The organism is Billgrantia aerodenitrificans (assembly GCF_021404405.1).
Classification (GTDB): Bacteria; Pseudomonadota; Gammaproteobacteria; order Pseudomonadales; family Halomonadaceae; genus Halomonas; species Halomonas aerodenitrificans.
The window spans coordinates 57,672-113,860 of sequence record NZ_JABFTV010000012.1; the positions used below are offsets into that span (position 1 = coordinate 57,672).

The following is a 56,189-nucleotide window of genomic DNA, read 5'->3' on the forward strand; positions in this document are numbered from 1 at the left end:
TGCAACGAAAACAGCCCTTCGCCCGATGGGAGAAGGACTGTGACTCTAACTATGGTAAGCCTAAGCCCGATGAAAGTCAGGTCCGGCCAAGACCTTCGCGAGGGATCAACCGCCCGGTCGGCGCCCCGACGTGGCCAGCACCACGACACCCACCGCGGCCAACGCCATGCCCACGAACGCCGCCGGGTTCCACGCCTGCCAGCCATACAGCGCCGTTGCCAGCCCGAGCGCCACCAGCACCCAGGCAAATGTCTTCACACCCATTCCGCAGTCCTCAGCTCCGAGTATAGGCCTCAGCATGCAGCGGATAGGGAGGTACATCAAGGAAAGTGCAAATATCGGGATTAAGCTGCTGGCATGCTGCTCGCTGGCTCGGATGAATCTTCTTCAAGCGCAAGTCGAAAGGCTCAAAACGCAAAAACAGCCGCCCATAAGCGACTGTTTCAATGACTACTCTTTCGATGGTACCGGCGGTCGGACTCGAACCGACAAGGGCTTGCACCCGGCGGATTTTGAATCCGCTGCGTCTACCAATTCCGCCACGCCGGCAGCGCCGAGCATTATACGTGGCCGGTGCGGCAGGTCAATCGGCGGGCCTGACGTGAGAGTCGATTTTCGGTATCCTTGCCGGCTGTTTGCGGCTGCCCGGCAGCCGCTCGTTTCGACCTTATTGCGGACCCCTGCATGCAGCGCGCCGACTTCCATTACGAACTCCCCGAGGAGCTGATCGCCCGCTACCCCTCCGAGCGGCGCAGCGACTGTCGCCTGCTGTGCGTGGACGGCGAGAGCGGCGGGCTGGCCCACCGCCGCTTCACCGACCTGCTGGAGCTGCTCGAGCCCGGCGATCTGCTGGTGTTCAACGACACCCGCGTGATCCCGGCGCGGCTGCACGGCCACAAGGCCAGCGGCGGCAAGGTGGAGATGCTGCTCGAGCGACCGCTCGACGCCCACCGCGGGCTGGCCCACATCCGTTCCAGCAAGTCGCCCAAGCCCGGCACCGAGCTGATCTTCGAGGGCGACGTGCGCGCCGTGGTCGAGGGCCGCCGCGAGGCGCTGTTCGAACTGCGCTTTCTCGGTGAGACGCCGCTGATCGAACTGCTGGAGCGCCACGGCCACATGCCGCTGCCGCCCTACATCGACCGTGCCGACGAGCTCGCCGACCGCGACCGCTACCAGACCGTCTACGCCCGTCGCGACGGCGCCGTGGCCGCCCCCACCGCCGGGCTGCACTTCGACGAACCGCTGCTGGAACGCCTGGCGGCGAAGGGAGTCGAAAGTGCCTTCGTCACCCTGCACGTAGGCGCCGGCACCTTTCAGCCGGTGCGCGCCGACGATATCCGCGAGCACAAGATGCACAGCGAGTGGATCGAGGTGAACGAAGCGGCCTGCGCCAAGGTGCGCACCGCCCAGGCCGCCGGACGCCGGGTGATCGCGGTGGGCACCACCAGCGTGCGCTGCCTGGAGAGCGCATGCCGGCAGAGTGCCGATGGCGCCATCGCACCCTACAGCGGCGAGACCGACATCTATATCTATCCCGGCTACGAGTGGCGCTGCGTGGACAACCTGATCACCAACTTCCACCTGCCCGAGTCGACCCTGCTGATGCTGGTCTCCTCGTTCGCCGGCTACGAGACGATCATGGCGGCCTATCGCGAAGCCGTGGCCGAGCGCTATGCCTTCTTCAGCTATGGCGACGCCATGCTGTTGAGCCGCAAGCACTCCTGAGCCGAAACGTTTCTGAACCCAAAGAATGGCTGATCCGCAAGACGACCACCGAACCGACGTCTTGCAGTAGAGAAGAGAACTCCATGCGCAACGAATGCTTCATGTCCTTCGAGCGGCTGGCCAGCGACGGCCGGGCGCGTCGCGGGCGCCTCACCTTCCCCCGTGGCACGGTGGAAACGCCGGCCTTCATGCCGGTGGGCACCTACGGCACGGTCAAGGGCATGACGCCCAAATCGGTGGAAGAGATCGGCGCCGAGATCATCCTCGGCAATACCTTCCACCTGTGGCTGCGCCCGGGCACCGAGGTGATCGAGGCCCACGGCGACCTGCACGACTTCGCCCAGTGGCACAAGCCGATCCTCACCGATTCCGGCGGCTTCCAGGTCTTCTCGCTGGGCGAGATGCGCAAGATCACCGAAGAGGGCGTGCACTTCCGCTCGCCGGTGGATGGCGCCAAGGTGTTCATGGGCCCCGAGGAGTCGATGGCGGTGCAGCGTTCGCTGGGCTCCGACGTGGTGATGATCTTCGACGAGTGCACCCCCTACCCGGCCACCGAGAAGGAAGCCGAGGTTTCCATGGAGCGCTCGCTGCGCTGGGCCAAGCGCTCCCGCGATGCCCATGGCGACTCGCCCTCGGCGCTGTTCGGCATCATCCAGGGCGGCATGTACCCGGAGCTGCGCCGTCGCTCGCTGGAAGGGCTGATGGAGATCGGCTTCGACGGCCTGGCCATCGGCGGGCTCTCCGTGGGCGAGCCCAAGGAAGAGATGATCAAGGTGCTGAACTATTTGCCCGACTGGATGCCCGAAGAGTATCCCCGCTACCTGATGGGCGTGGGCAAGCCCGAGGACCTGGTAGAGGGCGTTCGCCGTGGCGTCGACATGTTCGACTGCGTGATGCCTACCCGCAACGCGCGCAACGGCCACCTGTTCACCGCAGAGGGCACGATCAAGATCCGCAACGCCAAGCACCGCCATGACACTCGCCCGCTGGAAGACGACTGCGACTGCTATACCTGCCAGAACTTCTCCCGCAGCTACCTGCACCACCTGGACCGCTGCGGCGAAATGCTCGGCTCGATGCTCAATACCATCCACAACTTGCGCTATTATCAGCGCCTGATGGCTGGTTTGCGCGGTGCCATCGAAGCGGGTACATTGGCTGACTTCGTGGCAGGCTACTATGCGCAGCGGGGGCTGCCGGTACCTGACGCACCGGATTGAACGACCGACCGCTGGCACCAGCTCGAAGGCGCCAGCGGCCGGCGGCAACACGCTCACTCGCGACTTAACTTACCTCAGGAGATACGCTTCTCATGCTGGATTTCTTCATCTCTCCGGCCATGGCTCAGGATGCCGGTGCCGCAGGCGGCGGCATGGCCCAGATCATCATGCTGGTCGGTTTCGTGCTGATCTTCTACTTCCTGCTGTGGCGCCCCCAGTCCAAGCGGGCCAAGCAGCATCGCGAACTGGTCGGCGGCCTGTCCAAGGGCGACGAGGTGGTGATCGGTGGCGGTCTGGTAGGACGCATCACCAAGGTGAGCGACGAGTTCATCACCCTGGAAGTGGCCGACAACACCGAAGTCAACGTACAGAAAAATGCCGTGGCCAACGTGCTGCCCAAGGGCACCATCAAGTCCATCTGACGTCGACGCTCCTCGCCCTTGCCGTTGGCTCTGCCCGAGCCGGGTAACGGCGGGGGTCGCCTGGCGGCCGGGTGTTCCCTTCTCGATCGGAAGCGAACATGCGGCCGCGCTGCCGTCCCGTAGCCTTCTTTACGCAACCTAGGCAGGGCTCCCATGCTCAACCGTTATCCCTTGTGGAAGTATCTGCTGATACTCATCGTGCTCATTGGCGGCGTCGTCTACTCGCTGCCCAATCTGTACCCCGAAGATCCGGCCGTGCAGATCAGCAGCGTTCAGGGCGACACCACCCTGGATGAAGCGCAGCTCGAGCGCATCCAGCAGACGCTTCGCGATGCCGGCATCGGCATCAAGGCCGTGGAGCGCGACGACACCAGCGTGCTGGTCCGCCTCGACGATGCCGACCACCAGCTGCGCACGCGCGACCTGTTGACCGATCAGCTCGGCGACGACTTCGTGGTGGCGCTGAACCTGGCCGAATCCACCCCGGGCTGGCTGCAGAACCTTGCCGCTTCGCCCATGACCCTGGGGCTCGACCTGCGTGGCGGCGTGCACTTCCTGCTCGAGGTCGACATGGACGCTGCCGTGACCCAGCGCCTCGAGGTCAATGCCAGCGCCATGCGCGAGCAGTTGCGTAGCGAACGCATCCGCTACCGCGGCACCGACATCGACGACCGCACACTGACGATCACCTTCACCAACGACGAAGACCGCGACACGGCACGCCGGCTGATCAGTCGCGAGTTTCGCGATTTCGACTTCGCCAGCGAGCAGGACGGCCGCGCTTCGCTGCTGGTAATGACGCTGACCGACCAGGCGGTGAACGAGATCCAGGACTACGCCATCAACCAGAACCTCACCACCCTGCGTAACCGGGTGGACGAGCTGGGCGTGGCGGAACCGCTGGTGCAGCGCCAAGGGCCGGACCGGATCGTGGTCGAGCTGCCCGGCGTGCAGGACACCGTGGCCGCCAAGCGCGTGGTGGGCGCCACCGCCAACTTGGAGTTCCGCCTCGAGGCGCGCCCGGACACACCGGACGCCGAGACCGAAAGCTTCGCCTTTCGCAACAACCCGAACCGCACCGCCGACCTGATGCGTGACGTGATCATCACCGGCGACAGCGTTTCCAGCGCCCAGCGCAGCTTCGACGAGAACGGTCGCCCCCAGGTCAACATCAACCTGGACGGCACCGGCGGCACGCTGATGAACCGCGCCACCCGCACCAACATCGGGCGCAACATGGCGGTGCTGTTCATCGAGCACAAGACGCGTGACCGGGTGGTGATGGAGGATGGCGAAGAGGTCACCGTGCGCGAGCCCTATACCGAGCGCGGCCTGATCAGCCTGGCCACCATCCAGAGCGCGCTGGGCAACAGCTTCCGCATCACCGGGCTCGACTCGCCCACCGAGGCAGGCGAGCTGGCCCTGCTGCTGCGCTCCGGCTCGCTGGCGGCACCGATCTACTTCGTCCAGGAACGCACCATCGGTCCGAGCCTGGGGGCGGAGAACATTGCCCGCGGGGTGATGTCGGTGCAGATCGGCCTGGTACTGGTCGTGCTGTTCATGCTGATCCGCTACAAGGTGTTCGGCGTCTTCGCCAACGTGGCACTGGCGTTGAACCTGACCCTGCTGATCGCAGCCATGTCCCTGCTCGGCGCCACCCTGACGCTGCCGGGTATCGCCGGTATCGTGCTGACGCTGGGCATGGCGGTAGACGCCAACGTACTGATATTCGAGCGAATACGCGAAGAGCTGCGCAACGGACTGTCGATACAGCAGGCCATTCATGCCGGTTACGAACGCGCCTTCAGCTCGATCGTCGACGCCAACATCACCACCCTGCTGGTGGCGGTCATCCTGTTCTCGATCGGCACCGGCCCGGTCAAGGGCTTCGCCGTGACCCTGTCGCTGGGGATCCTCACCTCGCTGTTCACCGCCCTGCTGGTGACCCGTGCGATGGTGAACCTCATCTACGGCGGCAAACCGGTCAAGAAGCTCTGGATCTAAGGCTCACCAACTTGAGGTGGTTATGAAAACCCTCGTCAATCGACAGTTCGACTTCATGGGCAAGCGCCGGATCGCCTTTGCGATCTCCGGTTTGCTGATCCTGGCGTCGATCGTCTCGCTGCTGCTCCAGCAGCTCAATCTGGGGCTGGACTTCACCGGCGGCACGCTGATAGAGGTGCGCTACGCGGTGGCACCCTCGCTGGACGCCGTGCGCCAAGCCTTGGAAGCCGCCGAGTTCCGCGATGTTTCGGTGCAGACCTTCGGTGCCTCCACCGAGATACTGATCCGCCTGCAGCAGGCCTTCGATGCGGAAGTCGGCAACCGCGTGATCGAACTGCTGCGCGCCGATGGCGATACCGTCGAACTGGTGCGCGCCGAGTTCGTCGGCGCTCAGGTGGGCGAGCAACTTCGCGACCAGAGCGGCCTGGGGCTGCTATTGGCCATGGCCGTGGTCATGGTCTACGTGGCCTTCCGCTTCCAGTACAAGTTCGCCATCGGCGCCGTGCTGGCCCTGTTCCACGACGTCATCATCGTGGTCGGCATCTTCTCGCTGTTCCAGTTCGACTTCGACCTCACGGTGATGGCAGCCCTGCTGGCGGTGATCGGCTACTCGCTCAACGACACCATCGTCGTCTACGACCGTATTCGCGAGACGATACGCACCTCGCGCATCGACGACATGCCGGCGATCTTCAACGAAGCGATCAACCTCACCCTGTCACGCACGCTGGCGACGTCTGGTACCACCTTGCTGGTGCTGATGGCGCTGCTGCTGCTGGGTGGAGACATGATCCACTACTTCTCCATCGCGCTGATCCTCGGTGTGGTCGTGGGTACCTTCTCCTCCATCTACGTGGCGGCCGCCCTGCTGCTCGCCGTGAAGCTGGAGCGCAAGGACCTGATTCCGCCAAAGAAGGAGGAGCACGAAGAAGAGGAACAGCTGCCCTAGGAAAGACACCATAGCGTGCTGCGCTCGGTATCTAGGGCGCCTTTCCTTTTTGGCTTTGCAACGCAAACCGCCCCCGCAGCAGTGCTGCGGGGGCGGTTTCGTTTCGGGCTGTGTCGCCGCTCAGAAATGCGGCTTGAGCTGCTGTACCAGGGCCTTGAACAGGCGCGGGCCGGCAGCCATCAGTTGGCCCTTGGCTTCGACACTCGGCTGGCCATCCGGGGTGCCCATCAGCGCACCGGCTTCCTTTAACAGCAGGCTGCCGACCAGGCGATCCTGCTCCTCCAGCCCCAGCACGAAAGCGGCGTCGACGCGGCCGGCGGCCAGCTCGGCCATATCGAGCAGGCCACTGCCGGTGGCAAGCTGTGTCTCGACCTGCGGGCCGAGCTGCTGAACCAGGGTCAGGTAAGCGGGAAGATGACGCGAGCGATGATCGCTCTCGGGCAGACTCATGGCGATCCGAGTGCCGAGTATCGCACTGGACTTGGGCACACGAATACGCTTGCCGTTGTGCTGAGAACCGCGACCACGGCTGGTCAGGTATTCGTCGTCGCTATAGGGGCAGATCACCACCGCATGCTCCGGGCGACCCTTCACCAGGCACACCACCGACAGGGCAAAACCGCTGCCGGCCACGCCCAGGCTTGAGTAGCCATGGAAGGGCTCGATGCGCCATTCGATGTCCCGCCCTTCGCCTTCGCCGGCGCGGTGAGGGGTGAAACGACCGCTGACCCCGTGCTGGGGATAGCCGCGGTTGAGCTGACGAACGATCAGCGTCTCGGCGTTGCGGGCAGTGTCCTCGAGCAGGCGCTCGAGATTGTGTTCTTCGTGAGCGTTCTCGATGCGCTCACGAATGCGCAAGAACTGTTCGGCGGCACTGCGCGTGGCGCGCAGGGCGAATTGGACCATCGGATGCATGATCGGGCCTTGGAGCGTCGGTGATGTTAAAGAACAGGCTAGTTCGAACGTAGATCCCGGGTCGAACGGGGAGCTCGGTCGAACGCGTGGCGCGCATCCTAGCAGAATCGCCCGGCATGCGCCATTGCTGCCGGCAGGCGTGGTAGACTCGGCGGTTCGCAGTTTCTCTCGTACGGCAAAGGCAGTCCCGCATGCTAGAGCGCATTCGTATCGTGCTGATCGGCACCAGTCATCCCGGCAATATCGGCGCCACCGCCCGCGCCATGCACAACATGGGGCTTGGCGACCTGGCCCTAGTCTCACCGCGCTGCGAGCCGCTGACTAGCGAGAGCATCTCTCGCGCCTCGGGAGCCGACCATATCGTGCATGCCGCCCGGGTCGTCGAAACCCTCGAGGAAGCCGTCGCCGACTGCACCCTGGCGGTGGGAGCCAGCGCCCGCTCACGCACCCTGCCCTGGCCGATGATCACGCCGCGCGCGCTGGGAGAACGGCTGCCGGCCGAACTCGCCGGCCCTGAATCGCGGGTGGCACTGGTCTTCGGCCGCGAGGACAGCGGGCTCTCCAACGCCGAGCTGCAGCGCTGCCATGCCCACGTGCACATCCCCACCAACCCGGACTTCAGCTCGCTCAACCTGGCTGCCGCCGTGCAGGTGCTGGCCTACGAGTGCCGTCTGGCCTGGCTCGAAGCCGGCAACGGTGGGGGAAGCAGAGAGAACGACCAGGATGAGGAGCCGCAGCAGCCGCTGGCCAGCCACCAGGAGCTGGAGCACTACTTCGCTCACCTGGAACGCACCCTGATCGCCATCGGCTTCCACGATCCGGCGCTGCCACGCCAACTGATGGCCCGGCTGAGACGCTTCACCCTGCGTGCACGTCCCGAGCGGATGGAGCTGAACATCCTGCGTGGCATGCTCACGGCCACCGAGAAGTGCGCCGCCGGGCACCCGGGAGCCGACGAGGGGGCCGTGTCACCCCCGGATGAGAAAGGCGGCGACGGCACAGCGTAGCCTAGCGCCTGCACCGCCACCAAAAATCCTTGAACGCTGCCCGGCGCGCCCCCATATGATGAGTCTGTTACCGATTCCCGCCGCCAGGCCGCTTCACCGCCACCAAGGACCGCTGCATGTTTCAACGACTGCGCGAGGACATCAATAGCGTATTTGACCGCGATCCGGCGGCCCGCAACTTCCTGGAAGTGCTCACCAACTATCCGGGATTGCATGCGCTGCTGCTGCATCGTCTGGCCCATTGGCTGTGGCGAAAGCACCTGAAGTGGCTGGCCCGCACCCTGTCGACCTTCTCGCGCTGGCTTACCGGCATCGAGATCCACCCCGGGGCGAAGATCGGCCGACGTTTCTTCATCGACCACGGCATGGGGGTGGTGATCGGCGAGACCGCCGAGGTCGGCGACGATGTCACGCTCTACCAGGGCGTCACCCTGGGTGGCACCAGCTGGCACAAAGGCAAGCGCCATCCGACCCTCGAAGACGGCGTCATCGTCGGTGCCGGCGCCAAGATCCTCGGCCCCTTCACTGTCGGCGCCGGTGCCAAGATCGGCTCCAACGCAGTGGTGACCAAGGAGGTGCCGGCCGGTGCCACGGTAGTGGGCATCCCCGGCAAGATCGTCAAGCGTGCCGATCCGGATGCCGCCGAGGAACTGGAGGTCGACCCGGAGCGCCGCGAAGCGATACGTCGCAAGTTCGGCTTCGATGCCTACGGCGTGAGCGAAGACATGCCCGATCCGGTGGCGCGCTCGATCCAGGCCATGCTCGACCACATGCACGCCGTGGACGAACGCATCGAGCGCATGTGCAGCACGCTGCGCAAGCTCGACGCCAGCTACCGCGAGGGCAAGCTGCCGGAGCTGCGCGACGAGGACTTCGCCGACATCCTTTCCGATGTCGACGCCTGCTGCGGGCCCACCGCCGGCTCCAGAACCGAGCATGATGGAGATCAAGGCAACGGCGAGCCCCCTCGCAGCAATGGTTGACCTTGGCAGTCGGGCTTTACCATAATGGCGTTTCATCCTTGCTCGCCGCTGGCGGCGGGCCGTTTCGCCCCGCCCGACCGAAGGGCCGAGGTACGCTATCCGATGCGTCTGAAGAGCCTACCATGCGTTTGACCACCAAGGGACGCTACGCCGTCACTGCCATGCTCGACCTGGCCCTGAACGCAGACAAGGGCGCCATCTCGCTGGCCGATATCGCACGCCGCCAGGAGATCTCCCTGCCCTATCTGGAGCAGCTCTTCGCGCGCCTGCGGCGTGCCGGGCTGGTCAACAGCGTGCGCGGCCCCGGCGGCGGCTACCTGCTGGCGGTTCCTGCCGCAGAGATCTCGGTGGCACGGGTCATCGACGCCGTCGACGAGTCGGTCGACGCCACGCGCTGCCAGGGGCTATCGGACTGCCAGCAGGGCGACACCTGCCTGACCCACCATCTATGGTGCGAACTCTCCGGCCAGATCCGCGGCTTTCTCGACGGCATCACCCTCGGTCAACTGGTCGAGCATGGTGACGTGCGCCGCATCGCGGCTCGCCAGAACGCCCGTCACGACGCCAACACCATCCTGACCTCCTCGCCCTGATCGCCCGGGCAGAGGAACAGACTGGAGAATTCCGCCAGACAATGAGCGCACTCGTCTATCTCGACTATGCCGCCACCACCCCGGTCGACCCCCGCGTCGCCGAGGTCATGCAGCGCCATCTGACCCTGGACGGCATCTTCGCCAACCCCGCTTCGCGCAACCATATGCTGGGCTGGCAGGCGGAACAGGCGGTAGAGAACGCCCGCCGTCAGGTCGCCGACCTGATCGCCGCCGACCCGCGCGAGATCGTCTGGACCAGCGGCGCCACCGAGGCCGACAACCTGGCGCTGATCGGCTTCATGCGCGCCAATCGCGAACGCGGCCGTCATCTGGTGACATCGATCGTCGAACACAAGGCGGTGGTGGACACCGCCGCGGCGCTGGAACGGGAGGGCTTCGAGGTCACCTGGCTGACGCCGGGCAGCGATGGCCGCATCCAGCCCGAGCAGCTGCGCGAGGCCATGCGCCCCGACACCGTGCTGGTCTCGCTGATGGCGGTCAACAACGAGCTGGGCTGCATTCATGACCTGGCCGCGCTGGCCGAGGTCGCCCATGCCGGTGGCGCGGCGTTTCATGTCGATGCCGCTCAGGGCGTGGGCCGCATCGACCTCGACGTCGGCCGGCTGGGCATCGACCTGATGTCCCTCTCCGGCCACAAGGCCTACGGCCCCAAGGGCATCGGTGCGCTCTACGTGCGACGCAGCCCCGACCTCCGCATCGAGCCGCTGATCCATGGCGGCGGCCACGAGCGCGGCATGCGCTCCGGCACCCTGGCCACCCATCAGATCGTCGGCATGGGCGAAGCCTTTCAACTGGCCGCCGCCGAAGGCGAGGCCGACCAGGAGCGCATCCTGGCGCTGCGGAACCGACTGCTTGCGGGGCTGTCCGAGCTGGACGGAATTCATTGCAACACCGCCATCGACGTGGCGGTGCCCAACATTCTCAACCTGGCATTCGAGGGCGTGGACGGCGAGTCGCTGCTGATGGCCCTGCGCAGCATTGCGCTGTCGACCGGTTCGGCATGCAACTCCGCCAGCGTCGAGCCATCCTATGTATTGAAGGGCATCGGCGTGCCGCGCGCGCTGGCACTGGCCTCGCTGCGTTTCAGTTTCGGCCGTTTCACCGACGAGGCCGATATCGAAGCTGCGCTCGAGGCCTTGCGTCACGCCCTTCCGGGCCTGAGACGCTGATCGTCGCTCAGCCACTTTGCTGCAGGAGTACCAACATGGCGCACCTTTCGATTACCTCCTCCGCCGCCGAACAGATCCAGCGGGCTCTGGCGGAGCGTGGGCACGGCCTGGGCCTGCGGGTCTCGGTCAAGCCCAGCGGCTGCTCCGGCTACAGCTACGTACTCGACTTCGCCGACGAGGCGGCCAATGACGATGCGGTGTTCGAGGAGCATGGCGTGACCGTCTTCGTCACCCCTGAGGCATTGCCGATGCTCGACGGCAGCGAGGTCGACTACGTCTCGGAGGGACTCAACCGCTTCTTCCGCTTCAACAACCCGAACGTGAAGGATCAGTGTGGGTGCGGTGAGAGCTTCACCGTCTGACCCATAGTGGGTCGACGATTGTTCAACGCCTGCCGGCAGCGGTATACTCTGCGCCCATCGATGGCGCCGCCTGGGCGATGACCGGGCGACACCGAACGCATTGGATCTCTATTGGCGCCGCGCCGTACCGACACCACCCCGGTGGGCGGGTACGGCGTGGCGCCGCACCATTGGATCTTCAACTCCATCACTCAGCAACGAAGAGGCCACCATGGCAACCGAACGTACCCTGTCCATCATCAAGCCCGACGCCGTCGCCAAGAATGCCATCGGCGACATCATCTCTCGCTTCGAGAAGGCCGGTCTCAAGGTCGTTGCCGCCAAGATGCTGCACCTGTCCGAAGAGAAGGCCGGCGGCTTCTACGCCGAGCACAAGGAGCGCCCCTTCTTCAAGGATCTGGTGGGCTTCATGACCTCCGGTCCGGTGGTGGTGCAGGTACTGGAAGGTGAAGATGCCATCGCCAAGAACCGCGAGCTGATGGGCGCCACCAACCCCAAGGAAGCCGCCCCGGGCACCATCCGCGCCGACTTCGCCGAGACCATCGACGCCAATGCCGTACACGGCTCCGACTCGCCGGCCTCCGCCGAGCGTGAAGTGGCCTACTTCTTCAGCGCCGACGAGATCTGCCCCCGCTAAGCCACCAGGCCAGGCACTTTTCGCGGGGGCGCTCACGCCCCCGCTCTCGCCCTGCCCCGATCTACGTGATGCCATGACCGCCACCACCGCCCAACGTACCAATCTGCTCGGCCTGACTCGCGAGGAAATGGAAGCCTTCTTCCTCTCCATCGGCGAGAAGAAGTTCCGTGCCGCCCAGGTGATGAAGTGGATTCATCACGACGGCTGCGACGACTTCGAGGCCATGACCAATCTGTCCAAGGCGCTGCGTCAGCGGCTCGCCGAGGTGGCCGAGATTCGCGGCCCCGGCGTGGTCTATGAAGGTACTTCCAGCGATGGAACCCGCAAGTGGGTGCTGGAGGTGGAGGACGGCAGCTACGTGGAAACGGTGCTGATCCCGGCCGACAACGGCAAGCGCCGCACCCTGTGCGTATCGTCCCAGGTGGGCTGCTCGCTCGATTGCAGTTTCTGCTCCACCGGCAAGCAGGGCTTCCAGCGCAACCTCACCGCCGCCGAGATCATCGGTCAGGTGTGGGTCGCCCAGCGCAGCGTGGGGCCGCGCAAAGATACCGCCAATCGCCCAGTCACCAACGTGGTGATGATGGGCATGGGCGAGCCGCTGATGAACTACGACAACGTCGTGCCGGCCATGAAGCTGATGCTCGACGACAACGGCTACGGACTCTCCAAGCGTCGTGTCACCCTCTCGACCTCGGGCGTGGTGCCGATGCTCGACAGGCTCGGCGACGAACTCGACGTGAGCCTGGCCATCTCGCTGCACGCCGCCACCGACGAGCTGCGCAGCGAGTTGGTGCCGCTCAACCGCAAGTACAACATCCGCACCCTGCTCGACGCCTGCCAGCGCTACCTGGCCAAGTGCGACGACACCCGCATGATCACCATCGAGTACACCGTGATCAAGGACGTCAACGACCAGCAGGAGCATGCCCAGCAGTTGGCCGAACTGCTGCGCGAGCTGCCGTGCAAGATCAACCTGATTCCGTTCAACCCGTTTCCCCATTCGGGCTACGAGAAACCGTCGCGCAACCAGGTGATGCGCTTCCAGCAGTGGCTCTATGAGCTTGGCTACACGGCGCCGATCCGCACCACCCGCGGCGACGACATCGATGCCGCCTGCGGTCAGCTGGTGGGTCGCGTCAAGGACCGCACCCGGCGTCATGAGCGCTACATCCGCTCGATTCAGATCGACGCCGACTGATGCGGGAAGCCGCCTTGACTTCAACTCGTCACGGCGCTTTGATGAACAGGCTTTTTTCGTCCCTGGCCAGCGCCGCTCGGGTGCCAGGCAAGCGAAACACCCACAGCCCGACAGGCCCGACCATGAGGATGCCATGACGCGCTTCCCCAACCTGCCAAGCCGATGCCCCCCGCTGGTAGCCATGGCGGTCGTCTCGTTGTGGCTTTCCGGCTGTGCCAGCCAACCCGAGCAGCAAACCGAAGCGAATCCGACCGAGGCATTCACGCAACTGGGCATGGCCTATCTGGAGCGCGACAACCTGCCGCGTGCCATGTCCGCGCTCAACCGTGCGTTGGAACGCTCGCCCAACGACCCCGAGGCGCTGCAAGCCATGGCCATCGTCTATCAGCGCCAGGGCGAGCGGGAGCAGGCTGACAAAACGTTTCAGCGGGCCATCGCCGCGGCACCGGACAACAGCCGTGCACGCAACAACTATGCCGTCTTTCTTTACGAACAGGGTCAGGTGAGGCGCGCCTGCGAGCAGCTCGAGGCGGCTTCCCGGGATACCCGCTATGCCAACCGAGCCCAGCTGTTCACCAACCTCGGCCAGTGTCAGTGGGAGTTGGGCGAGATCGACCAGGCACGCCACAGCCTGGAACGCGCCCGCAGTCTCGAACCGCGCAATCCCTGGAGTTACTTCACCCTGGCTGAGCTGGAGCTGGAACAGGGCAACCCCGACCGCGCCAGACAACAGCTGGAGATATTCGTGGGGCTTGCCGGCATGACGCCGGATGCCCAGGCGCTGGCCCGGCAGATCGCCGCCAGCGCACCGGACATGACCGTCACCCCCGGCTCTGACAACCAGCGTGACGCACATTGATCAACGATTCCAAGACTGAAGGATGCTCAGCCATGAGCGATAACCAAGATATCGATGCCGTCGGCCTCGGGTCCCAGGCCTCTCCCGGGGAGATGCTGCGCCGAGAGCGTGAAACGCAAGGTCTGTCGCGGGAAGAGGTCGCCACGGCGCTCAACCTGCGCCCTGCCGTGGTCATCGGTATGGAAGAGGACAACTACGAGCAGGTGCCGGTGGCTGCCTATCGCCGCGGCTACCTGCGCGCCTATGCCCGCCTGCTGGGCATCGACGACCGCCCCGTGCTGCAGGCCTATACGGAGCGCTTCGGCTCCCAGGAAAGCGAACAGCGGGTCACCCCGGTACAGGTCACCAAGCCGCCGTCGCGCATCGGCGTGTGGCTGTTCAAGCTCGTCACCCTGTTGGTGATTGCCGGCCTGATCGGCCTGACCCTGGTGTGGTGGCAGAGCCGTGACGGCAACCAGCCGCCCGCCGTCGACGATGGCGAACCGGTATCGGTCGAGACCCTCGACGGCACCACCACCATCGAGGAGGAGCCGCGCCCTGAGGTCGAAGAGGCGCTGCCGCCGGTGCCTCTCGAAGGCGTCGACCCGATCGGCGAAGAGGACACACAGCCCCTCCTCGGCGAAGTCGACCCCAGCGGTGCCCAGGCCCTGCTGGCCCAGACCGGTACCGCGACCACTCCCGAGGAAGAGGCCATCGTCGAGGAAGCCGCGGCCCAGGACATCGTCGCCGAGGAGGAGCTGGAAACGACCGACGTGGCGGCGCCCGCCGACCGCACCGTACTGCAGCTCACCTTCAACGAGCAGTCCTGGACCGAGATCTTCGACGCCACCAATAGCCGCGTTTTCGTCGGTCTTCAGGAACCCGGCACCACAGCGACCGTCGAAGGAGAGCCACCGTTTCGCCTGACCATCGGCAACGCCACCGGTGTCGAACTGAGCTGGGCCGGCGAGCGCGTCGACCTGCGCGCGCGCGCCGGGGCCAACAACGTCGCCCGCTTCACCCTGGGAGAGTGACATGCATTCCCCATCGCCCATCGTGCGTCGCAAGTCGCGCCAGATCCACGTCGGCAAAGTACCGGTCGGGGGCGACGCCCCCATCTCGGTGCAGAGCATGACCAACACCGACACCCTGGACGTGGCCGCCACCGTGGCCCAGATTCAGCGCCTCGAGGACGCCGGCGCCGATATCGTACGCGTCTCGGTGCCGTGCATGGATTCAGCCGAAGCCTTCGGCCGCATCAAGCAGCAGGTCAACGTACCGCTGGTGGCGGACATCCACTTCGACTACAAGATCGCCCTGCGCGTGGCCGAACTCGGCGTCGACTGCCTGCGCATCAACCCCGGCAACATCGGCAAGGAAGACCGCGTGCGCGCCGTGGTTTCCGCCGCCCGCGACAACGGCATCCCGATTCGCATCGGCGTCAATGCCGGCTCGCTGGAGAAAGAGCTGCAGCGCAAGTACGGCGAGCCCACGCCGGAGGCGCTGGTGGAGTCGGCCATGCGCCACATCGACCACCTCGACCGCCTCGACTTCCAGGAGTACAAGGTCAGCGTCAAGGCCAGTGATGTGTTCATGGCCGTGGCCGCCTATCGCCAACTGGCCAAGCTGATCGAACAGCCGCTGCACCTGGGCATCACCGAGGCCGGCGGCCTGCGCTCGGGTACCGTCAAGTCGTCGATCGGCCTCGGTATGCTGTTGATGGACGGCATCGGCGATACCATCCGCGTCTCCCTGGCCGCCGACCCGGTGGAAGAAATCAAGGTCGGCTACGACATGCTCAAGAGCCTGCGCCTGCGCAGCAAGGGCATCAACTTCATCGCCTGCCCCAGCTGCTCGCGCCAGAATTTCGACGTCATCGGCACCATGAACGCCCTCGAAGAGCGCCTGGAAGATATCATGACACCGCTCGACGTCTCGGTGATCGGCTGTGTGGTGAACGGCCCCGGCGAAGCCAAGGAGAGTGATATCGGCCTGACCGGCGGCACTCCCAACAACCTGATCTACATCGACGGCAAGCCCGCCACCAAACTGACCAACGACCATCTGGTCGACGACCTGGAGCGCCTGATTCGCGAGAAGGTGCGCGAGAAGGAACAGGCCGAAAAGGATCTGATCGCCCGCGGGGCCTGATCCGCCGTTGACCATCAAGGAGCCATCGTTGAGCAAGTCCGACAGCAGCAAGAAGAAGATCCAGGCCATCCGCGGCATGAACGACCTATTGCCGGACCGGTCCGCCCTGTGGCAGTACTTCGAAGGCAAGGTACAGGCGCTTACCCAGCGCTACGGCTACGCCGAGATCCGCACGCCCATCGTCGAGCAGACCGCACTGTTCGCCCGCTCCATCGGCGAGGTCACCGATATCGTCGAGAAGGAGATGTACACCTTCGAGGATCGTAATGGCGACAGCCTGACCCTGCGCCCCGAAGGCACGGCCAGCTGCGTGCGCGCCGCCATGGAACACGGCCTGCTGCACAACCAGACCCAGCGGCTGTGGTACCAGGGCCCGATGTTCCGTCACGAGCGTCCACAGAAGGGTCGCTACCGCCAGTTCCATCAGGTCGGCGTGGAAGCCTTCGGTCTGGAAGGTCCGGACATCGATGCCGAGGTGATTCTGCTCTCCGCCCGCCTGTGGCGGGAGCTGGGTCTCAGCGATCACGTCACCCTGGAGCTCAACTCGCTGGGCTCCAGCGAGGCGCGCGCCGCCTATCGCGACAAGCTGGTGGCCTATTTCGAGCAGCACCGCGACCAGCTCGACGAGGACTCCCTGCGCCGTCTGACCAGCAACCCGCTGCGTATCCTCGACTCCAAGAACCCGGACATGGCGCCGATGCTGGCCGATGCGCCCAAGCTGATGGATCATCTCGACGACGCCTCGCGGGAGCACTTCGAGGGCCTCACCGCCCTGCTCCAGGCTGCTGGCATCGACTACGTGATCAATCCGCGCCTGGTGCGCGGCCTCGACTACTACGGCCGCACCGTGTTCGAGTGGACCACCACGGCGCTCGGCAGCCAGGGTACCGTGTGTGCCGGCGGCCGCTACGACGGCCTGGTCGAGCAGCTCGGCGGCAAGCCGACCCCCGCGGTAGGCTTCGCCATGGGCATCGAACGGCTGGTGCTGCTGCTCGAGACCCTGGAGCTGGTGCCCGACTCCGCCCTGGGCGAGCTGGACCTCTACGTGCTGCCCCTGGATGATGTCGCCACCACCCAGGCCATGCTGCTTGCAGAAAGGATCAGAAGCGAGCTGCCCGAGCTGCGCCTGCAGCTGCACTGCGGCGGCGGCAGCTTCAAGAGCCGGATCAAGAAGGCCGACAAGAGCGGTGCCCGCCTGGCCCTGCTGTTGGGCGAAGACGAACTGGAGGCAGGCCGCGCCACGCTGAAATTCCTGCGCGAGGAGCGCGAGCAGATGAGCCTGGACCAGGGCGCTCTGATCGACATCCTCGCCAGCATGACGGCGAGCGACGAGCGCGCCTGATCGAACCGCATATTGCAGTAAAAGGAGACCGCCCGTGGCGGAGCTGAGAACCGAAGAAGAGCAGCTGGAAGCCATCAAGCGCTGGTGGAAGGAGAACGGCACGGCGCTGATCGCCGGTGTCGCCATCGCCATTGCCGGCGTGGTCGGCTGGAACGCCTGGCAGAACCATCAGGAAAACCAGTCGGCATCGGCCTCCATGCGCTACCAGCACCTGGTCAATCTGACCGACAGCGGCGAGATCGATGAAGCCCGCAGCCTGGTCGCCGAGATCACCGACAACCACGGTCGCACTCTGTATGCCGACCTGGCGCGCTTGATCGACGCCCGCCTGGCCGTGGAGACTGGTGACCTCGACGCCGCCCGCGGGGTGCTCGAAGGCGTGATCGAATCCAGCAACCGCGACTACGTGCAGGGCCTGGCGCGGCTGCGTCTGGCCAGACTGCAGGTGGCCGCTGGCGATGCCGAAGCCGCCCTGGACACGCTGGCACGGGACATCCCGGCAGCCCTCGCCGCCCAGCAGGCCGACGTGCGCGGCGACGCCCTGCACAGCGTGGGACGCACCGACGAAGCCCGTCAGGCCTGGCAGGAAGCGCTTGCCGTCGCCGAACAACGCAACCAGCCGATCTATGGCGTCCAGCTCAAGCTCGACGACCTGGGCGCCGAAGAGGCCACGCTATGAAGACGACTCTCGCTCGCAAGACCACTCTCGCTCTGGTCGCCACGCTGACCCTCGGCCTGCTGGCCGGCTGCGCCAACCGCTCGGAACCGCGCTACACCCCCAAGGAGCTGCAGCGCTTCGAGGCCCGCGCCGAGCTGCGCAGCGACTGGCGCCAGCGCGTGGGGCAAGGCCTCGGCCGCGCCGTCTACCCCATTTCGCCCACTCTCGACGGTGGGGTGATCTATGCCGCCGACGAGCGTGGCCGACTCATGGCCGTGGCGGCCGACAGCGGTGAGCGGCGCTGGCAGACCGACCTCGAGGTCGGCGTCTCCAGCGGCCTGACGGCGGCGGCCGGGCAGATCTACCTGGGCACCCGCAACGGCGAAGTGCTCGCAGTGAGTCAGGCCGACGGCGAGGTCACCTGGCGTTCACGTGTCGCCAGCGAAGTGTTGGCCGCGCCCCAGCCCAACCAGCAGCTCCTCGTGGTACAGAGCGTGGATGGCACCGTTACCGCGCTGGATCGGCGTACCGGCCAGGAGCGCTGGGTATACAACACCACCGAACCGGCCCTTACCCTGCGCGGCACCGGCACCCCGTCGGTGATCGATCCGGTCACCTTCGTCGGCTTTGCCAGCGGCCGCCTGACCACGCTGGACAACCGCAGCGGTCAACCGCTGTGGGAGCGTCGTATCGCCGTACCCCGCGGACGCAGCGAAATCGACCGCATGGTCGACCTGGGCGGCCAGCCCGTGCTGACCCCCGATGGCCGACTGTTCGTGGCCAGCTACAACGGACGCCTGACCGCCCTCGATGCGACCAGCGGTGAAACGCTGTGGGAGCGCGATCACTCCAGCTATCAGACCCCGGTGCTGGTGGGCGATCGCCTGTTCACCGTCAGCGAGGCCAGCCATGTGACGGCCTTCGACGCCCGCACCGGCGAGGAAGTGTGGCGCAACCGCGACCTCGAGGGTCGCTGGCTGACCTCTCCCGCCTTCGCCGACGGCAACCTGGTGGTGGGCGACTTCGAGGGCTACATCCACCTGATCGACATTCAGAACGGTCGCTTCACCGCGCGTACCCGGGTCGACAGTTCCGGCATCAGCGTGCGTCCGGTCACCGACTTCCGACGTCTCTACGTGCTGACCAATAACGGCCGCCTGGAGGCCCTGGAAATTACCCGATGACACCTGTGATCGCCCTGGTTGGCCGCCCCAATGTGGGCAAGTCGACGCTGTTCAACCGCCTGACCCGCAGCCGGGATGCCCTGGTGGCCGACTTCCCGGGGCTTACCCGCGACCGCAAGTACGGTAACGGCATGCTGGGCGACAAGGCCTATACGGTGATCGACACCGGCGGCATCAGCGGCGACGAGGAGGGTATCGATGCGGCCATGGCCGAGCAGTCGCTGGCCGCCATCGACGAAGCCGACATCGTGCTGTTCCTGGTCGATGCCCGCGCCGGACTGAATGTCGCCGACGAAGCGATTGCCAACCACCTGCGGGTCAACCAGAAGAAGACCTGGCTGGTGGTGAACAAGACCGACGGCCTGGAAGAGCACTCGGCCATGGCCGATTTCTGGCAGTTGGGTCTTGGCGACCCGCGCCCCATTGCCGCGGCCCACGGTCGCAACGTCACCAGCCTGATCGAGGAAGTGCTGGCACCCTTCCCCGAGCGCGACCTGAGCATCCCGGCGGATACCGGCACCAAGGGCATCCGCATCGGTGTGATCGGCCGGCCCAATGTGGGCAAGTCGACCCTGGTCAACCGCCTGCTCGGCGAAGAACGGGTGGTGGTGTTCGACGAGGCCGGTACCACCCGTGACGCCATCGAGATCCCCTTCGAGCGGCGCGGCAAGCCCTACGTGCTGATCGATACCGCCGGCGTGCGGCGGCGCAAGAACGTCAGCGAGATCGCCGAGAAGTTCTCGATCATCAAGACACTGGAGGCGATCAAGGAGTGCCATGTCGCGATCATGGTGCTCGACGCCCGCTCGGGCCTGGTGGAGCAGGATCTGCATCTGCTCGACTACGTGCTCACCACCGGGCGTGCCCTGGTGCTGGCGGTCAACAAGTGGGACGGCCTGGAGCACGAGGCCAAGGAAAAGATGCGCGCCGACATCAAGCGTCGGCTGGGCTTCGCCGACTACGCCGACCTGCACTTCATCTCGGCCCTGCACGGCACCGCCGTGGGTGACCTCTATCCCTCCATCGAGCGCGCCTTTGCCTCGGCCAACAGCCACTGGTCGACCAACCGTCTTACCACCCTGCTGCAGGATGCCGTCAGCCAGCATCCGCCGCCGCTGGTGCATGGGCGACGGATCAAGCTGCGCATGGCCCACCAGGGCGGCAGCAACCCGCCGATCATCGTGGTTCACGGCAACCAGACCGAAGCGCTGCCCGAGTCCTACAAACGCTTCCTGACCAATACGTTCCGCAAGGTGCTCAAGGTTCGCGGCACCCCGATTCGCTTCGAGTTTCGCTCTGGCAACAACCCCTTCGACCCGCTGGCCGGTGCCAGCGACCGGGAGAAAGCCAAGCAGCGCGAGCTGGGACGCACTCGGGCCGCACGCAACAAACGCCGCTGATGCCTGTCAAAGCGCCCGATCGCCAGATCGGGCGTATTGCCACCCGCTCCCTGGTCTACCCTGCTACCTACCCTTAGCTTTAGTCGTTCATCCAACAGGAGGAACCGATGTTCCTGAGTCGCGTGTCGTCGTTCTTGCTGCCGCGTCGCCGTTGGCGCCTGCTGGCCCCGCTGAGCCTGTCCTTGCTGCTTGCCGGCTGCCTGGCCCTGCCCCAGACCGGCCTTTTCGCCTTCCGCCTGGCCGTGACATCGCTGGGTGTGGAAGACGTGCGGATCGGCCCCTACTCGATCCAGGCCGGTCTCGACACCAGCGACGTGGCCTCGCTGATCGCTTCCAGCCTCGGTGCGGGCAGCCTGCCGGTGCAGGCCACCCTGGCCATGGGGCTGGCGCTGCCCGTCGGCATGCCGGCAGTGGAGATGTCGGGGTTCCGCTGGACCCTGGACGTGCCCGGCGCCGATCCAGTCAGCGGCAACTATCAGCAGGACGTGACGCTGACCTCGGGTGACGACACCCGCCTGCGCCTACCGGTGGAATTCGACGTGCTGGCCACCGACCGCCGCCGCCTGGCCCCCATGGTGGAACTGGCCACCCAACTGGCAAGCCAGGGCGAGCTGCCGGCAGGCAGTGAGCTCGCCATCACCCCGGGCAGCCTGCGCGGCCTGGGCGTGACCCTGCCCGCCGGCCTCTTTACGCCGACCCTGCGCTTTGCCGTGGGGCAGGATGGCGAGCTGACTCCCCAGCGCTGATCACTCGCCCTGCCGGCGCCCAGCTTCATGCAGCCGCCGGCGCCCGACCCACTGGCAGGCGAACTGCCAGGCTCCTCTGCCGCTGCGTCCGCCGCGCAGGGTGGCGTAGCGGATCGCCTCGGCACGCGCCTCGGCGTCCCAGTCCTTGGCGCTGCCCAGGTGCGTGACCCAGTGGCAACAGGCTTCCAGATAGGTGTCCTGGCTGAAGGGGTAGAAGCCCAGCCACAGGCCGAAACGGTCGGAGAGCGAGATCTTCTCCTCCACCGCATCACCGTGGTGAAGCTCCTCCCCCACCAGGCGCGAACCTTCGTTGTCGGCCATGGACTCCGGGAGCAGGTGGCGACGGTTCGACGTGGCGTAGAGCAGCACGTTCTCGGGCGGGCCGGTGAGCGCACCGTCGAGCACGCTCTTGAGCGCCTTGTAGGCGTCGTCGTGGCCCTCGAAGGAGAGGTCGTCGCAATACACCACGAAGCGCTGCGACTGAAGGCGCAGTTGCTCGACCAGCATGGGCAGGCCAGCCAGATCGTGGCGGTCGACCTGCACCAGGCGCAGCCCCTCCGGGGCCAGACTGTTGAGCAGCGCACGAATCAACGACGACTTGCCGCTGCCGCGTGAGCCCCACAGCAGCGCATGGTTGGCCGGCAAGCCCTGTAGAAAGGCGCGGGTATTGTCGACCAGCGCCAGCTTCTGGCGCTCGATGCCCAGCAGGTCGTCGAGGGCGAGGCTATCCCGTGGCGGCACCGGCAACAAGCGGCCGCCCAGCACGTGGCGCTGCCACAGTGCAGCCACATCACGTGACCAGTCGACCTCTTGCGGGGCGGGCGGCAGCCAGTGCTCCACGTGATCCAGCAGGCGGCCAAGGCGTCTGCTCAGCTCGGCATCCATCGGTATCTCCTTGGAAGTTCCACGGTTCGTGGTTGACGTTGCGTCGTTACGGGGTATCTTGTGGCGAACCGTCACCGACGTCCAGGGTCTCAAGGGATCTGAAGAACGAGGAATCGAACATGCGCTGGATTCGTTATGCTGCCGTGGCCGCCCTGGCCCTGACCCTAACTGCTTGTACCACCTCGCCTACCGGCCGCCAGCAGCTCACGCTGGTGTCGGATGCACAGCTCAATCAGATGGGCCGCGAGGCCTTCGATCAGTACCAGCAAGACCTGCCGGCCGCCGGCCAGGCCGAACAGCGCTATGCCCAGTGCATCGCTAATGCCCTGATCACCGTGCTGCCGGAGCGCGAGCGAGACCAGGACTGGCAGATCCGCGTGTTCGAATCGGAGCAGGCCAACGCCTTCGCCCTGCCCGGCGGCTACATGGGCATCAACACCGGCCTGCTGCGGGTAGCCCGCAACCAGGATCAGGTCGCCGCCGTGGTGGGTCACGAGATCGGCCACGTGCTGGCCCGTCACGCCAATGAGCGCGTCTCGACCCAGACCTCTACCCAGCTGGCGCTGTCGGTACTGGGATCCGCGGCAGGCATGCAGGGCCCTGGCGGCGAGCAGTTGATGGGTGCGCTGGGCCTCGGCGCCCAATACGGCATCATGCTGCCCTTCTCGCGTCGCCACGAAACCGAGGCCGACATCATCGGCGTGCGGCTGATGGCGGATGCCGGCTTCGACCCGCGCGCCAGCCTCGACCTGTGGGACAACATGAGCGCCGAGGGCGGCGCCCGTCCACCGGCCTGGATGTCCACTCACCCCAGCCACGGCCAGCGCACTCAGGTACTGCAGCAGGAGATGGAAGGCGCCATCGCCCGCTATGAGCAGGCGCGCCAGGCGGGAAGGCAGCCTAACTGCCAGCGCCCCTAGGGCAACACCGATTCATTGCTGCGCTCGACAAGACTGGTAGACGACTGGAAAACGAATGCTGAGACTAGGACTGCTGCTGTTGATCCTGCCCATCCTCGTACTGATGGGCCTCTACTTCTGGGAACTAAGCAGCGTGCGTGAATGCACCCTGATCCAGGGCGGCTACTGGGACTACCTCGACGGCGTGTGCCGCTCCACCCCGCAGCCCTTCGTGCCCTGGGTGGAACGTCAGCCCTGGCTGGTCAACGGCGGCATGCTGCTGTCGGTGGCCGGTGTGGTGCTGTGCATGGCGGGGCTCTACGTCAAGCGACGCTGACGTTGATCGACCGCGCAGGGCGCGCCCCTGCGCGGTACTCACCTCCCGACGAGCGATGCGCTCCTGTGACCTATCGCCCAAGCGCTACTCGTAGAGATAGCACGCCACCGAATGCTGATCGGCGACCTGTCGCCGCTGGGGCGAAGCCTGTGCCTGGAAGCGCACGCTGAGGGTCCCCTCTCCGCCACGCTCGATGCGGCCGGCTTCGGCCAGCGCCGGATGCTTGGCCCGCATCACCTCGAGCAGCTCGCGCTCCGCGGCCTCGGCGCTCCCCACGCGCACCTGCAGGTGTACGTCGAGCCCAGCCACTTCGGCGCTACCCAGATGCTCGATCTCACGCCCGGCGATTCGCCACTCGCTCAGAGCGGTGATCACGTCGCGCCCTTCCCAGCCGCAGTGGGCCATGGCCCGGGGGCAGCGGGTGTGAAAATGGCAGCCGTTGGGCGGCTCCACCGCGCTGGGAATCTCCCCGGCACTCTCCAAGGGCGGTTTGACCACGCTGGGGTCCGGCTCGGGACTCGCCTCCAACAGCAGTTGGGTGTAGGGGTGCTTGCGCTCGCGCACCACCTGTTCGGTAGGCCCCACCTCGACGATCTCGCCCAGGTACATGATCGCCGTGCGATCCGCCACGTAGCGGATGGTCGGCAGGTCATGGCTGACGTAGACGAAGGAGATGCCCAGTTCGTTGCGAAAGCGGTGCATCAGGTTGAGCACCCCGGCGCGGATCGAGACGTCGAGCATCGACACCGGCTCGTCAGCGACGATGAAGCGCGGCTCGAGCACGATGGCCCGGGCGATGGCGACCCGCTGGCGCTGGCCGCCGGAGAGCTCGTGGGGGAAGCGCTCGGCGTAGACCTCGGCCGGCTTGAGCCCGGCCCGCTCCAGCGCCTCCACCACCTTGTGCTGCAGCGCCTCGCCCTCGGCCAGGCGATGGATGATCAACGGCTCGGCGACGATGTCGAAGATGGTGAAGCGCGGGTTGAGCGTCTGGTAGGGATCCTGAAAGATCATCTGCGCCCGGCGCCGGAACGTCTTCAGCTCGCGTCCGCTGAGCTGGGCGATGTCGGCGCCCTCGAAGCGGATCTCCCCCGCGGTGACGTCGAGCAGCCGCACCAGCATCTCGCCGGTGGTGGTCTTGCCCGACCCCGACTCACCGGCCAGGCCCAGGATCTCGCCCTCGTGCAGGTCGAAGGAGATACCGTCGACGGCATGCACCTTGCGATCCTTGTTGCGACCGCGCAGGCCGTCTAGGAAGCCCTGCTCCACCGGGAAGTGCTTCTTGAGCTCCGCCACTTCGAGCAGCAGCGGCGAATCGGCATCCTGGTGCTCGATGGAGCCGGCGCCCTGCACCGGCTCGTTCAAGCGCTCCCCGACCACCGCCCAGGTCTCGTTGAGCGCCGCCTTCACGCGGAAGGCCTCGGCCTGGTCAGGGTAGTGGCAGGCCGACTGGCGATCCGGGCCGACGCTGTGCAGTGGTGGCGTCTCACGCACGCAGCGCTCGGTGGCAAAGGGGCAGCGCTCGGCGAAGCGACAGCCGGCCGGCGGATGGAGCAGGTCGGGCGGGCTGCCGGGAATCGAGATCAGCTCGCGCTGGGCGCCCTCCAGGGTCGGGAAGGCATTGGTCAGGCCCATGGTGTAGGGATGGAACGGCGTGCCGAATACCTCCCGCACCGGCCCGGTCTCCATGATGTGGCCGCCGTACATCACCGCTACCCGGTCGCAGGTCTGTACCACCACCGAGATGTCGTGAGTAATGAACAAGAGCCCCATGCCGCGCTCGCGGCGCAGCTTGGAGAGTCGCGCCAGGATCTGCGCCTGGGTCACCACGTCGAGCGCGGTGGTCGGCTCGTCGGCGATGATCAGCTTCGGGTCCAGCGCCAGGGCCATGGCGATCACCGCACGCTGCTTCATGCCGCCGCTCATCTCGTGGGGGTAGGCGGAGAGCCGGCCCGGGTCGATGCCCACCGCACGGAACAGCTCCTCGGCGTGGGCCCAGGCGGCTTTGCGGTCGATCTTGATGTGGGCGCTCATCGCCTCGAGGATCTGATCGCCCACGGTGTAGACCGGGTCCAGCGCGTTCATCGCCGCCTGGGAGATCCAGGCGATCTCCTTCCAGCGCACCTTGCGCATGCTCTCGTCGTCGAGCGCCACCAGGTCGCGCCCATCGAAGTCGATGCGCCCGCGCGGCACCTCGCCGTTGGGCGGCAGCAGCCGCAGCATCGCCTTGGCCGCGGTGGTCTTGCCGCAGCCCGACTCGCCCACCAGCCCCAAGGCCTCGCCGGGACGCAGGTCGAAGTGGATGCCGTCGACGGCCTGCACCGGCCCCGCGCCGGTGCGGTAGTGAATGGCCAGGTCCTCGACCTTCAGCAGTCGTTGATCGGTCATCGGCGTGCCCTCAAACGTGGGTTGGCGACCAGCTCCAGCGAGCGGGAGATGAAGAACACGGAGAGCACCGTGATCATGATGAACAGCCCCGGCGGCAGGTTCCACCACCAGGCGTCGCGCCAGGCGCCGGAGAGCCGCGCATTGTGCAGAATGCCACCCCAGGAGATCGACTGGGGCGGCCCCAGGCCGAGGAACGAGAGCGTGGCCTCGGCGATGATCGACACCCCGACGATGATGGCCAGCTCGAGGAACACCAGCGGCATCACGTTGGGGAAGATGTGCAGATACATGATGCGCAGGTCCGAGGCACCGGCCACCCGCGCCGCCTTGACGAAGGGACGCTCGCGCAGGCTGAGCACCTGGGAGCGGATCAGCCGCGCCACGGTGCGCCAGGTGAGCAGCGACACGGCGAGGATGACGATCAGCAGGCTCGGCTCGAACAGCAGCACCAGGATCAGCGCGAAGGGCTCGAAGGGGATGCCGTACATGACGTCGACGGTACGCATCAGCACGGTCTCGGTGCGGCCGCGGAAGTAGCCGGCAATGAGCCCCACGTTGGCGCCGATCAGCACCACCAGGGCGGCGCCGATGAAGCCCACCAGCAGGGCGATGCGTGAGCCGTGCACGTTCTGGCTGTAGAGGTCACGGCCGAGGTGGTCGGTGCCGAACCAGTGCTCGCCGGAAGGCGGCGCCAGGCGGTTGACGAAGCGGTCCGAGCCCAGTGCGAAGTAGTCCTCCCCGGTGACCATCAGGGCCCGCAGGTGACGCTCCTCCTCACTGGGCACCAGTTGCCACTCGTCCGCCTCGCGCTCGAACACGATACCGCTGCGGCCCACGGCGAAGGCGTGGCCCTCGTCGGTGACCCAGCCGGCGCGCATGGCGCGGGAATCCGGCGAGTCCTGGCTCTGCCAACGCTCGCCCACGGCGCTGCGCGAGAGCAGCGTGCCGCGTTCGCCGACGATCAGGCCGTGACCGCTGTCGGCCAGGTGGATGTGGTTGAGGTCGCGGTTGGTGGGCAGCCGCTCCAGCGACAGGCTGTCGTCGTCCGGGTCGAGGCGCAGGGTCAGGCCGCGCTCGCCCACCATCCAGGCGCTGCCGTCCGCATCCAGCGCCACCGAGTTGAGCCTCATGCCGCGCCCCAGCGGGCTTTCCAGCGCCTCGAACTCGCCGCTGGCAACGTCCAGGCGCAGGATCGTCTCGTCGACGCCCACCAGCAGCGCCGTGGCGTCGTCGAGCCAGGTCACGCCGGTCAAGGCCACTGACACCGGTGCCTCGATGGGCAGCCACTCGCTGCCCGCGGCGGCATCGTCGAGCAGGGCGATGTTGCCACCCACGCCCACCGCCAGCGCAGCACCACCGGGGGCTATGGCGACGTCGATCAGGGTCGTGGGCAGCGGGGCCTCGAGCTCGGCCCACTCGCCGTCGCGATAGCGCCAGGTGGCGCCGTCGCGCCCCACGGCCAGCCCCACGCCGTCGCGATAGTCCGCCGCGTTGAGGGTGCGCTCGCCGAGCGCGGGCAGCTGCACCCAGCGCGGGCGCTCGCCGTCGACGCTGCGCGCCAGCAGCGAGCCCTCTTCGCGCTCGTTCACCGCCAGCGGTTCATGGGTGGAGAGAAACGGCGCGAACAGCGCCATGCAGATGATCGACAACAGCACCACGACGCCCACCAGGGAGAGGCGATCGCCGATCATCGCGCGCAGCGGTTCCTGCGCGCTCTTGAGTATGCGGGATCCGATCATTTGAAGCTCACCCTCGGGTCAAGCATGGTGTAGAGAATGTCCACCAGCAGGTTGAGCGTGACCACGAAGGCCGCCATCACCAGGAAACTGGCCTGGGCCAGGGGGAAGTCCGAGGTGCGCACCGAGTTGAGGATCTCGCGCCCCAGCCCCGGCCAGGAGAACACCACCTCCACCACCACCTGACCGCCGGCGGCCAGGCCCACGGTCACCGCCAGTTGAGTCACCACCGGCAGCAGCGCATTGCGCGCGGCGTGGGCGTAGAGGATACGCCGCTCCGGCAGGCCCTTGGCGCGGGCCATCTCGATGAAGTCCTCGCCGTACACCTCGAGCATGGTGTTGCGCATGATCAGCAGCGGCGAGCCCAGGTAGTAGAGCGCCACCACCAGCGCCGGCAGGATCAGGTGGTGCAGGAAGTCGAGAGTGAAGATCTTGTCGAAGAAGCCCGTAGCCTCGTAGGGCAAGGTGCGCATGCCGCTGGTGGGCAGCCAGCCCAAGGCGATGCCGAATACCAGAATGGCGATCATGCCGGTCCAGAACATCGGCGCCGAACGGAACATCAGACCGACGAAGATGCCGGTGGTGTCGGTACGGCTGCCGCGACGCCAGGAGAGCCAAGCCCCCAGCGGCACGCCCACGGCGTAGGCCAGCAGGATTGCCGGCAGCATCAGCACCATGGTGTTGCCGAGCCGTTCCCAGATGATGTCGGCCACCGGTGCGCGGTAGTGGAAGGAGTAGCCGAAATCGCCCTGCAGGATGTTGGCCAGGTAGATGAAGTACTGCTCCCAGATCGGCCTATCGAGACCGAAGCTGGCGCGGATGCGCTCGCGCTCCTCGGGGCTCAGGCCTTCGGTGATCAGAGCGGCGGTGGGGTCGGGCAGCCCCAGGCGGAACAGGAAGAACAGCATGGTGGCGATGATGAACAGCGCCATCAGGCCGTGCAGCACACGGCGTATCAGGTAGCTTCTGCGTGTCGACATGGAAGACTCGCTCTTGACGACTGGCACTCCCTCTCACCGCCTTGTGAGCGGTGAGAGGGAAACGTACGCGGCTCGGAAAAGGCTTACCTGACCAGGCGGCCTTCGTCGTCCCAGGAGTAACCGGCTTCCTCGAGCTCGGCCCGGGCAGCCTCCATGTCGAAGTCGAAGCGCTCGACGAAGGGGTCGTGCCAGAAGGTATTGACCGGCGCGATCACGCTGGAGCCCACCTCGCCACGACCGTCGAGCAGCACGTTGACCATGCGCTCGCGGTCGGTGGCCATGGTCAGGGCACGGCGCACGGCGCGGTCGTCGAACGGCTCGCGACGCAGGTTGTAGGTCATGTGGAAGTAGCCGAAATCGGGCACGTTGACCACGGTGAGGTGGTCCTCGCCCTCGGCCAGGCCGATCTGGCCGGGCTCCATGCGCCAGGCGGTGACGTCGATCTGGCCGGTCTGCAGGCCGGTGTAAACGCCCTCCATGTCGGCGTAGATGATGAACTCGACGCCATCCGCGGCGATCTCGTCAGCGTGGAAGTGCTCCTCGAACTTGCTCAGCGCCATGAACTCGCCGCGATCGAAGCGCTCGTGCACGAAGGGCCCGGAGCCGACGGTGGGAATCTGCGAGGGCGAGAGCGTCGAAGCGTCCTCGATCTCCTCCCACAGATGTTTGGGCAGGATCGGGATCTGCGACAGCGAGATGCTGGCAAAGGAGGCCGAAGGTTCGCTCAGGTGAAAATGCACGGTATGTTCGTCGACCTGCTCGGCCCGCTCCAGCGCGGCCAGGTAAGAGTTGAAGTAGCTGTAGTCCTGGTCGAGATAGTAGTTCCAGGTGAAGGCGACGTCCTCGGCGGTGACCGGCTCGCCGTCATGGAAGGTCATGCCCTGGCGCAGGGTCACGGCCACGGTGTTGTCGTCGACCTGATCCACCGACTCGGCGGCCCAGGGCAGCGGCTCCACATCGGCGGAGAGACGTACCAGGCGATCGTAGTAGAGGCGCATCCACTTCCAGCCCCATACCGAGGTGGACGCCAGCGGGTTGAGGTTGTCCGGCTCCTGCGGGCCGCCGATACGCAGGATGGAACGATCGCCCACCGGGCGTGCCTCCATCGGCCCCCACTCGCTGTAGAGCCCCTCACCGGCCATGGGGTTGATGCCTTCGAAGGCATCGTGATTGAACGCTACCACCTCATCGCGATGGAACAGCACGACGAGAGGCGCGTCGGGCTTGTAGAGCTCCTGCATCTCCTGAACGATACGCTGGCGCTCGTCCATGTCGAAGGCCTGGGACTGCTGGTCGAACAGCGCGTCGAACTCCGGATTCTCGTAGCCCCCCGGGTTGTTGCCGCCGAGATTGGACTGGCGTGAATCGAGAGTGCTGAGGAAGAACTGCGGATCGAGACGGTCGGTGCGCCCGCTCCAACCGAGAATGGTCGCGTCGAAGTCCTGCTGATCGTAGAAGCGCTCCAGCGCAGTGCTGAACTCGGTGGGCTGGACGTTGACCTCGAAGCCCAGTTCGCGCCAGCGCTCGGCGATGATGAAGGCAGCTTCGTAGCGGATGGGATCGTAGGACTCGGTGGTGGTCATCAGATTGATGGAAGCGACACGCTCCTGGGCCAGCACCTGGCCGCCGGCTACCATTAGCCCCACGCTCACCGCAGCGGACACGAGCTTGATGGGCACTCCGGCCCTGATCTTGTTTTTCACTGTTTTTTCCTCGGATTGTAGTTGTTATTCATGCCGGAAGCGCAGCCCGGCATGAATATCTCCAACCCAACCTAGGAAGCAGCGTTGAAGGTGTCAACCCTGCGCTTCAACGCTTGTCCTGCAGCCGCTGCCTGAGAGTGTCCCGCACCGGCCCCGTCTCCGGACGCTTGTTGCGCCATAGGAAGAACGACTCCGCGGCCTGCTCCACCAGCATGCCGAGTCCGTCGATACCCCGCGCCCCACGGGCCTCGGCCCAGCACAGGAAGACGGTGGGTTCGGCGCCGTACATCATGTCGTAGGCGCTGGCTCCAGGAGTAAAAAGCGCATCGGGCAACGGGGGCAGCTCGCCGGAAAGACTGGCACTGGTACCGTTGACCACCAGGTCAAACGGCCCCACGACCGCCTCGAAACCGCCGCCATGGATCTCGCCCAGATCGGCGAAATCCGCCGCCAGCGCCGCGGCCTTGGCCGCCGTACGGTTGGCCACCTGCACACGTGCCGGTCGCATCGCCAGCAGCGGCTCCAGCACACCACGCACCGCACCACCCGCGCCGAGCACCAGGATACGGGCCCCTTCCAGTGCCACCCCATGGTGCTGAAGATCGCGCACCAGGCCGACGCCGTCGGTGGTATCACTGTATGTGAGACCGTTCTTGCCCAGCACCAGCGTATTGACCGCCCCGGCCCGCTGAGCGCGACGGCTCAGGGTATCGCAGAGCTGGAAGGCTTCCTCCTTGAACGGCACGGTGACGTTGGCGCCGCGTCCGCCCTGGGCCACGAAGCGCTGCCAGGCGCCAGCGAAGTCGTCCAATGGCGCCTCGATGGCGGTGTACTCGAGCGCCTCGCCGGTCTGCGCAGCAAAAGCGGCGTGGATCAGCGGCGACTTCGAATGCGAGATGGGGTTGCCGAAGACGCAGTAGCGGTTGGTCATGAAGAGACTCCTCCCCCTGCTATTTCCCCCAGCCAGTCGCGGGGGCGCAGATACTCCCGATACAAAACCTCTTCGGCGCTACCCGGCTCGGGCGTCCAGCCGTACTCCCAGCGCGCCAGCGGCGGCATCGACATCAGGATCGATTCGGTACGCCCGCCGCTCTGCAGCCCGAACAGGGTGCCGCGGTCCCACACCAGGTTGAACTCCACGTAGCGGCCGCGACGGTAGAGCTGAAACTCGCGTTCGCGCTCGCTCCAGGGGGTGTCGCGCCGGCGCCGGACAATGGGCAGGTAGGCGTCGAGGAAGGCGTCCCCCACCGCGCGCTGGAAGGCGAAGCAGCTATCGAAGTCCCACTCGTTAAAGTCGTCGAAGAACAGCCCGCCCACGCCACGGGTCTCCTCGCGATGCTTCAGGTAGAAGTACTCGTCGCACCAGGCCTTGAAGCGCGGGTAGACCTCGGCGCCGAAGGGGGCGCAGGCGTCGCGGGCCACCCGGTGCCAGTGCACCACGTCTTCGAGCACCGGATAGTAGGGGGTGAGATCGAAGCCGCCGCCGAACCACCACACCGGCGCCTCGCCCTCCTTCTCGGCAATGAAGAAACGCACGTTGCCGTGACTGGTCGGCACGTGGGGGTTCTCGGGGTGCAGCACCCAGGAGACGCCTACCGCATGGAAGCCGCGACCGGTCAGCTGAGGCCGGGCCGCGGTGGCCGAGGGCGGCAGCCGGTCGCCGTAAACATGGGAGAAGTTGACCCCGCCCTTCTCGAACACGCGACCGTGCTCCATCACCCGGGAACGGCCGCCACCGCCGGCCTCGCGCTGCCAGCTCTCCTCGCGGAAACCGGCGCCGCCGTCCTCGGTGGCCAGGCCATCGCACAGCCGATCCTGCAGGTCGAGCAGGTAGGACTTCACCGTTTCGAGATTGGCTCGCACCGCGTCTCTCCTCGTCGCTGACTGGTCTAAGCCTAGGCCCGCAGCACCCGGCCGCTGCGCAGGTCGCGAATGGTGCTGGGCCGGTCGAGCCCACCCAGCTCGCCTTCGACGATGGCATCCAGTTCGTCGCCGAAGATCTCGCGCACCTCGGCGGCGCTCATGGCCGAGGGTTCGCTGGCCTTGTTGGCCGAGGTCGAGACGATCGGCCCACCGTAGGCCTGACACAGAGCGATGACACCGGGATGGTCGCTGACCCGCAGTGCCACGCACTCATGGGCGCCACGTACCAGCGCATGGGTACGCCCGTTGTCCGGCACCAGCCAGGTGTTGGGCCCCGGCCAGCTGGCGACCAGCGGCGCATGCAGCTCTGGCGGCAGCCCCTCGAGCCAGGGAGCGAACTGCGCGATGGAAGCGGCGATCAGAATCAGCCCCTTGGCCGGGTCGCGCTGCTTGAGCCGCAGCAAGCGCGCCACGGCCTCGTCGCTGTCGGGATCACAGCCCAGCCCCCACACGCCTTCGGTGGGGTAGGCAATCACGCCGCCACCACGCAGCGCGGCAACGGCGGCATCCAGTGTATCGGCCACGATCATGGGCTCTCCTGCGGGCAGTGCAACCGCCGCAGCCAAGTGACCGCGGCGATCAAGAAAGGTCGATATGCTAGCACGCTCAGGCCGTCTCCGGCAGGCGCACCCAGCCGCCCGGAGCCTGGGCGGCACGGCCCTCGAGTTCGAGCTCCAGCAGACGGCGCTGACAGTCGGACACGCTCAGTCCGGTCAGGTTAACCAGGGCATCGAGGGGAGACGGCGAGTCGCTCAGCCAGCGCAACAGCGGATCGGCCACACTGCCCGCCTCGGCGCCAGACGCCTGTGATGCAACCACGGGAGCCACCACGGCCGCCCAGTGGCTGAGTTCTTCGAGGATGTCGTCGATATGACGCACCAGCACCGCACCCTGACGAATCAGCTGCAGGCAGCCGCGGGCCTGGGGATTGTTGATCGAGCCGGGCAGCGCGAAGACTTCGCGATTCTGCTCCATGGCCAGCCGGGCGCTGACCAGCGAACCGCTCTTCTCGGCGGCCTCCACCACCAGCACGCCCAACGACATGCCGGTGACGATGCGATTGCGGCGGGGAAAGAAACCGGAGCGGGCCGGTGTGCCGGGCGAGTATTCGGAGAGCACCAGACCGCTATGTTCGAGCAACTGATGGTAGAGCCGTCCATGACGCGGCGGATAGATAACATCGGCACCGCAGCCCAGCACCGCCACACTGCGCCCACCGGCTTCGATGGCGGCCTGCTGGGCCGCCCCGTCGATGCCCAGCGCCAACCCGCTGACCACGCACCAGTCGCGGCTGGCCAGCTCGCGCCCGAAGAGCGCCGCATTGGTCAAGCCGTCGCGGGTGGGGCGACGGGTGCCGACGATGGCAAGCCCGGGGGGCTCCAGCGCGGCCAGGTCGCCGACTCCCCAGAGTAGCGGCGGCGGGTCGCCGATCTGTTCCAGCAGCGCCGGCCAGGCCGGGTGCCCCGGATACAGCAGGTGCCGCCCGGGCGCGGCCGTAAGCCAGGCCAGATCGGCCTCCAGCGCCTCGGTCAGCGGGCTGCGCCCCGGGTGGTCGAGCCAGTGGCGCAGCATCGTGGCCGCCTGATGCGGCAGCCGGGCCAGCCAGCCGGCGGGCCAGTCGGGGGCGGCCGCGGCGATCTCGGCCAGCCGCGCCGACCCCACGCCCGGCAGCTTCGTCAGTATCAACCACTCCTGTTGGCCAAGCACACTCTCTCCAGCTTTCACCGCTGTGCTACCCCCACCCCGCGCCGGGGGTTGTGCACGCGATCGCCGACTTCGAGGGTGCGCGTCGCCTGCATCACCAGGCCATAGCTCACCTTCTCGTAGGGCCGGAAGACCATGATCAGGCCGGCATCGGTGCCGGGCAGGCGCAGCGACTCGCCGGTGCGCGGGTCGATGATGCGCTCGCCCTGCTGCTCGACCTGCAGCACGTGTCCGATCTCGAGCCCGTCGCGGCGCCCCCGGTCCAGTGTCACCACCTGCAGCCGGCCGATGAAGCGCACCCCACCGGGCACCGCCAGAATGGCGCCTTGTACGTCGTGGTCGGGTGCACGTGGCACGAACTCGCTGACCAGTTCACGCTCCTCCAGCGGCAGCACGATGTCGTCATTGCGCACCTCCTGGTTGGCGGAGACGATCTCCATGATCGCAATGTCGTCTTCACTGCGATCGGCCCGCGCCCGACCGATGCTGACCAGCTCCAGACCCAGCAGTTCACCGCTGGCGCCATCCTGGTAGCGGTCGCCCACACGGTAGATGCCGTAACGCGACCCGCGCTGCAGCTCGCCGCGAGCATAGATTCGATCGCCCGCGCCGCTGATGATGCGCCGGTCGTTGCCGGCCACCACGTAGGCCAGTTCGTTCAAGGCTTCGGGGTCGTCGACGACCCGATGATCGCGCAGGAAATGGCGCACCGCATCGAGGGGGATCGGCTCGATGGCCTCGCGCACGGGCACGCGGCGCACCTCAGGCGAGAGTCGCACCTCGCCCTGGCCGCGTTCCAGCCCCAGGCAGGGGCGCCCGTTGCAGTCGTAGAGATAGACCACGTCGCCGGGATAGATCAGGTGGGGATTGCGAATCTGCGGATTGACCTGCCACACCTCCGGCCACTGCCAGGGATGGCGCAGGAAGCGTCCCGAGATGTCCCACAGGGTATCGCCACGCACCACCGTATAGCGATCCGGCGCATCGCTGCGCAGGCCCCGGTCCCAACTGAGCCCCTGGGCCTGAGCCAGCGCCGCGCAGAGCAGCAGCGCCATGCCGCCACCCCAGCTCAGCGCTCTCTTCACCAGAGTCCTTTTCATCAGAACTTGCTTCATCAGCACAATCTTCCGCGGCCTGCCGGGTTTCCGCTTCGTACTTTTCTGCATCCCGTCCGCTCCCCCGCCCTTCACCCCAGCTGTCCTGCGCGACGCATCCACACCCGGAACCGAGGTGCCATGCTATAGTCCAACACTATTGAATCGATATGCGGCCGGCAGTTTCACCCCGGCGCGCCACCCCCTAGAATAGGGGCAATCCCCGAATGACAGCATAACGGTGGTTCCAACGCCATGGCCAAATTGACTATCCTCGAATTTCCCGACGAGCGGCTGCGCACCAGGGCGGCGCCGGTCGAAGCGGTCGATGACGAGGTACGCCGGCTGGTCGACGACATGCTCGAAACCATGTACGACGCCTCCGGAATCGGCCTTGCCGCCACCCAGGTGGACGTCCACCGCCGCGTGATCGTGATGGACGTCAGCGAGGAACGCTCGCACCCCCTGGTACTGATCAACCCCGAGTACACGCCCATCGGCGAAGAGCGCGAGCTGATGTCCGAGGGCTGCCTGTCGATCCCCGAGTACTATGCCGAGGTGCCGCGCGCGCTGAAGGTCCGGCTCAAGGCGCTGGACCGCGACGGCAAGCCCTACGAGCTCGAGGCGGACGGCCTGCTGGCCCACTGCATACAGCATGAGTACGACCATCTCGAAGGTGTGCTGTTCGTCGACTACCTCTCGCCACTCAAGCGCGACCGCGTGCTCAAGAAAATGCAGAAGCGCCACAAGCTGCAATCTGCCTGACCCAGAATGACGGTTAACGAAGGCCGGCGCCGGTGCGCCGGCCTTCGTCGTTTGCGGCCGCCTCCGTTATGATGAGGGCAACCGTTCATTGGCAAGGCTCGACTCATGTCCCGACCTCTGCGCATCATCTTCGCCGGCACCCCCGATTTCGCTGCCGCCAGCCTGGCCTCCCTGCTGCACAGTCAGCACCAGGTAATCGCCGTCTACACCCAGCCCGACCGCCCGGCCGGCCGAGGCCGCAAGCTCACCGCCAGCCCGGTCAAGTCGCTGGCCCTGGAGCACGTGCTGCCGGTGCTGCAGCCCGAAACCCTGAAGAGCGCCGAGGTGCAGGCCGAACTGGCCGCCTTCGAGGCCGATCTCATGGTGGTGGTGGCCTACGGTCTGATCCTGCCCCAGGCGGTGCTCGATACCCCCCGCCTGGGTTGCCTCAACGTGCACGCCTCGCTGCTGCCACGCTGGCGCGGTGCGGCGCCGATCCAGCGCGCCATCGAGGCCGGTGACGACGCGAGCGGCGTGACCATCATGCAGATGGATGCCGGGCTCGATACCGGCGACATGCTATTGGTGAAGCGCACCCCCATCACCGCCACCACCACCGGCGGCGAGCTGCACGACACCCTGGCCCGGCTGGGCGGCGAGGCGATCGTCGAGGCACTGGATTCCCTGGCAGGCGACGGGCTTGCCGCCACGCCGCAGCCCGAGGCTGGCGTGACCTATGCCGCCAAGCTCTCCAAGGCCGAGGCCGAGCTGGACTTCAGCCGCCCCGCCGCCGAGCTTGCCGCCAAGGTACGCGCCTTCAATCCCTGGCCGGTCACCTGGTGCCACCTGGGCAGCGAGCGCCTGCGCCTGCTGATGGCCGAGGTCGGCACCGCACGCGATGACGAGCCCGCCAGCGTGCCGGGCACCCTGCTGGCGCCCGATACGGATGCACTGCGCATCGCCTGCGGCCAACAGGGCAGCGAGGTACTGCGGGTCACTCAGGCGCAACTGCCGGGCGGCAAGCCGCTGGCGGCCCGCGACCTGCTCAACGCCCGCCACGAGCGACTCCATCCCGGACACGTCCTTGGACAGGCCAACGAGGAGAGCGCCTGATGCATCGTTCCACGCCATCCACCCGCGCCGGCAAGTCGGTGCAGGACGGCGGCCAGGCGGTTCGCGCCAGCGCCGCTCGCGCCCTGGTGCCCGTGATCACCGCCAAGGGCTCGCTCAGCGACCTCGACGACCATCAGGTGGTGATTCGCGACCGCGCGCTGTTCAAGGCGATGTGCTACGGCGTATGTCGCACCCTGCCGCGTCTCGAGGCGTTGGCCGAGCGTCTGCTCAAGACGCCATTCAAGGCCCGCGACGCCGACGTTCAGGCGTTGCTGCTGCTGGGCATCTATCAGCTGCTCTATCTGCGCATCCCGGCCCACGCCGCCGTGGGTGAAACCGCCGGCGCCGCACGCCAACTGGGCAAGGAGTGGGCAACCAAGGTGCTCAACGGTTGCTTGCGACGGCTCACCCGCGAATCCGCCGCGCTGCAGGCCGAGGTCGATCAGGATCCGGCGGTGGCGCTGCTGCATCCGCGCTGGCTGCTCAAGGCCCTGCGCGAGGACTGGCCCGACGACTGGCGAGCCATTGCCGAGGCCAACAACCAGCCGGGCCCCATGGCCTTGCGCATCAACCGCCGTCGCGGTGACCGTGAGGCCTACCTGGCCAGGCTGGTCGAAAGCGGCATCGATGCGCGCCTGTGCACCCACTCCCCCGACGGCCTGGTACTGGAGAAGCCCTGCGACGTCCAGGCACTGCCCGGCTTCACCGAAGGCGACGTCAGCGTGCAGGACGAAGCGGCGCAGCTCGCCGCCGAACTACTGGGGCCGGCCCTGGCACCGCGCCCCGGCGGCCGCGTGCTGGACGCCTGCTGCGCTCCCGGCGGCAAGACCGCGCACCTGCTGGAACTGTTTGACATCGAGCTGCTGGCGCTGGACAGCGACGCCGTCCGCCTGGCCCGGGTCGAGGATACCCTGGAACGGCTGGGTCTTTCAGCCACGCTGGTGCACGCCGACGCCACCGGGCGCGACTGGTGGGACGGTACGCCCTTCGACGCCATCCTGCTCGATGCCCCCTGCTCCGGCACCGGCGTGATCCGTCGTCATCCCGACATCAAGCGCCTGCGGCGCGCCTCCGACATTGCCAAGCTTGCTGAGCTGCAGACACGCCTGCTCGACAATCTCTGGCCCCTGCTGCGCCCCGGCGGCTCGCTGCTGTACGCTACCTGTTCGGTGCTGCGCGAGGAGAACGACGAACAGATCCGCGCCTTCCTCGAACGCACCCCCGATGTGACCGTCACCACCCCCGCAGAGGTGAGCTGGGGCCGGGCGGTGGGTGCCGGGCGCCAGCTGCTGCCTGAGCCCGACAGTCACGACGGCTTCTTTTATGCCAGACTGAGGAAGCAGGGCTGACCCGCCCTGCCATCGATCACATGAGCAAGGAGCACCCATGAGCGATCACGTCTACAAGCACATCGAGCTTACCGGTTCCTCGGAAAAAGGCGTCGAGGACGCCATCCAACGCGCGCTGGAGAAGGCCTCACAGAGCCTGCACGGCATGCGCTGGTTCGAAGTGACGGATACCCGCGGGCATATCGAGAACGGCCGCGTCGCCCACTGGCAGGTCACCATCAAGGTGGGCTTCACCCTCGACTGACGACGACCGCTCCCTACGCGGCTGTTACATCACCTTCGGCTGGTTTATGCTAGCCACGGATGCTGCGGCGCCATATCGGCGTCGCAGAGTCGTTTGATGGGCCTGACAGCATATGAAGATCATCATCCTGGGGGCCGGCCAGGTCGGCGGCACGCTGGCCGAGCATCTGGCCCGCGAGGAGAACGACATCACGGTGGTGGACACCGACGGCGAACGGCTGCGCGAGCTGCACACCCGGCTCGACATCCGCACCGTGGTGGGCCCCGGCTCCTACCCGGTGGTGCTGCGCCAGGCCGGCTGCGAAGACGCCGACATGCTGATCGCGGTGACCAGCCAGGACGAGGTCAACATGATCGCCTGCCAGGTCGCCCACACCCTGTTTCGCACCCCCACCAAGATCGCCCGGGTGCGTGCCACCGCCTACCTCACCCGCAAGGGGCTGTTCGCCCACGAGGCGGTCCCCATCGACGTGCTGATCAGCCCCGAGCAAGTGGTCACCGACCACATTCGTCGTTTGATCGAGCACCCCGGTGCGCTGCAGGTGCTGGAGTTCGCCGGCGGCCTGGTGCAGCTGGTGGCGGTGAAGGCCTACTACGGCGGCCCGCTGGTGGGCCAGGACCTCGGCTTCCTGCGCCGCCACATGCCCAGCGTCGACACCCGGGTGGCGGCCATCTACCGCCGCAACCGGCCGATCATCCCCCGCGGCGACACCGTGATCGAGGCCGACGACGAGGTCTTCTTCATCGCCGCCCGGCGCGACATCCGCGCGGTGATGAGCGAGCTGCGCCGGGTCGACCGCGACTTCCGCCGGGTGGTAATCGCCGGCGGCGGCAACATCGGCGAGCGTCTCGCCGAACACCTCGAGCACAGCCATCAGGTCAAGATCATCGAGCATGGCCTGGAGCGCTGCACGGTGCTCTCCGAACGCCTCAACCGCACCGTGGTGCTGCACGGCAGCGCCACCAACAAGCGGCTGCTGGAAGAGGAGAACATCGAGGAGTGCGATATCTTCTGTGCGCTGACCAACGACGACGAGGTCAACATCATGTCGTCGATGCTGGCCAAGCGCATGGGCGCCAAGAAGGTGCTGACGCTGATCAACAACGCCGCCTACGTCGACCTGGTGCAGGGCGGCGAGATCGACATCGCCATCTCGCCGCAGCAGGCCACCATCGGCAGCCTGCTGACCCACGTGCGCCGCGGCGACATCGTCAACGTGCACTCGCTGCGCCGCGGCGCCGCCGAGGCCATCGAGGCCATCGCCCACGGCGACACCCAGTCGTCGAAGGTGGTGGGGCGGGCCATCGGCGAGATCGACCTGCCCCGCGGCACCACCATCGGCGCCCTCGTGCGCGGCAAGGAGGTGCTGATCGCCCACGACGACGTGGTGGTGGAGTCCGGTGATCACCTGATCCTGTTCGTGATCGACAAGCGCCGCATCCGCGACGTCGAGCGGCTGTTCCAGGTCGGGCTGACGTTCTTCTGATGGCCCGCCCGATGACACCCCGCGACGCAGGGAACGCCGCCCCATGAGCCTGCGAGTCATTCTCCGCATCCTCGGCCTGCTGCTGATGATGTTCAGCCTGACCATGCTGCCGCCGATCCTGATCTCGCTGCTGTTCGGCGACGGTCAGTGGGACGCCTTCATCATCGCCATTCTGATCACGGTGGTGACCGGGTTGGTGATGTACCTGCCCAACCGCCGGGCGCGCAAGGAGCTGCGCATTCGCGACGGCTTCCTGATCGCGGCGCTGTTCTGGAGCGTACTGGGGCTGTTCGGCTCGCTGCCGCTCATGCTCACCGGCGATGCCGCTCTGGCTCCCACCGACGCCGTGTTCGAATCCTTCTCGGGACTGACCACCACCGGCGCCACGGTGATCACCGGCATCGAGTTCCTGCCCGAGTCGGTGCTCTACTACCGCCAGCAGCTGCAGTGGTTGGGCGGCATGGGGATCGTGGTACTGGCGGTAGCGATCCTGCCGACGCTGGGGGTCGGCGGCATGGCGCTCTACCGCACCGAGATCCCGGGGCCGCTGAAGGACTCCAAGCTGACCCCGCGCATCACCGAAACCGCCAAGGCGCTTTGGTACATCTACGCCGCGCTGACGCTGACCTGCTTCCTGGCTTATCTGGCCGCCGGCATGAACTGGTTCGATGCCCTGGGTCACAGCTTCTCCACCGTGGCCATCGGCGGTTTCTCCACCTACGACGCCAGCATCGGTCACTTCGACAGCGCCGTGATCGAACTGATCTGCGTGTTCTTTCTGATCGTCTCGGCGATGAGCTTCAGCCTGCATTTCCTGGCTTGGCGGGGCAGGCAGCTCAGCCACTATCTGCACGATCCCGAGGCACGCTTCCTGCTGCTGTTCCTGTCCGGGCTGATCGTCATCGCCGTGGTGTCGCTGTGGCTGACCGGCACCTACGACACCGAGCGCGGCCTGCGTCACGGCCTGTTCCAGGCAGTCTCTATCGCCACCACCGCCGGTTTCAGTGTCGCCGACTTCTCGGCCTGGCCGGGAGCGCTACCCTTTCTGCTGTTCATGGCCGCCTTCGTCGGCGGCTGCTCCGGCTCCACCGGCGGCGGCATGAAGGTGATCCGCATCATCCTGATCCTGAAGCAGGGCATGCGCGAGGTGATGCGCCTGATCCACCCCAGCGCGGTGATCGCGGTGAAGGTGGGCAAGGTAAGCGTGCCGGACGGCATCGCCCAGGCGGTGTGGAGTTTCTTCTCGGCCTACCTGATGTTGTTCTTCCTGATGCTGGTGGGGGTGATGGCCACCGGCGTCGACCAGGTTACCGCCTGGTCCTCGGTGGCCTCGGCACTCAACAACCTGGGACCGGCCCTGGGCGAGGCTTCCGACAACTACGGCGAGCTACCGTTACTGGCCAAGTGGATCCTGGTAGTGGCGATGCTGCTCGGCCGCCTGGAGATCTTCACCGTGCTGGTGCTCTTCACGCCCGCCTTCTGGCGCAGGTAAACCCGGCGCCGAGTTTGGTTCGGGGCTCGGCTTCGTGGATAATCGAGGCTTCACTCCCTGCAACCCGAGCGTTCATGACCGACTCCCAGGATTCCGTGACCGACCCCCGCCAGGAAGGCGCCTTCAGCGGCCCCCATCGCGTCGTCGAGGTGGGAGAGACCCGCTATACCCTGCTAGGCACCGCCCACGTCTCCGCTGAGAGCGCCGAAGACGTGCGCCGCATGATCCGCTCCGGTGAATTCGATGCCGTGGCCATCGAACTGTGCGACGCCCGCCATCACAACCTCAGCAATCCGGATGCGCTGGCTCAGCAGGACCTGTTCGAGATTTTTCGTCAGGGCAAGGCGGGCATGGTCGCCGCCAACCTGGCGCTGGGCGCCTTTCAGCAGCGCGTGGCCGAGCAGTCCGGCATCGAGCCGGGCGCCGAGATGCGTGCCGCCCTGGATGAGGCCCGCGCTCACGACCTGCCGCTGCTGCTGGTCGACCGCGACGTGGGCGTGACGCTCAAGCGTATCTATCATAACGTGCCCTGGTGGCAGCGCATGTCGCTGTTCACCGGCCTGCTCGGCAGCGTGATGTCGCGCCAGGAGGTCAAGCCAGAAGAGATCGAGAGGCTGAAGGAGGGCGACGTGCTGGAGTCCACCTTCAGCGAGTTCGCCGCCGAATCGGAAGCCCTCTACACGCCTCTTATCACCGAGCGCGACCGGTACATGGTGCTGCGCCTGGCCGAGCAGGCCCCACCCGGGCGCTACCGCAACGTGCTGGTGGTGATCGGTGCCGGGCACATGAAAGGCATGGTCGAGCATCTCGAGGCCCCGCTGCCCGCTGCCCCGCAAACGGAACGCGAGAGCCTGGAAGCCACTCCGCCGCCATCGAAGATCTGGCGCGCCCTGCCCTGGCTGATCACAGCACTGGTGCTGACCGGCTTCGCCATCGGCTTCTCGCGCAATACCGAGCTCGGCTGGCAGCTGGTCGGCGAATGGTTCCTGATCAACGGCGTGCTCTCGGGGCTCGCCACGCTGATCGCCCTGGCTCACCCGGTCACGGTGGTGGCCACCATGTTCGCCGCCCCGTTGACCTCGCTCAACCCCACCATCGGCGCCGGCTTCGTCGCGGCAGGGGTCGAGCTGTGGCTGCGCAAGCCCAAGGTGCGGGACTTCTCGACCCTGCGCCACGACGTCACCGAGCTCAAGGGCTGGTGGCGCAACCGCGTTTCACGCACCCTGCTGGTATTCCTCTTCGCCACATTGGGCTCCGCTGCCGGCACCTGGGTGGCGGGCTTCCGCATCGCCGGCGCCTTGATGGGTGGGCCGGCCTAGCCGGCGTCGCCTTCGCCGGGCTTTCGCTCCCGCCCTCTCTCAGCCCCCTCTTCGCCCGAGCCGGCTTCGCCGGCACGGGCGAAAGCCTCGATGACCTGCGCCACCACCTTGCGTTGCTCTACCGGCAGCGCCAGGTAGCGCTGCAGCACACGACGCTCCTCGGCGCTGACCGACGCCTCCCAAACGCCGTGGGGCTCGCTCACCCGATAGTTACCATGCTCGCCGAAGCGCAGCGTCTGCGGTTCGACTCCTAGCCACTCGGCCAGTACTTGCAACTTCTCTTGCTGAGGCAGGGTTTCGCCGCACAGCCAACGCCTCACGCCTTGTAGCGTGACGGGCTTGCCCCAGTAGCGCAGATTGAACTCTCGTTCGAGCACGGCAGGGCGCGGTTCGTAGCCGGCGGCACGCATGGCGGCGGCCAGACGCTCGGCAAAGGCGGTCTTTTCATTCATCGGTGGAATGTGCCGCGCCAGCCAGGGCTACAGTTGAACCAATGGTTGATGCCATCAAACAACAAATGGTTTACTTTCATTATGTCAGAGGCCCTCGTACGCCCGCCAACCATCCCGGATGGCCTGGCGCACCGCAGGGAGGACGGCAGCCACCCGCTGCCGGCGATACCACAGGGAACCCTCATGCCGGACTCGCTTGATAAGGAACTCGATGCGAGCATCTGCCCATCCGTGCCACCCATCGGGGATGCACTACAACCGCACGGCTGTCTCATCGCTTTCGACAGCGATTGGCAAAGCGTGCGCCTGGTGAGCGCCAATCTCTCATGTTTCTTCGGCGTTTCGGCCAGCGAAGCGCTCGGACGGCGCCCGGAACAGGTGCTGGGGGCCGACACCGCAACGGCTCTGGCACGAACCTTGGCCATAGGAGCCCCCGGCATGACGATCCCCTCGGGCCAAGCGGATGTGGCCTCGCGACATCTCTATGTCTCCACGCGCGTATCCGGACAACATGTCGTTATGGAAGTGGAGCCCCTGACGACAGAAAGCCACGATTTACCGGGGCTCGGTCATGCCTGGAGCACCCGCCTCGCCCGGGCCGGCAATCTCCATGAACTGCACGCCCAATTGCTGCGGGCGCTGCAGGCCCTGAGCGGCTTCGAATCCTGCACGCTGCATAGCCATGAGTATGGCGGAGATGGCATGCGGCGTGGCCAGGAAGGCATGCGCCTGGAGCCTTTTCCCAGCACCGTTGAGCATCGCATCGGCACACCCTTGATGCTGGTCGACAGTAGGGCGAAACCGGTCGAGCTGTTGGCGATACCTGGACCGCTGCCCGCCCCATCGCCCTGCTCACTGCGACTGCCTCCCCCAAGGCTGGGGGGCTGGCTGAAAGGCCGACAGGCGCGTGCGGCACTCATCCTCGCTCTGCACGGGACGACCCCGGGCCAAAGCCTGGTGGTTTGTCGGGACCGGCAACCACGCCATCTCCCCCCGCCCCTGCGCCACCTGCTGCAACAGTTGGTTCAACTGGCTGCGCTACGCGGAGCGCTACTGCACGAGAAGCGCGAAACCAAGCACCGCTACCGCCTGCTGCACGAGCGCAATACCAAACTTCAGTGGCTGGCCTACACCGATCCGTTGACCCAGGTGGCAAACCGCCATCGCATCGAGCAGGTACTCGAGGCCGAGCTGACACTGGCCAGCCGCAACGGCAAGCACATGACCCTGCTGCTGTTCGACGTCGACCATTTCAAGCCGATCAATGACACTTACGGGCATGAGGTGGGCGACCGGGTGCTGCACCAAGTGGCACGGGTGGCCCAGACGCAGTTGCGCAAGAGTGACTACTTGGGCCGCTGGGGCGGCGAGGAGTTCATCGTCGTGGTGCCCGGCTGCGACCTGGCTCGGGCTCAGGAGCTGGCCTGGCGCCTGTGTCAGGCTCTTGCCGGCTCCACCATCGAACCGGTCGGCCAGGTCACGGCCAGCTTCGGTGTTGCCGTCAGCCAGCCCGGCGACACCTCGCGCAAGCTGGTACAGCGTGCCGACCGCGCCATGTATCGCGCCAAACGGGCGGGGCGTGCCTGTGTCAGGACCCAGGAGATCGACGAGTGATGCGCGTCACTCTCCCTGGCACGCCAGCAGCCGGCGCATGGCCGCTGTCGGCTGCTCGAGCTTCTCGTAGCGTCGGCTGGCGTCGTAGCTGACGTTGAAGGCGTCGAAGTAATCGTCCAGCACTTGAGCTGCATGCTCATCGCCGCTCTGGCGCAGCAGCTCGGCGGCCACCTCGGCGGTGCATAGATGGGCCTGGGAGGCGGGCTTGCGCAGCCGATAGCGAGTCAGTCGCGTCGTCGCCAGCGGCAGCACCGGCAAGCGGTCGAGATAGGGGCTCTTGCGGAAGATGCGCCTCGCCTGGCGCCAGGTGCCGTCCAGCAGGATGAATACCGGCGTCCTGCCGCTGGCCTTGACCTCACCTACTACGGCCATGTCCACCACGCGATCGGCATAGTCCGGCTGGTCGTCGGGAAAGATCACGAAGGGCGCAAAGCGCGGATCGTCGAGCAGCGCCAGCAGGCGCTCGTCGGGCACCGTGCGGTACCAGGTGAACACCTCGGTATCCGGCAGCACGTCGCGAATCAGGCGCCCGGTATTGGTCGGCTTGAGATGCTCCAGCGGATGCGTGATCAGCCACACCCGCGCCTCGCTCTCGGCGTTGACCCGGTAAGGACAGAGGCAGTTGAGCACCGGCAGATTGCAGCCGGGACAGCGCTCGGTGAAGCTGCCCCGCGCCTTGAACTCGCGCCTCGGCGGGCGGGAATGACCAGTTGCGGGGTCATGGTAATGCCCGGCCTCGGGGGTTTGGGAATGTCCGGTCTCGGGGGCGTGGTCGGCAAGGTCGGCCTGGCCAGTCTCATCCAGCATCATCACGTATCCAGGGGCGGCGGGTGCGGCATTCTAGCATCCTGACGCTCACCCCAGCAGGGTTTCTGGTACCCAAAGCCGCCCCTCGCGCCGCCAGTGGCGCACCAGCTCCGGCACCCCTTTGCCGGCGGGTTGGCTGATGCGAAACACGCCAGGCGGCGCCAGCGCCGCGGCCTCGGGGTCCACCAGCACGCTGGGCGCGTCGAGCGGCGTATGTTCGAGCAGCGAGGCCGCCGGCATCACGGCCAGCGAGGTGCCCACCACCAGCAGCATGTCCGCCTCGGCGACGATCTCGCAGGCCTCGCCGAAGTGCGGCACGCTCTCGCCGAACCACACCACGTCGGGGCGCAGCTGACTGCCCTTGTCGCAGATGTCGCCTAGCTCGATGCCGCCGCGGGGCAGCGGATACTGCATGCGGGCATCCACCGTGGAGCGTGCCTTGAGGATCTCGCCGTGCAGGTGCAGCACGTTGCGCGAACCGGCACGCTCGTGCAGGTCGTCGATGTTCTGGGTGATGATGCTGACGCGAAAGCCCTGGCGCTCGAGATCCGCCAGGGCCTTGTGCGCGGCGTTGGGGCGTGCCCGGCGCACCTGCTCGCGGCGCAGGTTGTAGAAGTTCAGCACGCGCGCCGGATCTCGCCGCCAGGCCTGGGGCGTGGCGACCTCCTCGATGGGATGCTCGGCCCACAGGCCATCGCCGGCGCGAAAGGTCTGGATGCCGCTCTCGGCACTGATGCCCGAGCCGGTAAAGACCACCAGGTGGGGCTGCCTTGGGTCTGACATGTCTCTCCTTGGATCAACGCGCCGCCGCTCGGGCGCTCAATAGACCAGGCCGTTCTCCTCGCTGGCGCTGAAGCGCTGCTTGTTGCGATAGGGATAGACGTCGATCACCCGCCCATCGACGATCGCCTGCTGCACGCTCTTCCAGTAGTCGGCATCGAACAGCTCGGGGTGGAGCTGGTAGAAAAGTTTGCGCAGCTTGAGATCGGCGAACAGGAACGGCCCGAACTCCTCGGGGAAAATATCATTCGGCCCCACCGAGTACCAAGGTTCGCTGGATAGCTCCTGCTCCGGGTACATCGGCTCGGGAATGTGACGGAAGTGGCATTCGGTGAGGTAACAGACCTCATCGTAGTCATAGAAGATCACCCGGCCGTGGCGGGTCACGCCGAAGTTCTTCAGCAACATGTCACCGGGGAAGATGTTGGCCGCCGCCATCTGCTTGATGGCGTTGCCGTAGTCCTTGAGCACCGCGTGGGTCTCTTCCTCGCTGCACTGCTCCAGGTAGAGATTGAGCGGCGTCATCATGCGCTCGGTGTAGCAGTGCTTGATGATCACCTTGTCACCCCTGAGCTGCACGGTGGAGGGCGCCACCTCCAGCAGATGCTCGAGGCACTCCGGGGCAAAGTGGTCCTTGCGTGCGATGAAGTTGGAGAACTCCTGGGTGTCGGCCATGCGCCCGACCCGGTCGTGACGCTTCACCAGCCGGTACTTTTCGCGCACGGTGTCGTGGCTCATCTCCTTGGAGGGGTCGAAGCGGTCCTTGATGATCTTGAACACGGTACGAAACGAGGGCAGCACGAATACCGCCATGACCATGCCGCGCACGCCCGGCGCGATGATGAACTTGTCCTCACGCCTGGCCACCTGACGGTTCAGGGCACGGAAGAACTCGGTCTTGCCGTGCTTGAAGAAGCCGATGGCGGAATAGAGCTCGCCCGCCGGCTTGTCGGGCATCAGCTGCTGCAGATAGTCGACGAACTCCCCCGGCACCCGCACCTTCACCTGAAAGTAGGCGCGGGTGAAGGAGAAGATGATCGAGACCTCATCCGACTCGATCAGCACGGTATCGAGATGCAGCCCCTCCCCCTGCTCATGCAGGATCGGCAGCACCAGCGGCACCTGGGTGCCGTCGCCGTGAATCCGCCCCACCAGATAGGCGCCCTTGTTGCGATAGAACACGCTCTTGAGCAGCTCGACCTCAGCGTCCGGGGCGTCGAGCAGGACCTGAGGCAGGTGCCCGCTCAGGAACTCGCCTCCCAGACGCGCGTCACGCTCCAGATCTTCGAAGGGAGTCTCGAACGGTGCCTCGACGAGCGCCCAGCGAATCGCCGCCTCCCAGTCGCCATTCACCTGCAAGCGGCGACACGGCTCCAGGCCCGAGTGGTGGGCAGCCGCATCCCGCGAGCTATAGACGAACATCCAGTCGTTGCGGATATGACGGTGATGGAAGATCGAACAGAACAGCGAGTTGAAGTAGGTCTCGGCCAGCTCGTAGTCGAGCCGCTCGCTGATCATTTCGGCATAGTGATTGCGCGCCTCACGCCAGCACTCGCAGTGGGTCAGGTCGTCCTCGTCCAGAGCCCGCTTCAGCCGCCCCAGGGTCTCGCCGACCTTCTCCTCGTAGAGGTTGATGCGTTCGGCCGAGGCCTGCTGCGCCTCGCGCCAGGCGGCGTCGCGAAAGCGCCGGCTGGCATCGGCGGTGATCTCCTTGAAGCGGGTACGGTACTCGTCGAAGCCGTGCAGAATGGTCGCGGCAAGGCGATAGGCGGGGGAATGCTTCATGGCAGACTCCGAGCGACGTTATTCGACAGCTTCGCCAATTCTCGTTCGGGATGCGAGCCGACCATGGTGGTGGCGGCTGTAGTTTCGCAACAGCCGACGTAACACGAACGTGATCTCAATGAAACGATTTCGTCATCGAGCATTGGCAGGGTAGGGCCACCAATAAATGCCCAATTCCAACCATTCGAGGTGACTCATGTTCAAGCTCGTTCTCCCCTTTGCCGCCCTTGGCCTAATGGCCGCCGCCACTCAGGCTCAAGCAGCAGAATCTTGCCCCGCCACCCTGCGCTTCGCCGATACAGGTATAGAGGGCACCGAGGAGCTCCAGCGCGCATTCAGCGACTTCGTCGAGGAAGTTGAGTCGCGCCTGAGCGTCAATGTAGAGTTTTTCCCTGTAGGCAACCGTACTACCGCTATCAACGCCCTGCGCTTCGAGCAAGTCGATATCGTACTGGCCGGCCCCTCGGAATACGTGCTGATGGCCGAGCGTGTCGATGGCGTCCAGCCCATCACCGCCATCGTACGACCTGAATATTACTCCGTGTTCATCGCCGCCTCCGACAGCGGCATAGAATCGCTGGAGGATCTGCGCGGCAAGCATGTGGCCATGAAGGATCATGGTTCCACTACTGGCCATATCATGCCCAGCTACATGCTGCACAAAGCCGGCCTGGACATTGACCGCGACTTGCAGATCTCGCTGCTCGACGGTGCTCGCATGCAGGCCTTGGCTTCCGGCGAAGTAGATGCCGTGGGTACCGGCGTTCGCGACTTTGCCCCCTTTGCCTCCCGCCACGGTGAGGATAGTTATCGCATCATCGAGCGTGGCCAGGATATGCCGGGCGACCCCATAGTGGCCGGTCCGCATATATCCGCCGACTGCGTCAGTGAAATCCGGGAGGCCTTCATGGCTGACCCGGTGGGCCTGTTGCAGGCGATCCTCTCCCCAGGCGAGCGCGACAAGTACATCGGCGCCGAAATGGTTCGCGTGAATGACGCGGAGTACGACGTGGTGCGCGAATCCTACGCCCTGCTGGGTCTCAACGACTGAGTGTGAGCCATATGCAAGTGACAGTAAGCGACCTGACCAAGGTCTACCCGGACGGCACTCGTGCCATCGACGGACTGTCGTTCGAGGTGGCTCCCGGAGAGGGCGTGGTGATCCTCGGCCACAACGGCTGCGGCAAGTCGACTCTGATGAAGTGTCTGACCGGTCTCGAGCGCCCCACGACGGGGCGCCTCGAGCTGGATGGCGTAGACCTCACCCGGGCCTCCCGTCGTCAGCTGCGCCCGCTGCGTCAGCGTATTGGCTGCGTATTCCAGAAGTTCAACATGGTTGGCAACCTCTCGGTACTGCAGAACGTGCTGTTCGGCCTGATGGGTCACCGCGGCATCCTCGCAAGCAACGCGCTGACCGCCAGTCGTGAGTCGCGCATGGCAGCCATGGGAGCCCTGGAGCGAGTCAGTCTCGCCCACCTAGCAGCGCGCCGCACCGACACCCTCTCCGGTGGACAGCAACAACGCGTAGCCATCGCCCGCATGCTGATGCAGGACGCTGAGATCGTGCTTGCCGACGAGCCGGTGGCAAGCCTCGACCCCAAGGCCGGCCGCGAGGTCATGGAACTGCTGTGGTCGGTGGTACGCGAGCGCGGCATGACCGTGCTCTGCGTGCTGCACCAAATCGAACTCGCCCGCGAGTTCGGCGACCGACTGATCGGGCTCAAGCAGGGCCACCTGGCCTTCGACCAGCCGAGCAGCGCTGTCAGCGATAACGACATCACGGCCCTCTATCAAATCGACAACCAGCAGGAGGCCGAAGCGGATGACCGTACCTTCGTCCCGACACAGCGCACCGCCCAGGCTTGAGCGCCCTTCCGCCATTGCCTTTATTCTGCTGATCGGGTTGGCTGCCTTCTTCCTGACCGGCCTGCAAGGCGCCAATATCAATCCGGAGCGGCTGATCCGGGGCGTCTCCAACCTGGGCACCTTCTTCGGCGAGGCGATGCCGCCGAATTTCTCGCGCTGGGACGTGATTGCCACCGCCATGCTGGAGACCTTCCAGATGGCTATCGTCGGGGTAGTGTTCGGGGTCATCCTTAGCCTACCAATGGCCCTGCTGTGTGCGCGCAACACCAGCCCGCACCCTGTCGTCCGGGTCATCTCACGCAATATCGTCGCGACTCTGCGCACCGTGCCGGATCTGGTATGGGCGCTGATATTCGTGGTGGCCGTGGGGCTCGGTCCCCTGGCGGGTATTCTTGCCATCATCATGGACACCATCGGCTTCTGTGCGCGCTTCTTCTCCGAGCGTATCGAGGAAGTCGACCCTGGCCCGGGCCAGGCACTGGCCGCCACCGGCGCCTCGCGTAGCGGCGTGATATGCGGGGCCATCCTGCCGGAGTGCACTCCCTCCTTCGTTGCCACCAGCCTGTTTTCGGTGGAGAAAGCGGTACGCAGCGCCGTGGTGCTTGGACTGGTGGGCGCCGGGGGCATCGGTGTGGAGCTCTCGGCCTCGATGAACCTGTTCCGCTACGACCAAGCCCTGACCGTCATTCTCGCGATCCTCGTGGTCGTGATCGGCGTCGAGCAGATCAGCGCCTGGATCCGCAAACGGGTGATCTGATCCTGAGGAAGTACCCACAAGCGGATGCTGGCCGCCTCGAGCGGCCTTTATCTCAGGTGCAGCCTGCTCTCAGGTGCAGCCTGGCGATTTCCTCAACCCGTCGCGGAGGCGCTGGAAGACGGGGCTCAGGGTCATTGTCATCTCGCTGACATCGTTTCCCGTTAATCTGGGCTTTTTTCAGAGAGGCTGCGTCATGCCCACCCCTGCGCTCCGGATCGACCGCCTGCATAAGCGCTTCGGCCAAGTCGTGGCGCTCGATGGCATAGATCTCATGCTGCACAGAGGCCAGGTGCTTGCCCTGCTCGGCCCTTCCGGCTGCGGCAAGACCACACTACTACGTTGCATCGCCGGCCTCTCCGAGGCGAATGAAGGCGAGATTCATCTCGACGGCGAATGCGTTGCGGCACCGGGCCGCCATCTGAGTCCCGATGATCGCCGACTGGGCATGGTCTTTCAGGATTACGCCCTCTGGCCACACATGAGCGTGTACCAGAACGTGGCGTTTCCGCTTGAAATGCAGGGGGTGAAGGCCAACGCCCGCCGCCCCCAGGTGGAATGGGCACTCGCGCTGGTGGGACTTGCCGATTTCGCCGAGCGCACTCCCGGCGCGCTTTCGGGTGGCCAGCAACAGCGAGTCGCGCTGGCCCGGGCCATCGTGGCCAAACCGCGCTTGCTGCTGATGGACGAACCGCTCTCCAATCTCGACAAGGGCCTGCGCGAAAGCTTGGCGCTGGAGATCCGCAGCCTGATCGAGGAGCTCGGCCTGACCGCCGTCTTTGTCACCCATGATCAACACGAAGCCTTTGCTCTGGCCGACCGGGTCGCCGTGCTGCAGCAGGGCCGCCTACAGCAGGTCGACTCACCCGAAAGGCTCTTCCACACCCCGGCCACCCCAGCCATTGCCGATTTCGTGGATGCCGGCACCCTGCTCGACGCTCAGCTCGACGCCCACGGCCTTGCGATCGCCGATACCCGGCTGCCACTCGCTGCGGCCTGCAGCCATCAAGGCGAGATTCGCCTGCTGCTGCCGCGCAGGGCCCTTCACCTCTGCGCCCCCGACGATGGCCTGCTTCGCGCACGCATTACCGGTCGACTATTCCAGGGCGAGCACCTGTCGCTTCAGCTCACCCTGGCCGACGGCCGCACGCTCAAACTGCATGCACCTCATGCTCCTGAGCGCGGCTGTCTGGTAGGGGTCGGCATCGATGTCAGCGCTTTGCGTGCGTGGGATGCCAACGCAAGCCTGCTCGACCTCATACCACGCCCAGGCGTGGCCACTCCAGTACCGGCTAAACCCGACCTACGCCACTCAATCGATGACTCAGGAGAATGACCGCCATGTTTCCTTTGAAACCTCTTGCCTTGGGGGTCTGCCTAATCGCCATTCCGAGCCTGGCCTCGGCGAGCGCGCTCACCGTCTACTCCGCCGGGCCCGGTGCGCTGATCGAAGACCTTGCCGCCGACTTCACCAGGGAGACGGGTATCCAGGTCAACGTCTTCCAGAGCACCACTGGCCAGGTCATGGCACGACTGGAGTCCGAGCAATCCAATCCGCTGGCGGACGTGGTGATCTCCGCCTCCTGGGACAGTGCAAAATCGCTGCATGAGCAGAACCTGTTGCACCCCTACCTCTCGCCCAATGCCGAGACGGTACCTGACTTTCTCAAGTCCGAACACTACGTCGCCCAGGGCGTTTCGGCTCTGGCGCTCGTGTGGAATCGCGACAGCGATGTCCCTCAACCAGGCGATTGGAGCGATCTCACCGATGCAGCCTATCGCGATCAGGTCACCATGCCCGACCCGGCCCAGTCGGGAGCGGCTTTCGAACTGATCACAGGCCTGCTCACTGCCATGGGCGATGAAGCCACTTGGTCGCTTGTCGAAGAACTCTCCGATAACGGCATGATCGTGCCCGGCCCCAATGCCCGCGCCCTCAATCCGGTGCTGCAGGGTGCCAAGTCGGTGGTGTTCGGTGCGGTAGACTACATCTCGCTTGGCCAGCAGGCCGATGGTGAGGCCATTGAGGTGATCTTTCCGACCAGCGGCACGGTCATCGCCCCTCGACCGATGATGATTCTCGCGTCTAGCCGCATGCCCAACGAGGCCGAGCGGTTCATCGACTTCGTGCTCTCCGAACAGGGGCAGGCGCGGGTCGCCGAGAGCTATCTCATGCCGGCCCGCAGCGATATCGAGGCGCTGCGTCCGACGCTCGAGGAATTGACCCTGATCGACGTGGACAGCGAGGCGATGAATGCTCAGCGCGACGTCATCCTGCAGCGCTTCCGCGAGGTCACGGGTAGTTGATGTCCGAGCGTATTGCCTGGCGCCTGCCCCGGGTCAACGGGGCTGGCGTCATCATGCTGCTGACGGCGATGGCCCTGTTGCTGCTGGTGGGGTTGCCGCTCCTCTACGTGTTACTGCAGGCCATCTTCCCCGGCTGGTCGCGTGGCGAGCTAAACGGTGCCTTCACCCTTTTCGTTCCCTTGCTCTCCGATCCGGCACTGCTCGGGCTGCTGGGCAATACCCTGCGCCTGGGTCTAGCCGTGGTGGTCGTCTGCGCCCTGCTGGCCATTCCCCTGGGTGCACTGAGAGCTTTGACCCGGGTACCCGGGGGTGCCTCCTGGGACCTGATCTTCCTGATTCCTTTCATGATCCCACCCTATATCGCGGCACTCTCCTGGATGCTGACGCTGCAGCCTCGGGGCTATGCCGAGCAGCTCACTGGGCTTTCCGGTGGCGCATTTCTGTTTTCGTTCTCCGGCATCGTCTTCGTGATGGTGCTCAACGTCTTTCCGGTGGTCTACTTCGCCGTGTCGCGCACCATGATGAGTGTCGGCGGTCGCTATGCCGCCGCGGCCCGGGTCAGCGGCGCCGGCCCCTGGCGCGCCTTCTGGCGCATCACGCTGCCGCTATCCACCCCTGGCATCGCGGCCAGTCTGCTGCTGGTTTTCGCCCTGACCATCGAGGAATTCGGGACACCGGCGACGCTGGGCGCGCAAGCTGGCTACAAGGTTCTGGTCACCGGCATTCATGAGCGCTTCTCCGACTGGCCCATCGATATCCCAGGGGCGGCAGTGTTGTCGCTGCTTCTGGTGATGCTGGCCATGGCCGCCTTCTACCTGCAGCACTGGCTGGTGACACGACGCTCCTTCGTCAGCCAGACAGGCAAGCCTGCCGCCCCGGAAAGCATCGAGCTCGGACTCTGGCGCTGGCCGGTGCTGGCGCTCTTCGGACTGGTCGGACTGATCTCGGTGGGCGTGCCGATCCTTGCCGTGCTGGCCACCGCCTTCACCGGCACCCTCTCCGGCGGACTGACCCTGGAGAACGTTTCACTGCGCCACTTCGAGGCATTGCTGGCCAACCGCGGCGGTGCGCTGCAGGCACTTTCCACCAGCCTGGGCCTGGCCATCGGTGCCGCCATACTCACCGGCATACTAGGGGCTCTCGTCGGCTATCTGGTGGTACGCGCACAACTGCGCGGCAAGGGCCTACTCGACCTGCTCTCGCTACTGCCCAATACCATGCCCGGCATCGTGGTCGCGGTGGGCTTGATCCTGGCCTGGAACCAAGCCTGGTGGCCGATTCAGATCTACAATACCGGTGCCATGCTGCTCCTCGCCTACGCCTGCCTGTTGCTTCCCTATCCGGTGCGCTACGCCTCGGCGGCCTTCCGCCAGATGGGCGAAAGTCTGGAAGCCGCCGCGCGTGTCTGCGGCGCTGGTTTCTTTACCGCCTTCCGACGCATCCTGCTGCCCGCCCTGGCACCGAGTTTGATCGTCTCCATGCTACTGGTCTTCGCCATTGCGTCACGTGAACTGGTCGCATCACTGATGGTGGCCCCCGCCGGCATGCGCACGGTCTCGACCTTCGTCTTCGGTCAGTTCGAGCAGGGCTCTCCTGGAGTCGGCATGGCGATGAGTGCCGTGGCGATCTTCACCACCACGGCGCTGCTGGTGGCGCTGACCGTATTCAGCCGCAAGCGTCTGCCGATTGCCGGTTGAGGCGAGCGGCAGGTCCGGTCGCTGAGGCATGGCAACAGAAAAGATTCGCTATCAGGAGTGGATGGTCATGCCGCAACCATTGAGCAGTTCAATCGTGTATCTGATCCGTCACGGCCAAACGACAGGAGACATCGAGAAGAGATTTGGGGGCGCCTACGACGACTACCTGACCGATCTCGGTAAAGAGCAGAGCCGCAACGTAGCGCAGGCATTACAAGATTCACCATTGGAGATCGTCTACTCGAGCTCCCTCAACCGCGCGTTGGAAACGGCAGACATCATTGCGGATTGTCTTGACGTGCCACGTGGTGTCCTCCCGGAGTTCAGGGAATGCAATCGTTACGGCATCCTGTCAGGCATGACCAAGCATGAGGCGCTACAGCATCACCCACAAGAAGTCGCCAAGCTAAAAGACCCGGCGGGCACTGTCACGGGCGCAGAATCTTATCGCGACTTCAGACAGCGGGTGACGGCTGCTTTCGAAAGACTATTTACCGACGGCGCGCAAGGAGAGATAGCCTTAGTGACTCATGGAGGCGTATTTCGTCTATTGTTCCGCGACATCCTGGGACTCGGAGAAGCATCTGTCGGCGACTGTGCCCGGATAAAATTATGGGTTGGGCAAAAAGGAATACGCGTGATCGAACAACATGGAATCAACATGAAGTGAGGCGATGTCTCTCCTGCCGCTCCCGCACCAATCAGAGGGACCCGCGGCCAAACCCCATATGCACTGTCACCGTTTCATCATGTACGCGCCCCCTAGTCGTAACATGACACGGGCATCCTCGGAAACAAGCTCCCCGGCAGCGAGGATGCCATGCGAATATGTCTTGTCAGTGAGACCTGGGCACCGGAAATCAACGGCGTCGCCCACACCCTGGCGCAGCTGAGTCTCGAACTGCAGGCGCGCGGCATGGCACTGCAGCTCATCCGCCCGCAGCCGGCAAACGGTAGCGCTTCAGAACTCACCCCGGGCATGCAGGCCGAGCTGCGAGTGCCAGGCATGGCGATTCCTGGCTACCGTGCCGTGCGCATCGGCATGCCGGCCGGCCGCCGCATCCAGCGCCTGTGGCAGGTTCAGCGCCCCGACGTGGTGTACCTGGCCACGCAAGGGCCGCTGGGCTGGTCGGCACGGCATGCGGCCAAACGCCTGGGTATCCCGCTGGTGGCCGGCTGGCATACGAATTTCGATCATTACTGCGGCGAT

The 56,189-nt window shown here is 65.8% G+C and carries 54 protein-coding genes and 1 tRNA gene (1 of these 55 only partly in view); 38 read left to right on the forward strand and 17 right to left on the reverse strand.

Translation table 11 applies throughout. The features are described from left to right. Positions 1-105: 105 nt before the first annotated feature. The gene (locus HOP59_RS19860) at positions 106-264 is read right to left on the reverse strand and encodes a hypothetical protein (RefSeq protein WP_158409637.1); all 159 of its coding nucleotides are present in this window, start codon (positions 262-264) and stop codon (positions 106-108) included. Positions 265-462: 198 nt separating this feature from the next. Then, positions 463-549 (reverse strand) — tRNA-Leu (locus HOP59_RS19865). Between the two features lie 135 nt (positions 550-684). Between HOP59_RS19865 and queA the strand changes: the two genes are divergently transcribed. The 5 genes from queA to secF all read left to right on the forward strand — a co-directional run bounded on the left by queA (position 685) and on the right by secF (position 6,320). Then, positions 685-1,725, forward strand: a complete 1,041-nt coding sequence (gene queA / locus HOP59_RS19870) for a tRNA preQ1(34) S-adenosylmethionine ribosyltransferase-isomerase QueA (protein ID WP_234255289.1) — start codon at positions 685-687, stop codon at positions 1,723-1,725. A 101-nt stretch (positions 1,726-1,826) separates the two neighbouring features. Further along, positions 1,827-2,945, forward strand: a complete 1,119-nt coding sequence (tgt, locus tag HOP59_RS19875) for a tRNA guanosine(34) transglycosylase Tgt (protein WP_234255417.1) — start codon at positions 1,827-1,829, stop codon at positions 2,943-2,945. A gap of 92 nt (positions 2,946-3,037) precedes the next feature. Then, positions 3,038-3,367, forward strand: coding sequence for a preprotein translocase subunit YajC (gene yajC, locus HOP59_RS19880; RefSeq protein WP_010626654.1), 330 nt, complete (start codon positions 3,038-3,040; stop codon positions 3,365-3,367). Between the two features lie 153 nt (positions 3,368-3,520). Next, entirely contained in the window at positions 3,521-5,371 is a 1,851-nt protein-coding gene (secD, locus tag HOP59_RS19885; RefSeq protein ID WP_234255291.1) for a protein translocase subunit SecD, read from the forward strand. Between the two features lie 22 nt (positions 5,372-5,393). Continuing rightward, positions 5,394-6,320 (forward strand): protein translocase subunit SecF, encoded by a 927-nt coding sequence (gene secF, locus HOP59_RS19890; protein WP_234255293.1) that lies wholly within the window; start codon positions 5,394-5,396, stop codon positions 6,318-6,320. Positions 6,321-6,440: 120 nt separating this feature from the next. Here secF and HOP59_RS19895 read toward each other — a convergent pair whose 3' ends face one another. Continuing rightward, on the reverse strand, positions 6,441-7,235 hold the full coding sequence (locus tag HOP59_RS19895; RefSeq protein WP_234255295.1) for an inositol monophosphatase family protein: 795 nt from the start codon (positions 7,233-7,235) through the stop codon (positions 6,441-6,443). Positions 7,236-7,426: 191 nt separating this feature from the next. On the opposite strand from HOP59_RS19895, the gene trmJ reads away from it, so the two are divergent. The 15 genes from trmJ (at position 7,427) to HOP59_RS19970 (ending at position 21,524) form a co-directional block, all read left to right on the forward strand. Then, positions 7,427-8,242: a tRNA (cytosine(32)/uridine(32)-2'-O)-methyltransferase TrmJ gene (gene trmJ / locus HOP59_RS19900; protein ID WP_234255297.1), complete on the forward strand. Its 816-nt coding sequence runs from the start codon at positions 7,427-7,429 to the stop codon at positions 8,240-8,242. Between the two features lie 116 nt (positions 8,243-8,358). Continuing rightward, complete coding sequence (cysE, locus tag HOP59_RS19905; protein WP_234255300.1) at positions 8,359-9,225, forward strand: serine O-acetyltransferase; 867 nt, start codon at positions 8,359-8,361, stop codon at positions 9,223-9,225. A gap of 122 nt (positions 9,226-9,347) precedes the next feature. Continuing rightward, a complete protein-coding gene (locus HOP59_RS19910) occupies positions 9,348-9,818 on the forward strand; it encodes a Fe-S cluster assembly transcription factor (RefSeq protein ID WP_010626648.1) in 471 nt (156 codons plus the stop codon). Between the two features lie 41 nt (positions 9,819-9,859). Next, positions 9,860-11,008, forward strand: a complete 1,149-nt coding sequence (locus HOP59_RS19915; protein ID WP_234255301.1) for an aminotransferase class V-fold PLP-dependent enzyme — start codon at positions 9,860-9,862, stop codon at positions 11,006-11,008. A gap of 35 nt (positions 11,009-11,043) precedes the next feature. Continuing rightward, entirely contained in the window at positions 11,044-11,370 is a 327-nt protein-coding gene (locus HOP59_RS19920) for a HesB/IscA family protein (protein WP_010626646.1), read from the forward strand. Between the two features lie 211 nt (positions 11,371-11,581). Then, on the forward strand, positions 11,582-12,007 hold the full coding sequence (gene ndk, locus HOP59_RS19925; RefSeq protein WP_010626645.1) for a nucleoside-diphosphate kinase: 426 nt from the start codon (positions 11,582-11,584) through the stop codon (positions 12,005-12,007). Between the two features lie 73 nt (positions 12,008-12,080). Then, entirely contained in the window at positions 12,081-13,205 is a 1,125-nt protein-coding gene (rlmN, locus tag HOP59_RS19930; protein WP_234255303.1) for a dual-specificity RNA methyltransferase RlmN, read from the forward strand. 133 nt (positions 13,206-13,338) lie between these two features. Further along, positions 13,339-14,064 (forward strand): type IV pilus biogenesis/stability protein PilW, encoded by a 726-nt coding sequence (gene pilW / locus HOP59_RS19935; protein ID WP_234255305.1) that lies wholly within the window; start codon positions 13,339-13,341, stop codon positions 14,062-14,064. A gap of 32 nt (positions 14,065-14,096) precedes the next feature. Beyond that, positions 14,097-15,077 carry a RodZ domain-containing protein gene (locus tag HOP59_RS19940; RefSeq protein ID WP_234255307.1) on the forward strand — a complete coding sequence of 327 codons (981 nt, stop codon included), beginning with the start codon at positions 14,097-14,099 and terminating at the stop codon, positions 15,075-15,077. A gap of 1 nt (position 15,078) precedes the next feature. Further along, entirely contained in the window at positions 15,079-16,194 is a 1,116-nt protein-coding gene (gene ispG / locus HOP59_RS19945) for a flavodoxin-dependent (E)-4-hydroxy-3-methylbut-2-enyl-diphosphate synthase (protein WP_010626640.1), read from the forward strand. 28 nt (positions 16,195-16,222) lie between these two features. Beyond that, positions 16,223-17,536 (forward strand): histidine--tRNA ligase, encoded by a 1,314-nt coding sequence (hisS, locus tag HOP59_RS19950; RefSeq protein ID WP_267965984.1) that lies wholly within the window; start codon positions 16,223-16,225, stop codon positions 17,534-17,536. A 34-nt stretch (positions 17,537-17,570) separates the two neighbouring features. Further along, positions 17,571-18,215, forward strand: a complete 645-nt coding sequence (locus HOP59_RS19955; RefSeq protein ID WP_234255309.1) for a YfgM family protein — start codon at positions 17,571-17,573, stop codon at positions 18,213-18,215. Further along, the gene (gene bamB / locus HOP59_RS19960; RefSeq protein WP_010626636.1) at positions 18,212-19,378 is read left to right on the forward strand and encodes an outer membrane protein assembly factor BamB; all 1,167 of its coding nucleotides are present in this window, start codon (positions 18,212-18,214) and stop codon (positions 19,376-19,378) included. Before HOP59_RS19955 ends, bamB begins: the two co-directional genes overlap by 4 nt. Then, positions 19,375-20,778: a ribosome biogenesis GTPase Der gene (der, locus tag HOP59_RS19965; RefSeq protein WP_010626635.1), complete on the forward strand. Its 1,404-nt coding sequence runs from the start codon at positions 19,375-19,377 to the stop codon at positions 20,776-20,778. The genes bamB and der overlap by 4 nt, the downstream gene beginning before the upstream one ends. 107 nt (positions 20,779-20,885) lie before the next feature. Further along, positions 20,886-21,524 carry a hypothetical protein gene (locus tag HOP59_RS19970; protein ID WP_010626634.1) on the forward strand — a complete coding sequence of 213 codons (639 nt, stop codon included), beginning with the start codon at positions 20,886-20,888 and terminating at the stop codon, positions 21,522-21,524. Here the strand turns inward: HOP59_RS19970 and HOP59_RS19975 are convergent, their stop codons facing one another. After that, positions 21,525-22,409 carry an ATP-binding protein gene (locus tag HOP59_RS19975; RefSeq protein ID WP_234255311.1) on the reverse strand — a complete coding sequence of 295 codons (885 nt, stop codon included), beginning with the start codon at positions 22,407-22,409 and terminating at the stop codon, positions 21,525-21,527. It abuts the gene before it with no gap. A gap of 119 nt (positions 22,410-22,528) precedes the next feature. On the opposite strand from HOP59_RS19975, the gene HOP59_RS19980 reads away from it, so the two are divergent. Together HOP59_RS19980 and HOP59_RS19985 are read left to right on the forward strand one after the other, a co-directional pair. Continuing rightward, the gene (locus HOP59_RS19980; RefSeq protein WP_234255313.1) at positions 22,529-23,329 is read left to right on the forward strand and encodes a M48 family metallopeptidase; all 801 of its coding nucleotides are present in this window, start codon (positions 22,529-22,531) and stop codon (positions 23,327-23,329) included. Between the two features lie 55 nt (positions 23,330-23,384). After that, positions 23,385-23,645, forward strand: coding sequence for a hypothetical protein (locus HOP59_RS19985; protein WP_234255315.1), 261 nt, complete (start codon positions 23,385-23,387; stop codon positions 23,643-23,645). Between the two features lie 84 nt (positions 23,646-23,729). On the opposite strand, the gene HOP59_RS19990 is transcribed toward HOP59_RS19985, so the two are convergent. The 9 genes from HOP59_RS19990 to HOP59_RS20030 all read right to left on the reverse strand — a co-directional run bounded on the left by HOP59_RS19990 (position 23,730) and on the right by HOP59_RS20030 (position 35,176). Continuing rightward, positions 23,730-26,030, reverse strand: coding sequence for a dipeptide ABC transporter ATP-binding protein (locus HOP59_RS19990; protein WP_234255317.1), 2,301 nt, complete (start codon positions 26,028-26,030; stop codon positions 23,730-23,732). Continuing rightward, positions 26,027-27,769: an ABC transporter permease subunit gene (locus HOP59_RS19995; RefSeq protein ID WP_234255319.1), complete on the reverse strand. Its 1,743-nt coding sequence runs from the start codon at positions 27,767-27,769 to the stop codon at positions 26,027-26,029. Before HOP59_RS19995 ends, HOP59_RS19990 begins: the two co-directional genes overlap by 4 nt. Then, the gene (locus HOP59_RS20000) at positions 27,766-28,746 is read right to left on the reverse strand and encodes an ABC transporter permease (protein WP_234255320.1); all 981 of its coding nucleotides are present in this window, start codon (positions 28,744-28,746) and stop codon (positions 27,766-27,768) included. Before HOP59_RS20000 ends, HOP59_RS19995 begins: the two co-directional genes overlap by 4 nt. An 83-nt stretch (positions 28,747-28,829) precedes the next feature. After that, positions 28,830-30,449, reverse strand: a complete 1,620-nt coding sequence (locus HOP59_RS20005; protein WP_010626627.1) for an ABC transporter substrate-binding protein — start codon at positions 30,447-30,449, stop codon at positions 28,830-28,832. Between the two features lie 106 nt (positions 30,450-30,555). Beyond that, complete coding sequence (gene aroE / locus HOP59_RS20010; protein ID WP_234255322.1) at positions 30,556-31,380, reverse strand: shikimate dehydrogenase; 825 nt, start codon at positions 31,378-31,380, stop codon at positions 30,556-30,558. Continuing rightward, positions 31,377-32,312 carry an oxygen-dependent coproporphyrinogen oxidase gene (gene hemF / locus HOP59_RS20015; RefSeq protein WP_234255324.1) on the reverse strand — a complete coding sequence of 312 codons (936 nt, stop codon included), beginning with the start codon at positions 32,310-32,312 and terminating at the stop codon, positions 31,377-31,379. Before hemF ends, aroE begins: the two co-directional genes overlap by 4 nt. A 32-nt stretch (positions 32,313-32,344) precedes the next feature. Continuing rightward, the gene (gene tsaC / locus HOP59_RS20020) at positions 32,345-32,902 is read right to left on the reverse strand and encodes an L-threonylcarbamoyladenylate synthase type 1 TsaC (protein WP_234255326.1); all 558 of its coding nucleotides are present in this window, start codon (positions 32,900-32,902) and stop codon (positions 32,345-32,347) included. 76 nt (positions 32,903-32,978) lie between these two features. Further along, a complete protein-coding gene (dprA, locus tag HOP59_RS20025) occupies positions 32,979-34,079 on the reverse strand; it encodes a DNA-processing protein DprA (RefSeq protein WP_234255328.1) in 1,101 nt (366 codons plus the stop codon). Positions 34,080-34,093: 14 nt separating this feature from the next. Continuing rightward, complete coding sequence (locus HOP59_RS20030) at positions 34,094-35,176, reverse strand: LysM peptidoglycan-binding domain-containing protein (protein ID WP_234255330.1); 1,083 nt, start codon at positions 35,174-35,176, stop codon at positions 34,094-34,096. Between the two features lie 249 nt (positions 35,177-35,425). On the opposite strand from HOP59_RS20030, the gene def reads away from it, so the two are divergent. The 7 genes from def to HOP59_RS20065 all read left to right on the forward strand — a co-directional run bounded on the left by def (position 35,426) and on the right by HOP59_RS20065 (position 42,917). Beyond that, positions 35,426-35,935, forward strand: a complete 510-nt coding sequence (gene def, locus HOP59_RS20035) for a peptide deformylase (protein ID WP_010626621.1) — start codon at positions 35,426-35,428, stop codon at positions 35,933-35,935. Between the two features lie 105 nt (positions 35,936-36,040). Beyond that, the gene (fmt, locus tag HOP59_RS20040) at positions 36,041-37,027 is read left to right on the forward strand and encodes a methionyl-tRNA formyltransferase (RefSeq protein WP_234255332.1); all 987 of its coding nucleotides are present in this window, start codon (positions 36,041-36,043) and stop codon (positions 37,025-37,027) included. After that, a complete protein-coding gene (gene rsmB, locus HOP59_RS20045; protein ID WP_234255334.1) occupies positions 37,027-38,376 on the forward strand; it encodes a 16S rRNA (cytosine(967)-C(5))-methyltransferase RsmB in 1,350 nt (449 codons plus the stop codon). The genes fmt and rsmB overlap by 1 nt, the downstream gene beginning before the upstream one ends. A gap of 37 nt (positions 38,377-38,413) precedes the next feature. Continuing rightward, positions 38,414-38,620: a dodecin gene (locus tag HOP59_RS20050; protein WP_010626618.1), complete on the forward strand. Its 207-nt coding sequence runs from the start codon at positions 38,414-38,416 to the stop codon at positions 38,618-38,620. 112 nt (positions 38,621-38,732) lie between these two features. Next, positions 38,733-40,106, forward strand: coding sequence for a Trk system potassium transporter TrkA (gene trkA, locus HOP59_RS20055; RefSeq protein ID WP_234255336.1), 1,374 nt, complete (start codon positions 38,733-38,735; stop codon positions 40,104-40,106). A gap of 43 nt (positions 40,107-40,149) precedes the next feature. Then, positions 40,150-41,598, forward strand: coding sequence for a TrkH family potassium uptake protein (locus HOP59_RS20060; RefSeq protein ID WP_234255338.1), 1,449 nt, complete (start codon positions 40,150-40,152; stop codon positions 41,596-41,598). Between the two features lie 74 nt (positions 41,599-41,672). After that, positions 41,673-42,917 carry a TraB/GumN family protein gene (locus HOP59_RS20065; protein WP_234255340.1) on the forward strand — a complete coding sequence of 415 codons (1,245 nt, stop codon included), beginning with the start codon at positions 41,673-41,675 and terminating at the stop codon, positions 42,915-42,917. Here HOP59_RS20065 and HOP59_RS20070 read toward each other — a convergent pair. Then, positions 42,914-43,369 (reverse strand): transcriptional regulator, encoded by a 456-nt coding sequence (locus tag HOP59_RS20070; protein WP_234255342.1) that lies wholly within the window; start codon positions 43,367-43,369, stop codon positions 42,914-42,916. The two genes, HOP59_RS20065 and HOP59_RS20070, sit on opposite strands and share 4 nt — an antisense overlap. A 183-nt stretch (positions 43,370-43,552) precedes the next feature. On the opposite strand from HOP59_RS20070, the gene HOP59_RS20075 reads away from it, so the two are divergent. Beyond that, positions 43,553-44,983: a sensor domain-containing diguanylate cyclase gene (locus HOP59_RS20075; protein ID WP_010626613.1), complete on the forward strand. Its 1,431-nt coding sequence runs from the start codon at positions 43,553-43,555 to the stop codon at positions 44,981-44,983. A gap of 6 nt (positions 44,984-44,989) precedes the next feature. On the opposite strand, the gene HOP59_RS20080 is transcribed toward HOP59_RS20075, so the two are convergent. Genes HOP59_RS20080 through aceK form a run of 3 tightly spaced genes read right to left on the reverse strand, consistent with a single transcriptional unit; the run spans position 44,990 to position 48,355 of the window. Beyond that, entirely contained in the window at positions 44,990-45,790 is an 801-nt protein-coding gene (locus HOP59_RS20080; protein WP_234255344.1) for a tRNA-uridine aminocarboxypropyltransferase, read from the reverse strand. Between the two features lie 48 nt (positions 45,791-45,838). Further along, the gene (locus HOP59_RS20085; protein WP_234255346.1) at positions 45,839-46,573 is read right to left on the reverse strand and encodes an SIR2 family NAD-dependent protein deacylase; all 735 of its coding nucleotides are present in this window, start codon (positions 46,571-46,573) and stop codon (positions 45,839-45,841) included. Between the two features lie 36 nt (positions 46,574-46,609). Continuing rightward, positions 46,610-48,355: a bifunctional isocitrate dehydrogenase kinase/phosphatase gene (gene aceK / locus HOP59_RS20090; protein WP_234255348.1), complete on the reverse strand. Its 1,746-nt coding sequence runs from the start codon at positions 48,353-48,355 to the stop codon at positions 46,610-46,612. A 196-nt stretch (positions 48,356-48,551) separates the two neighbouring features. Between aceK and HOP59_RS20095 the strand changes: the two genes are divergently transcribed. The 8 genes from HOP59_RS20095 to HOP59_RS20130 form a co-directional block, all read left to right on the forward strand. Continuing rightward, positions 48,552-49,406: a phosphate/phosphite/phosphonate ABC transporter substrate-binding protein gene (locus HOP59_RS20095; RefSeq protein WP_234255350.1), complete on the forward strand. Its 855-nt coding sequence runs from the start codon at positions 48,552-48,554 to the stop codon at positions 49,404-49,406. Between the two features lie 11 nt (positions 49,407-49,417). Next, a complete protein-coding gene (gene phnC / locus HOP59_RS20100; RefSeq protein WP_234255351.1) occupies positions 49,418-50,221 on the forward strand; it encodes a phosphonate ABC transporter ATP-binding protein in 804 nt (267 codons plus the stop codon). Continuing rightward, positions 50,178-50,978 carry a phosphonate ABC transporter, permease protein PhnE gene (gene phnE, locus HOP59_RS20105; RefSeq protein ID WP_010626607.1) on the forward strand — a complete coding sequence of 267 codons (801 nt, stop codon included), beginning with the start codon at positions 50,178-50,180 and terminating at the stop codon, positions 50,976-50,978. The genes phnC and phnE overlap by 44 nt, the downstream gene beginning before the upstream one ends. A 193-nt stretch (positions 50,979-51,171) precedes the next feature. Further along, positions 51,172-52,311, forward strand: a complete 1,140-nt coding sequence (locus HOP59_RS20110) for an ABC transporter ATP-binding protein (protein WP_234255353.1) — start codon at positions 51,172-51,174, stop codon at positions 52,309-52,311. A 5-nt stretch (positions 52,312-52,316) separates the two neighbouring features. Beyond that, complete coding sequence (locus HOP59_RS20115) at positions 52,317-53,282, forward strand: ABC transporter substrate-binding protein (RefSeq protein WP_234255355.1); 966 nt, start codon at positions 52,317-52,319, stop codon at positions 53,280-53,282. Next, entirely contained in the window at positions 53,282-54,979 is a 1,698-nt protein-coding gene (locus HOP59_RS20120; protein ID WP_234255356.1) for an ABC transporter permease, read from the forward strand. Before HOP59_RS20115 ends, HOP59_RS20120 begins: the two co-directional genes overlap by 1 nt. A gap of 28 nt (positions 54,980-55,007) precedes the next feature. Beyond that, the gene (locus HOP59_RS20125; RefSeq protein WP_234255358.1) at positions 55,008-55,649 is read left to right on the forward strand and encodes a histidine phosphatase family protein; all 642 of its coding nucleotides are present in this window, start codon (positions 55,008-55,010) and stop codon (positions 55,647-55,649) included. A gap of 150 nt (positions 55,650-55,799) precedes the next feature. Beyond that, positions 55,800-56,189 carry the beginning of a glycosyltransferase family 4 protein gene (locus HOP59_RS20130; protein WP_234255359.1) on the forward strand. Its footprint extends 774 nt past the window's final position, so only the first 390 of its 1,164 coding nucleotides appear in the window; its start codon is at positions 55,800-55,802; its stop codon lies beyond the right edge, outside the window.

Bases quoted from the DNA above. Each gene is read 5' to 3' on its own strand.
- HOP59_RS20060 (WP_234255338.1), top strand. From the start codon at position 40,150: ATGAGCCTGCGAGTCATTCTCCGCATCCTCGGCCTGCTGCTGATGATG.
- fmt (WP_234255332.1), top strand. From the start codon at position 36,041: ATGTCCCGACCTCTGCGCATCATCTTCGCCGGCACCCCCGATTTCGCT.
- trkA (WP_234255336.1), top strand. From the start codon at position 38,733: ATGAAGATCATCATCCTGGGGGCCGGCCAGGTCGGCGGCACGCTGGCC.
- rlmN (WP_234255303.1), top strand. From the start codon at position 12,081: ATGACCGCCACCACCGCCCAACGTACCAATCTGCTCGGCCTGACTCGC.
- HOP59_RS19920 (WP_010626646.1), top strand. From the start codon at position 11,044: ATGGCGCACCTTTCGATTACCTCCTCCGCCGCCGAACAGATCCAGCGG.
- HOP59_RS19990 (WP_234255317.1), bottom strand. From the start codon at position 26,030: ATGACCGATCAACGACTGCTGAAGGTCGAGGACCTGGCCATTCACTAC.
- HOP59_RS20070 (WP_234255342.1), bottom strand. From the start codon at position 43,369: ATGAATGAAAAGACCGCCTTTGCCGAGCGTCTGGCCGCCGCCATGCGT.
- HOP59_RS19970 (WP_010626634.1), top strand. From the start codon at position 20,886: ATGTTCCTGAGTCGCGTGTCGTCGTTCTTGCTGCCGCGTCGCCGTTGG.
- aroE (WP_234255322.1), bottom strand. From the start codon at position 31,380: ATGACCAACCGCTACTGCGTCTTCGGCAACCCCATCTCGCATTCGAAG.
- HOP59_RS20120 (WP_234255356.1), top strand. From the start codon at position 53,282: ATGTCCGAGCGTATTGCCTGGCGCCTGCCCCGGGTCAACGGGGCTGGC.
- HOP59_RS19915 (WP_234255301.1), top strand. From the start codon at position 9,860: ATGAGCGCACTCGTCTATCTCGACTATGCCGCCACCACCCCGGTCGAC.
- queA (WP_234255289.1), top strand. From the start codon at position 685: ATGCAGCGCGCCGACTTCCATTACGAACTCCCCGAGGAGCTGATCGCC.
- HOP59_RS20095 (WP_234255350.1), top strand. From the start codon at position 48,552: ATGTTCAAGCTCGTTCTCCCCTTTGCCGCCCTTGGCCTAATGGCCGCC.
- yajC (WP_010626654.1), top strand. From the start codon at position 3,038: ATGCTGGATTTCTTCATCTCTCCGGCCATGGCTCAGGATGCCGGTGCC.
- rsmB (WP_234255334.1), top strand. From the start codon at position 37,027: ATGCATCGTTCCACGCCATCCACCCGCGCCGGCAAGTCGGTGCAGGAC.
- HOP59_RS19940 (WP_234255307.1), top strand. From the start codon at position 14,097: ATGAGCGATAACCAAGATATCGATGCCGTCGGCCTCGGGTCCCAGGCC.
- ndk (WP_010626645.1), top strand. From the start codon at position 11,582: ATGGCAACCGAACGTACCCTGTCCATCATCAAGCCCGACGCCGTCGCC.
- cysE (WP_234255300.1), top strand. From the start codon at position 8,359: ATGTTTCAACGACTGCGCGAGGACATCAATAGCGTATTTGACCGCGAT.
- HOP59_RS20085 (WP_234255346.1), bottom strand. From the start codon at position 46,573: ATGTCAGACCCAAGGCAGCCCCACCTGGTGGTCTTTACCGGCTCGGGC.
- HOP59_RS20115 (WP_234255355.1), top strand. From the start codon at position 52,317: ATGTTTCCTTTGAAACCTCTTGCCTTGGGGGTCTGCCTAATCGCCATT.
- bamB (WP_010626636.1), top strand. From the start codon at position 18,212: ATGAAGACGACTCTCGCTCGCAAGACCACTCTCGCTCTGGTCGCCACG.
- pilW (WP_234255305.1), top strand. From the start codon at position 13,339: ATGACGCGCTTCCCCAACCTGCCAAGCCGATGCCCCCCGCTGGTAGCC.
- phnE (WP_010626607.1), top strand. From the start codon at position 50,178: ATGACCGTACCTTCGTCCCGACACAGCGCACCGCCCAGGCTTGAGCGC.
- HOP59_RS20125 (WP_234255358.1), top strand. From the start codon at position 55,008: ATGGCAACAGAAAAGATTCGCTATCAGGAGTGGATGGTCATGCCGCAA.
- secF (WP_234255293.1), top strand. From the start codon at position 5,394: ATGAAAACCCTCGTCAATCGACAGTTCGACTTCATGGGCAAGCGCCGG.
- der (WP_010626635.1), top strand. From the start codon at position 19,375: ATGACACCTGTGATCGCCCTGGTTGGCCGCCCCAATGTGGGCAAGTCG.
- HOP59_RS19910 (WP_010626648.1), top strand. From the start codon at position 9,348: ATGCGTTTGACCACCAAGGGACGCTACGCCGTCACTGCCATGCTCGAC.
- HOP59_RS20030 (WP_234255330.1), bottom strand. From the start codon at position 35,176: ATGAAAAGGACTCTGGTGAAGAGAGCGCTGAGCTGGGGTGGCGGCATG.
- HOP59_RS19995 (WP_234255319.1), bottom strand. From the start codon at position 27,769: ATGATCGGATCCCGCATACTCAAGAGCGCGCAGGAACCGCTGCGCGCG.
- HOP59_RS20000 (WP_234255320.1), bottom strand. From the start codon at position 28,746: ATGTCGACACGCAGAAGCTACCTGATACGCCGTGTGCTGCACGGCCTG.
- HOP59_RS20065 (WP_234255340.1), top strand. From the start codon at position 41,673: ATGACCGACTCCCAGGATTCCGTGACCGACCCCCGCCAGGAAGGCGCC.
- tgt (WP_234255417.1), top strand. From the start codon at position 1,827: ATGTCCTTCGAGCGGCTGGCCAGCGACGGCCGGGCGCGTCGCGGGCGC.
- def (WP_010626621.1), top strand. From the start codon at position 35,426: ATGGCCAAATTGACTATCCTCGAATTTCCCGACGAGCGGCTGCGCACC.
- HOP59_RS20050 (WP_010626618.1), top strand. From the start codon at position 38,414: ATGAGCGATCACGTCTACAAGCACATCGAGCTTACCGGTTCCTCGGAA.
- HOP59_RS19985 (WP_234255315.1), top strand. From the start codon at position 23,385: ATGCTGAGACTAGGACTGCTGCTGTTGATCCTGCCCATCCTCGTACTG.
- HOP59_RS20110 (WP_234255353.1), top strand. From the start codon at position 51,172: ATGCCCACCCCTGCGCTCCGGATCGACCGCCTGCATAAGCGCTTCGGC.
- HOP59_RS19975 (WP_234255311.1), bottom strand. From the start codon at position 22,409: ATGGATGCCGAGCTGAGCAGACGCCTTGGCCGCCTGCTGGATCACGTG.
- HOP59_RS20080 (WP_234255344.1), bottom strand. From the start codon at position 45,790: ATGCTGGATGAGACTGGCCAGGCCGACCTTGCCGACCACGCCCCCGAG.
- tsaC (WP_234255326.1), bottom strand. From the start codon at position 32,902: ATGATCGTGGCCGATACACTGGATGCCGCCGTTGCCGCGCTGCGTGGT.
- secD (WP_234255291.1), top strand. From the start codon at position 3,521: ATGCTCAACCGTTATCCCTTGTGGAAGTATCTGCTGATACTCATCGTG.
- phnC (WP_234255351.1), top strand. From the start codon at position 49,418: ATGCAAGTGACAGTAAGCGACCTGACCAAGGTCTACCCGGACGGCACT.
- HOP59_RS19860 (WP_158409637.1), bottom strand. From the start codon at position 264: ATGGGTGTGAAGACATTTGCCTGGGTGCTGGTGGCGCTCGGGCTGGCA.
- HOP59_RS19895 (WP_234255295.1), bottom strand. From the start codon at position 7,235: ATGCATCCGATGGTCCAATTCGCCCTGCGCGCCACGCGCAGTGCCGCC.
- trmJ (WP_234255297.1), top strand. From the start codon at position 7,427: ATGCTAGAGCGCATTCGTATCGTGCTGATCGGCACCAGTCATCCCGGC.
- HOP59_RS19980 (WP_234255313.1), top strand. From the start codon at position 22,529: ATGCGCTGGATTCGTTATGCTGCCGTGGCCGCCCTGGCCCTGACCCTA.
- ispG (WP_010626640.1), top strand. From the start codon at position 15,079: ATGCATTCCCCATCGCCCATCGTGCGTCGCAAGTCGCGCCAGATCCAC.
- HOP59_RS20075 (WP_010626613.1), top strand. From the start codon at position 43,553: ATGCCGGACTCGCTTGATAAGGAACTCGATGCGAGCATCTGCCCATCC.
- aceK (WP_234255348.1), bottom strand. From the start codon at position 48,355: ATGAAGCATTCCCCCGCCTATCGCCTTGCCGCGACCATTCTGCACGGC.